Source organism: Pseudomonas sp. MDT2-39-1 (assembly GCF_054898085.1).
The window spans coordinates 3,005,512-3,062,366 of sequence record NZ_CM142716.1 but is presented as its reverse complement, the minus strand read 5'-3'; the positions used below and the strand labels follow the sequence as shown (position 1 = coordinate 3,062,366).

Sequence of the window (56,855 nt, the reverse complement as noted above, 5' to 3'; positions counted from 1 at the left end):
CAAAGTGCCCACGGCGGACGCGTGCGGTTCTTCTGGCAGTTCGCCCTCGCGCGGCTGTGCTTCATGGCCAAGAAATACGAACTGGCCAAGACCCAACTCGAAACGCTGGACCAAACATTACAGGACTCAGGCCTGAACGCCTGGGAGCCCGATCTTGCGCTGGAAGTGCTGCATTTGCTGCATAGCTGCTGCGAGTTGTTACCGCAGAACCATGCCGTACGTGAACGCAAGGAAGAGATTTATCGCAGGCTGTGCCACCTCGATCTCGAAGTGGTACTCGAATAGGCCCCAGGGCCACAACCGCAAGGAGAAAAGCCATGGCCAAAGAAGGCTCGGTAGCCCCCAAGGAACGCATCAACGTCACTTTCAAACCTGCCACCGGTGGTGCACAGGAAGAGATTGAACTGCCGTTGAAACTACTGGCAATCGGTGACTACACCCACCGCAAGGACGAACGCAAAGTCGAAGATCGCAAGCCGATCAGCATCGACAAGATGACGTTTGACGAAGTGCTGGCCAAGCAAGAGCTGAGCCTGACACTGAGCGTGCCGAACCGTCTTCAGGAAGATGGCGAAGCCGACGAACTGGCCGTGCAATTGCGCGTCAACTCGATGAAGGACTTCAACCCGGCCAGCCTGGTCGAGCAAGTGCCTGAGCTGAAAAAACTGATGGAACTGCGCGACGCGCTGGTGGCCCTCAAAGGCCCGCTGGGTAACGCGCCTGCGTTCCGCAAAGCCATCGAAGGCGTTCTCGCCGACGACGAATCCCGCGGTCGCGTACTGGGTGAGCTGGGCCTGAACGCCGCAGCCCAGGACGCCTGAGTCTCTATCAGCCAAGGAAGCCAACACAATGAGCACTAGCGCAGCACAGCAAAAGAGCAAAGAGAACGGCGAATACAGCATTCTCGACAGCATCATCGCCGAAACCCGCCTGACGCCGGACGACGAAGCCTACGACATCGCCAAGCGCGGTGTATCGGCGTTCATCGAAGAGCTGCTCAAGCCGCAGAACAACGGTGAGCCGGTCAAGAAAGCCATGGTTGACCGCATGATCGCCGAGATCGATGCCAAGCTCAGCCGTCAGATGGACGAAATCCTGCACCACCCTGACTTCCAGTCCCTGGAATCGTCGTGGCGTGGCCTGCAGTTGCTAGTCGATCGCACCAACTTCCGCGAAAACATCAAGATTGAAATCCTCAACGTCTCCAAAGAAGACCTGCTGGACGATTTCGACGATTCGCCGGAAGTGATGCAATCGGGTCTGTACAAGCACATCTACACCGCTGAATACGGCCAGTTCGGTGGTCAGCCTGTGGGCGCGATCATCGCCAACTACTTCATGTCCCCAAGCTCGCCGGACGTGAAACTGATGCAGTACGTGTCCAGCGTTGCCTGCATGTCCCACGCGCCGTTCATCGCTGCGGCCGGCCCGAAATTTTTCGGCCTGGAAAGCTTCACCGGTCTGCCGGACCTGAAGGATCTGAAAGATCACTTCGAAGGCCCGCAATTCGCCAAATGGCAGAGCTTCCGCCAGTCGGAAGACTCCCGTTACGTTGGCCTGACCGTGCCGCGTTTCCTGCTGCGTAACCCGTACGACCCGGAAGAAAACCCGGTCAAATCGTTCGTGTACAAAGAAACCGTCGCCAACAGCCACGAGCACTACCTGTGGGGCAACACCGCCTACGCGTTCGGCACCAAGCTGACCGACAGTTTCGCCAAATTCCGCTGGTGCCCGAACATCATCGGCCCGCAGAGCGGTGGCGCGGTTGAAGACCTGCCGTTGCACCACTTCGAAAGCATGGGCGAAATCGAAACCAAGATTCCTACCGAGGTATTGGTTAGCGACCGTCGTGAATACGAACTGGCCGAGGAAGGCTTCATCTCCCTGACCATGCGCAAAGGCTCCGACAACGCGGCGTTCTTCTCCGCAAGCTCGGTGCAGAAGCCGAAGTTCTTCGGCATTAGCGCAGAAGGCAAGGCGGCAGAGCTGAACTACAAGCTCGGCACCCAACTGCCGTACATGATGATCGTCAACCGCCTGGCTCACTACTTGAAAGTGCTGCAGCGCGAGCAACTCGGTTCGTGGAAAGAACGTACCGACCTCGAGCTGGAACTCAACAAGTGGATCCGCCAGTACGTGGCCGACCAGGAAAACCCGAGCGCCGAAGTCCGTGGCCGTCGTCCACTGCGCGCTGCCCAGATCATCGTCAGCGATGTCGAAGGCGAGCCTGGCTGGTACCGCGTCAGCCTGAACGTGCGCCCGCACTTCAAGTACATGGGTGCCGATTTCACCCTGTCGCTGGTTGGCAAGCTGGACAAAGAGTAAGCGGAGCCTAACTCATGACTGGATACGGCAGCCTTTTCGAACGCCTGGGTGGCGACGCGGACAAACGCGTCGGCTGGAGCCGCGAGGTCTCCGCCATGGCGTCCGTGGCTGCCCATCTGGCCAAGATGCTCAGCACCCGTGCGGGCAGCGTGCAAACGCTGTCCGATTACGGGCTACCCGATCTCAATGACATGCGTCTGAGCCTGCACGACTCCCTGAGTCAGGCCCGTCTGGCCATCGAAAATTTCATCGAAGCCTACGAGCCACGCCTGAGCAATGTGCGTGTCATCTCCCTGCCGCGTGATCACGATCAGCTTCGCCTGTCCTTCAGCATTGAAGGCTTGCTGGAAGTTGATGGTTTCAAGCGTCAGGTCAGTTTCGCCGCGCGCCTGGATGGCAGCGGTCAAGTCAAGGTCAACTAAGGAGATTCGTATGTCCGGCAAACCAGCAGCCCGCGTATCCGACCCCACCGCTTGCCCGCTCCCCGGCCACGGCACCAACCCGATCGCCGCCGGTTCCGGCGACGTCTTCTTCGACGGCCTCGCGGCCGCCCGCCAAGGCGATGCCTCGGCGTGTGGTGGTGCGATGTCGGGCGGGTTGGCGACGACGGTTTTGATCAACGGCAAACCGGCTGCGACGGTGGATTCCGTTGGGACCCATGGCAACAAGGTTACGGCCGGGTCCGGGACGGTGATTATCGGGAATTCGCATTCGCCGGTGCCGTTTGTTCCGCCGTTGCCGGTGGACATTCAGTGGCCGTTTAACGAGCACTTTGTGATCAATGATCAGGACACCGGGAAACCGTTGGCTGGGGTTGAGTACACCCTTAAGACAGCCTCGGGAAAGATCATCAACGGTGTGACTGGCGCAGATGGCAAGACTCAAACCGTTTTCTCTGCAACGCCAGAGGCGGTGGAACTGGTCATTGAACCCCAAACCAAGGTCGTGCTTGCTTAAACCCTTGAGTTACAAGGGCAGTTGCTAACGGTCTGAACGGTTATCAAGAAGGATTTTGAAATGGCAGCAACAACAGTGACATCATCGATGACTCCGGCGAGTAATAAAACCGGACAATCTACGGCTGTGCGTCAGTTCAAGATCACTGATATCCCAGACACCATGATCAAAATAAAGTGGCCGGTTGCTGCTGCTTTGATGAAGCATTGGTTCAATGGTAAGCCCTGGCCGACAAAAGACGGCGGTATGGATGATGCAGTGAAGAGGCATGATGTTTTTGCTCCTCAGGAATACATCGAAGAATCCATTGTCAAGATGAGTTGGATCAGCGGGTTTGATCGGGCGAATGCAGCTATTAAGCATTTGAGAGGAACTTGGAACAGTAAACTGGGGCTGGCGCAAATTAAGAAGAATGTGGGGCGAGCGTTTTCCGCTAAAGCACCTGGGTGTTATCCATTGGCGTTCAATGGTGTGGCCAGTGCTGCTGAAAAATTTGGCTATTTTAATAATAAAACAGTTGAGTTCGAACAAGCTGGATCTGATGACGTCAATGAGTTGCGTGGAGCGCTTGCGAATTTCAATCTTCGTGTTATTGCTGAAGGTTTGGTGGTTGTAACGAATAAAAATATTGTCTTTACACCTTCTCGTTTGGGCTTTTATATCGAAGATGCCTATGATTTCAATGACGGTGTTGTTCTTTTTAGTCAGATTCTAGGGTATTGGAATTTTGACAAGTTGATCACTGATCCCGTTGAAGGTGCTTCGGCAAATATGAAGCTGAACTATGAGATGAATACCATTGATTTTAATTCAAAAGCTGAGGCGACTAAAGAGCAAGTTGAGAAGCATAGAGCGGACTCGTTGCGTCGCTATCGAGAACTGGATAGTAAGCATTATATGTTAGTGCAGAATAGCGATTTTCGAGAGTTTAGAGAGATTAACAAAAAAGGCGGAGATTTTCGCGTTTATTCGGATGTTCTGTACGAGAGTGTGACAGCAGCTCCCATTGAGATACTTGTGAAATGAAGATTGCAAATAAATACTTCATGTGCGCTGTTGCATTAGTTGTTGGCTTGGTAGTTGCAATTGCGGTCATCGTAAATGGTATTTTGACCCGTGCCCCGGACGTGTCAAAACAAAGCCCGTCTGGGCAGTATTTGATCGAGTCGGTACCCGCCAGTTCGCTTCTAACTCCTCGAGACTCCGTATATTTGCGCTTCACTGATCGTGATCACCCCGATCAGACATACCGTACTCCGCTGTTCTCCGAGTTATCGCTGGATATGCGTGCAGATGAAGACGCAAAAACAGTTGGCGTTATATTTATCGAACTTGATAAGGAGAGTAAAAAATTCACACTAGGACTTTCCAATCCCAAAAGGCACTGGCTGGATTTTTTTATTAGCAATACCCCTTACGAGATAATAGACAATTAATGTTGATTTCAAGTCAAATACCGTCAATGTGGAGTAAGCGATCTCTCGCCGGTCGTACCTGCGCATTATTTTTTCTCTGTGCGTTTTTCGTGCTTGTTTGTTTTTTTTCTGTTTCCTTGAATGATATTTTTAAAAATAGAGCCAGCAGCTTTGTGATAAGCGAATCGGGGCATTACTTAATCGAGAATGTACCGGTGAGAGGTGCGCTTGTACCATTCGATGATTTGGCGTACCTGCGAATCACCGACAAAAGAGATTCGAACACAGTGTTTCGATCTCCTTTGTATTCGCGCAGCACTGTAGACATGAGTTCTCACGAGGATGATGTGATTGTCGGAGTCGTCTGGATCGATTTTTACAAACGCGATCAGAATTTTGGTATCAGGGCTCTGGACTGGAAAGCACATTGGCTCAACAGTTTTATCAGCAATACCTCATATGAAATTGTTGGGGGTAATTGAGGTGAGTGTCAGAGCGCTGGGAACGAAAAAGGGGACTGTCCCTAATATTCTACAAAGGGAAGTTTTTGCATGAGCGAAATTGAGGGGGTTTCGATGGGGCTGGTTGAGACCGATTGGTTTTTTATTTTAGCCAGTTTCTCTTTGCTCTTGGCATTGATCGGTCTGCGAAGCACAAGCCTCAACTCAAAATTGTACCGAACTCTGACGTTTCTCATGTTGATGATCTTTCCAGTTGTCGAAATATTAGGAATATATCTCCATATTTTGAGTGTGCCAGCTGCATGATAATTGCCGTACTCACATCGGCCACAAGCTCACCCGAATTCAATACCAGGCAGCTAACCAATGTCCTTTAACCACTACTACCAAAGCGAACTCACCGCACTTCGCCAGTTAGGTCGTCGATTCGCCGAGCGTAGCCCGGCGTTGGCGCCTTTCCTGGGTCAGGCCGGGCGGGATCCGGACGTGGAGCGGTTGCTGGAAGGTTTTGCGTTCCTGACCGGGCGCCTGCGCCAGAAGCTCGACGACGAGCTGCCGGAACTCAGCCATTCCCTGATGCATCTGCTGTGGCCGAACTACATGCGGCCGCTGCCGGCGTTCAGCATTCTGCAGTTCGATCCGTTGAAGCGTTCGGGGCCTGCGTTGATGGTCGAGCGCGATACGCCGGTCGAGAGCGTGCCAATCGACGACGTGCGTTGCCGCTTCCGCACCTGCTACCCGACCGAAGTCTTGCCCCTGGACCTGGCCGCGCTGAATTACTCGGTGAAGGGCGACGGTTCGCTGTTGAGCCTGCGTCTGGAGATGAGCGCTGACGGTCACCTCGGTGAACTTGAGTTGAGCCGTTTGCGTCTGCACTTCGCGGGCGAGCGTTACATCAGTCAGATGCTGTACCTCAGCCTGCTGCGCAATCTGGAAGGCATTGAGCTGATCCCGCTGGATGGCGCCGGCAAGCCTATCAACGGCGTCAACGGCATGCCGATGGCGTTCAAGATGCCCGGCGACCGTGTGCAGCCGGTGGGTTTTGCTGAAGAAGAAGCGTTGATCCCGTATCCGCTGAACACCTTCCGTGGCTATCGCTACCTTCAGGAATATTTCGCCTTCCAGGACAAATTCCTGTTCGTCGACGTCAACGGTCTGGACATGCTCAAGGCATTGCCGGAAGACACGTTGAAGCAGATGCGCGGTCTCGAATTGCGCTTCGATATTCGCAAGAGCGGCATCATGCGGATGCGTCCGACGCTGGACAACGTGAAGCTCTACTGCACGCCGATCGTCAACCTGTTCAAGCACGACGCCTTGCCGATTCGCCTCGATGGCAAGCAAGACGAATACCTGCTGCTGCCGGCCGAATTCGATCTGCAAAACTGCGGCGTGTTCTCGGTGGAAACCGTGACGGGATGGAAGCCCGGCGGCCTCGGTTATCAGGAGTACGTGCCGTTCGAATCCTTCGAGCACGACCCGAGTTTCGACGTACCCAACAGCCGTCCGCATTACAGCATTCGCCAGCGTTCGTCCCTGTTGCACGACGGCCTCGACACGTACCTGAGCTTTGGCATCCGCCACACCGAAGCCCACGAAACCCTGTCGATCGAGCTGATGTGCACCAACCAGAACCTGCCCAAAAAGCTCAAGCTCGGCGACATCAGCCAGGCCTGCGAAGAGACGCCGGAGTTCCTGAGTTTCCGCAACATCACCCCGGCCACGCCCAGTTATGCGCCGCCGCTGAATCGCGACTTCCTCTGGAAGCTGATCAGCAACATGTCGCTTAACTATTTGTCGCTGGCCGACGTCAATGCGTTGAAGGTGATTCTGGAAACCTACGACCTGCCGCGCTACTACGACCAACACGCGGAAAAAGTCAGCAAACGCCTGCTGGGCGGGCTCAAGTCGATCAAGCACCAACACGTCGACCGGTTGCACCGAGGGTTGCCGGTACGCGGGTTGCGCACCGAACTGACCATCGACCCGGAAGGGTATATCGGCGAGGGCGACCTGTTCGTTTTCGCCTCGGTTCTTAACGAGTTTTTCGCGCTTTACGCCAGTCTCAATTCGTACCACGAGCTGCGGGTAAAAAGCACACAGGGAGAGGTGTACCAATGGACACCACGTATGGGCCTTCAGCCGCTGCTTTAAGCGGACTGACCCGAGGAATACGCGAGTACTCGCTGTTTCAGGCCGTGCTGCTGGTGGTTGACCGGCTGCGCGAGGCCCACCCGCACCTGAGCCAGGACGATCTGTACGACCAGCTCGAATTCCAGGCCAACCCGAGCCTGGGTTTCCCGGGCAGTGACGTCGATCGCGTGGAGTTTTTCCACGAGCAAGGGCAGATGCGCGCGCGCCTGCGTTTCAACCTGATCGGCCTGGTAGGTTCCGGTTCGCCGCTGCCGGCGTTCTACGGTGAGCAGGCCCTGGGCGACAGCGAAGACGGCAACCCGACCCGTAACTTCCTCGACCTGTTCCACCATCGCCTGCAACGGCTGATGCTGCCGATCTGGCGCAAGTACCGCTACCGCGCCAGTTTCGAAAGCGGTGCCCTCGACCCGTTCTCGGCGCAGCTGTTTGCCTTGATCGGCCTCGGCGGCGAAGAGATCCGCAAGGCTCAGGAACTGAACTGGAAACGCCTGTTGCCGTACCTCGGCCTGCTCAGCCTGCGGGCGCACTCGGCGGCGCTGATTGAAGCGGTGCTGCGTTACTACTTCAAGCACGCCGAACTGACCATCGAGCAGTGCATCGAGCGCCGCGTGGAAATTCTCGAAGAACAGCGCAATCGTTTGGGCCGCGCCAACAGCCTGCTCGGCGAAGACCTGGTGCTGGGCGAACACGTGCGCGACCGCAGCGGCAAATTCCGCATTCATATCCGCGAACTCGACTGGCAACGCTTCCACGAATTCCTGCCGATCGGTTTCGGCTACCAGCCGCTGTGTGCGCTGGTGCGGTTCACCCTGCGTGACCCGCTCGATTACGACATTCGCCTGGTGTTGCGCCAGGAAGAAATCCGCGAACTGCGCATCGGTGAGCAAAACGCCTGTCGCCTGGGATGGACCAGTTGGCTGGGCCGCGAAAAAGCGGACGGCGTGGTGACCCTGGGCAGCAAAATTCATTAAGGACAGATGACCAATGATCAACGTAGACCTGCAACAACTTATCCAGGCGCTGGACGCCGAAACCCGTCGTGATCTGGAAAGTTCTGCCGAGCGTTGCGTCGCCCGTGGCGGCAGCAAGATCCTCGTCGAAGACTTGCTGCTCGGCCTGCTGGAGCGCCCGCAAGGCCTGCTCGCACGCGCGCTGCAAGACGCCGAAGTGGATGCCGGTGAACTGAGCGCCGCGTTGCAATCGCGGGTCGAGCACAGCGCCTCGCGCAACCCGGTGTTCGCCCCGGAACTGGTGCAGTGGCTGCAAGATGCGTTGCTGGTGGCCAACCTTGAACTGGGTCAGAGCCAGGTCGAACAGGCCGCGTTGATCCTCGCGCTGCTGCGCAACCCGATGCGCTACGCCGGCAGCCGCTACCAGTCATTGCTGGCCAAGCTGAACATCGAACGCCTGAAAGAATTCGCCCTGTCGCAGAAAGAGCAACCGGCCACCGGCAAACCGGCTGTACCGGGGGAGTCGCTGCTGGAGCGCTTCACGCATAACCTCACTCAACAGGCCCGCGACGGCAAACTCGACCCGGTGCTGTGCCGCGATGGCGCGATCCGGCAGATGGTCGACATCCTCGCCCGTCGCCGCAAGAACAACCCGATTGTGGTCGGTGAAGCCGGCGTCGGTAAAACCGCGATCGTCGAAGGCCTGGCCTCGCGCATCGCCGCTGGTGAAGTGCCGCAAGTCCTGAAAGGCGTGGAGCTGCTGTCGCTGGACATGGGCCTGTTGCAGGCGGGCGCCAGCGTCAAAGGTGAATTTGAACGCCGCCTCAAAGGCGTGATCGACGAAGTCAAAGCGTCGCCGAAACCGATCATCCTGTTTATCGACGAAGCGCACACGCTGATCGGCGCGGGCGGCAATGCTGGCGGTTCCGACGCGGCCAACCTGCTCAAGCCAGCCCTGGCCCGTGGCGAGTTGCGCACCATCGCCGCCACCACCTGGGCGGAGTACAAAAAATACTTCGAAAAAGACCCGGCCCTGGCCCGTCGCTTCCAGCCGGTGCAACTGCACGAACCGACCGTCAGCGAAGCGGTGACCATCCTTCGTGGGCTGGCTCAGGTCTACGAGAAGAGCCACGGCATCTACCTGCGCGATGACGCGGTGGTGGCGGCGGCCGAGTTGTCTGCGCGTTACCTCGCGGGCCGTCAACTGCCGGACAAAGCCGTCGATGTCCTCGACACCGCCTGCGCTCGCGTACGCATCAGCCTCGCCGCCGCCCCGGAAAGCCTCGAACGCCTGCGTGGCGAACTGGCTGAAGGTGGCCGTCAGCGTCAGGCCCTGCGCCGTGATGCCGAAGCCGGTTTGCTGATCGATCACGAAGCGCTGGACGCTTTGGAAGATCGCCTGGGCGCCGCCGAAGACGAAAGGATCGCGCTGGAAACCCTGTGGACCGAACAGAAAGAACTCGCCGAACGCCTGCTGGACTTGCGCCAGCAATTGGCCAAGGCCCGCGAAGCGGCTGCCGTAGAGCCGACCATCACGGTCGAAGAAGACGCCGAAGGCACCGTGATCGAAACGCTGCCGGTGGACGAAGCGCAAAGCGTCGAAACGCTGGAAGCCGCACTCAACGAAACTCACAAAGCGCTGACCGAACTTCAGGTCAAAGAACGTCTGGTGAGCTTCGAAGTCTGCCCGCGTCTGGTGGCTGAAGTGATCAGCGCCTGGACCGGTGTGCCATTGGCGCAACTGGCCCGCGAACACAATGCCAAGGTCGCCAGCTTCGCCACCGACCTGCGTACGCGCATTCGTGGTCAGGAGCAAGCTGTCCACGCCCTGGACCGCTCGATGCGCGCCACCGCTGCCGGCCTGAACAAACCTGACGCACCGGTCGGCGTGTTCCTGCTGGTCGGCCCGAGCGGCGTCGGCAAGACCGAAACCGCGCTGGCCCTGGCGGACTTGCTGTATGGCGGTGACCGTTTCATCACCACCATCAACATGTCCGAGTTCCAGGAGAAGCACACCGTCTCGCGCCTGATCGGTGCGCCACCGGGCTACGTGGGTTACGGCGAAGGCGGCATGCTCACCGAAGCGGTGCGCCAGAAGCCGTACTCGGTCGTGTTGCTCGATGAAGTCGAGAAAGCCGATCCGGACGTGCTCAACCTCTTCTACCAAATCTTCGACAAAGGCGTGGCCAACGACGGCGAAGGGCGCGAGATCGACTTCCGCAACACGTTGATCCTGATGACCTCGAACCTGGGCAGCGACCGCATCAGCGAACTCTGTGAAAATGGCGCACGCCCATCTGCCGAAGTCCTCGAAGAAACCATTCGCCCGGTCCTCAGCAAGCACTTCAAACCGGCGTTGTTGGCGCGGATGCGCGTCGTGCCTTACTACCCGGTCGGTGGCCCGGTGCTGCGCGAGCTGATCGAAATCAAACTCGGCCGTCTGGGCGAGCGTCTGAACCGTCGTCAGCTGGACTTCACTTACTCCCAGGACCTCGTTGATCACCTGGCCGAACGCTGTACCCAAAGCGACAGCGGCGCACGTTTGATCGACCACTTGCTCGACCTGCACGTGCTGCCGCTCGTGGCCGACCGCTTGCTCGACGCGATGGCTACTGGTGAAAACCTCAAGCGTGTCCACGCGACGCTCGACGGCGGCGCCAGTGTGACTTGCGAGTTCGCCTGAGGTGGGTGTGATGTTCACTCAAGTGCCGCAACCGCTGGTCTATGCCGAAGCCTTGCTGGCGCAGTTCGCCAGCCTGTCGCGCGCGGCAGACGGTGCTGCGCTGCTGGGTGACTTCGTGCGCGGGCTGGCCGAGCTCAGTGGTTGCGAATTGACTCAGCTGTACCTGCTGGACGCGACTCACACCTGCCTGGGGATGAACGCCGAGTGCCTCAACGGCATTCTGCAACCTCGGGAAGCGGCGAGCCTGCCGGCGGATTACAACGGTGAACAACTGCTGCAATTCGCCCTGTGCCAGAACCGCGTAGTGAGCCTCAGCGAGTTGAGCGGCAGCCTGCATGAAACCAGTTTCCTGCCACCGCAGGCCACGCCCTGGCAGTCGCTGTTGTGCGTGCCGATGGTCAATCAGCAGAAGGCCGTTGAAGGCTTATTGCTGTGCGCCAGTCGCCGGCACATCGACCTGCAAGGCTTCGCCGAATCCCTTGGGCAGCTGGGTTCGTTTGTACTCGGCCAACTGCATTTGCTGCAGCGTTTGCGTCAGCCGAGCGGTGACGTACGACCGATGAAGGTCAGTGTCCCAAGCGCCAGCGGTTACGGCCTGATCGGCAAGAGCAAGGCCATGCGCGAGACCTACTCGCTAATCAGCAAAGTCCTGCACAGCCCGTACACCGTGCTGCTGCGCGGCGAAACCGGCACCGGCAAGGAAGTGGTCGCACGGGCGATTCACGACTGCGGCCCGCGTCGGTCCCAGGCGTTCATCGTGCAGAACTGCGCGGCATTCCCCGAGAACCTGCTGGAAAGCGAACTGTTCGGCTATCGCAAAGGCGCGTTCACCGGCGCGGATCGCGACCGTGCCGGGCTGTTCGACGCGGCCAATGGCGGCACCTTGTTGCTCGATGAAATCGGCGACATGCCGTTGTCCCTGCAAGCCAAGCTGTTGCGCGTGTTGCAGGAAGGCGAGATTCGGCCGCTGGGTTCCAACGACACCCACAAGATCGACGTACGCATCATCGCCGCGACCCACCGGGATTTGTCGGTGCTGGTCAGCGAAGGCAAATTCCGCGAGGACTTGTACTACCGCCTCGCGCAATTCCCGATCGAGTTGCCGGCCCTGCGTCAGCGCGAAGGCGACATCCTCGACCTCGCCCGGCACTTCGCCGACAAGGCATGCTCGTTCTTGCAACGGGACGCGGTGCGCTGGTCCGATGCGGCGCTGGATCATCTGTCTGGTTATGCCTTCCCCGGCAACGTGCGTGAACTCAAAGGCCTGGTCGAACGGGCGGTGCTGCTGTGCGAGGGCGGCGAGTTGCTGGCCGAACATTTCTCCCTGCGCATGGAAGTCATGCCGGAAGACAACAGCCTGAACCTGCGCGAACGCCTGGAGCAGGTCGAACGCAGCCTGCTGCTCGACTGCCTGCGCAAAAACGACGGCAACCAGACCCTCGCCGCCCGCGAACTCGGGCTGCCACGCCGCACGCTGCTGTACCGCCTCGGGCGTTTGAATATCAACCTGGGTGATTTCGATGGCTGATCTCAGTTGCCGCTTCCCGGTTGGAATGCTACCTGTGGCCAGCGAATTTCCTGTGATGAGGAAGTTTTCTTTAGTGAGCGAGCTTCCTGTGGCGAGGGGATTTATCCCCGTTCGGCTGCGCAGCAGACGCAGTCCGGGAAATGCGGTTTGCCTGAATAAACGGTGCAATCAGCTTTGGGGCCGCTTCGCGACCCAACGGGGTGGTGCGGCATTCCGACAAGTCCCCTCGCCACAGGGGATCACCATCTCCCCGGTGATTGGCTATAGGCCCTGGAATAGAGCCTTCCAATCAACCTCATTCGTTTCTAACAGCGCCGCCCCAACGGGTCGGCGCTTTGTGCTTTGTCTACCCATGGAGACCCTCTGATGCCTGTTCGTCACTGGCAAGCCGTCCTGCTGACCCTCGTCGTTCTATGCGGCCTCGGCGGTTGCAGCGGCAATTACAAATTCAACGACAACACCTATCGCCCCTTGGGTGATCCGCAGGCGGTCAATCGCGGCAAGTGACCGCAAGGAGTATCACCATGGAACTGGTTTTCGAAATGCTGAACACCAAGCAGTTCGTGCCCACGGATTTGTGCCAGAAGACCTTCAAGCAGGCCGGTGGCGTGATTGGCCGGGGCGAGGATTGCGACTGGATCATTCCCGACCGCAAGCGTCATCTGTCCAACCACCACGCGGTGATCAGCTACCGCGAAGGCACGTTTTTCCTGACCGATACCAGCAGCAACGGTATCCAGGACAGCGAAAGCGGCGCGCGCCTGCGCAAGGGCGAAGCGATGCGTATCGAGCACGGCAGCGTGTACGTGCTGGGTGATTTCGAGATCCGTGCACGACTGGTGCGCGACCCGGCGACCTTCGACGTGGAAGTCGGCCGTCCGCAAGCGGCGGGCAGCATCATTCCGGATGATGCGTTTCTCGACCTCGATCCGCTGAACGCCCTGGATCAGCAAGAGCGCGTGTATTCGGAAATCGAAGAGTTGATCACCCCGAGCACCACCATCGAGGACACCCGTCAGCGCGCCGACTACGCGCGCATCGACATGGAAAGCCTGATGGTCCCAGAGCTGATCAACGCCCCGGCAGAGCCCGAGCCAGCCCCGGCGCCGAAAGCTGTCGTGCGGCAGAGCGAAGGTTTCTGGGAACACTTCGGCGCGGCACTGGGCGTGGACCTCAAAGGCCTCGACCACGACGCCCGCGAAGCCCTGGCACTGAACGCGGCACGCCTGCTCAAGCAGAGCGTTGGCGGTTTGCAGCAGAGCCTGCGCACCCGCAGCGAACTGAAAAATGAATTGCGCCTGGCCCAGACCACCGTGCAAGGCACCCACAAGAACCCGCTGAAATTCGCCGTCGATGCCGGTGAAGCGCTGGGCATTCTGTTGCAGCCGAACAAGCCGGGTCAGTTGCCGGCCGAGCAGGCGATCTCTCGTGCGTTCCGTGATTTGCAAGCGCACCAGGTGGCCTTGCTGACCGCCAGCCGCGCCGCCGTTCGCGGCACGCTGGAGCACTTCTCGCCACAGCAACTGACCCTGCGTTTCGAGCGCGACAACAAGCCGTTGCTGGCCACATCCGGCAGCCGCTGGAGAGCGTACGGCCGTTATCACCAGGCCCTGCGCCAGGACGATGACTGGAGCGAACGCCTGCTGGCCCGCGACTTCGCTCAGGCCTATGAAGAACAGATCCGTCTGATTTCCACCCTTCACACCGACCACCAAGGATGATGCGCATGTCTCGCTGCTCGACCGCTTTTTTCAAGACGCTGACGGCGTTCGCGGCCCTGGTGCTGCTGGCCGGCTGTTCGTCGCTGTCGCCGTATTCCCACGTCACTAAACTCAACCTGAAGCTCACCGCCAGCGATCAGCTGAACCCGGACCTCAACGGGCGTCCGTCGCCGATCGTCGTGCGTCTGTTCGAGCTCAAGCACCCGGTGACCTTCGAGAACGCTGACTTCTTCAGCCTGTACGAGCGCGCCAAGGAATCCCTGGCCCCGGACCTGGTGGCCAGCGAAGAACTCGAGCTGCGCCCGGGCGAAACCGTGGAAATGAAACTCAGCGTGGAGGAGGGCAGTCGCTACGTCGGCATTCTCGCCGCCTACCGTGACCTGCCCGAAACCAAATGGCGTTACACGGTGCAAGTTACCCCGGTGGAAGTCACCGACGCGGACCTGATCCTCGATCAGGCCGGCATTCGCAACAGCAACGAAACGCTCGCCAAGGCGGATGACTGAACATGAATTCCCATAAAGTCATTTGGCAGGAAGGCATGCTGCTGCGTCCGCAGCACTTCCAGCATAACGATCGCTATTACGACCACCAGATGAAGACCCGCACCCAGTTGCTGGGCAGCTACACCTGGGGCTTCCTGAACCTGGACATCGACTTGCAGTTCCTCAACATGGGCAAACTGGTGATCAGCCAGGCCTCGGGGATTCTGCCGGACGGCAGCCTGTTCGAACTCGGCGGCAACACTGAGCCGCTGGCCCTCGACGTGCCGCCGAACACCGGCAACACGCCAATTTACCTGGCACTGCCTCTGGTTACCGGCAACCACATCGAGGCCCGTCGCCCGGAGCAATCCGACGTGTTGGCGCGCTACACCGCGTACGAAGCGGAAGTGGCTGACTCCAACGCCGGCGACGATTCCGCCAGCCAGGTCAGCTGCGGCCGCCCGGACTTCAAACTGTTGCTCGGCGAGCAGCAGAGCGACCAGGCCTACGTGAAACTGAAGATCTGCGAAGTGCTCGACACCACGCCCGACGGCGTGATCAGCCTCGACCCGGATTTCGTGCCGACCTACATTCAGGCGCATTCGTCCAGTTACCTGCTGTCGTGCTTAAAAGAAGTGATCAGCATGCTCGGCCACCGTGGCGACACCATCGCCGAGCGGATTCGCTCCAACGGCAAAGTCGGTGGCGCGGAAGTCGGCGACTTCATGATGCTGCAACTGATCAACCGCACCGAATTGCTGCTGCGTCACTACCTCGGCCTGGAGCAGGTTCACCCAGAAGAGTTGTACCGCACGCTGCTGACCATGCTTGGCGACCTGGCGACGTTCTCCAGCGACAGCAAACGCCCGCGTCTGGACAGCCGTTATCAGCACAGCGACCAGGGCGCAAGCTTCCGCAAACTGATGGAAGCGATTCGTCAGGTGCTGTCGATGGTGCTCGAACAGCACGCCATCGAACTGGTCCTGCAAGCGCGTCAGTACGGGATCATCGTCTCGCCGTTGCACGACCACAAACTACTGGGCTCGGCCTCGTTCGTGCTCGCAGCCAGTGCCAACTGCGACTCCGAAGAACTGCGCCACCGCTTGCCGGCGCACCTCAAGGTCGGTCCGGTGGAGCGCATCCGCCAACTGGTCAACCTGCATCTGCCGGGCATCAAGGTCAAACCGTTGCCGGTGGCCCCACGGCAGATCGCGTTCCACTCCAACAAAACCTATTTCATTCTCGAACTCAGTTCCGAAGACCTGGCACAACTCGAGCGCTCCGGCGGTTTCGCGTTCCACGTGTCCGGCGAATTCGCCGAGCTTGAACTGAAATTCTGGGCCATCAGGAACTGACCGACATGATCAAGGACATGGAACATAACCAGGACGACAAAACCGTCCTGCTCGACCGCCAGGGCCACGGCCCTGCTTCGAGCCCGCTGACAGATTTCGCCGCACCGCCACGTTTCGAGCAGCTTGAAGAACGGATGATTTACGCCGCACGCTTGCGCCCGGCGGAATCCTTCAACATCAGCCTCAATTCGCTGGTGGCCGCTGCGTCCGATCTGTTGTCGGAAGTGGTGCGGCTCAAGCACAGCGATACCCGCGAAGACATGTACGCGCTCAACGAGCGACTGACCGCCGGGCTGAAACTGTTTGAAGTGCGGGCGCTGCACAACGGCGCCGAAAGCAGCCAGGTGATGGCCGCGCGTTACGTGCTCTGCACCGTGGTCGATGAAGCCGTCGTGACCACGCCGTGGGGCAACGAAAGCGAGTGGTCGCAGATGAGCCTGCTCAGCAGCTTCCACAACGAAACCTTCGGTGGCGAGAAGTTCTTCCAGCTGCTGGATCGTCTGTCGAAAAACCCGGTCAAGCACCTGCCGATGCTGGAGCTGATGTACCTGTGCCTGTCGCTGGGCTTCGAAGGCAAGTACCGGGTTCAAGCCCGCGGCATGCTCGAGCTCGAAGGCATCCGCGACGCCTTGTATCGCCAGATTCGTCAGTTGCGCGGCGACGTGCCTCGCGAGCTTTCGCCGCACTGGGAAGGCTTGAACGATCAGCGCCGCAGCCTGGTGCGCATCGTGCCGGCGTGGATGGTGGTGCTGTTCACCGTGGTCTGCCTGGTGGTGATGTATTCGGGTTTCGCCTGGGTCTTGGGCGAGCAACGCGAAACCGTTCTGCAACCTTTTCAGCAGCTAGATCCGGCCGCGGTCCAGCCGCCGTCGCAGCCGTAAACAGGGACGTGTGATGAAAAAGTTTTTCAAGAAAGTCGGCGCATTCTTGCGCAAGACCTGGGTCTGGACCTTGCTGGTGGTGCTGTTTGTCGCGCTGCTGGTGTGGTTCGCCGGGCCGCTGCTGGCCGTTGATGACTACAAGTTCTGGGAAGGTTCGACCTCCCGCTTGCTGACCATCAGTGTGCTGTTCCTGATCTGGGGCCTGACCATGGTCTTCGTCAGCTGGCGCGCTGGCGTACGCAAGAAAGCCATCGAAGACACGGAAGACGGCCAGGACCGCATTCGCCGTGAAGAGCTGATCGACGAAGAGCAGAAAGAACTTCGCGTACGTTTCAAGGATGCGTTGAAAACCCTGAAGACCTCGAGCCTGTATCGCGGTCGCAGCGAGCGCTGGCGCAGCGACTTGCCGTGGTACTTGCTGATCGGCCCGCAGGGCAGCGGCAAGACCAGCCTGCTGGACTTCTCGGGCCTTGAGTTTCCGATCAACAAGATCGACCGCAAGCTGACCCGCGACACCCTCGGCACCCGTCATTGCGACTGGTATTTCGCCGACCACGGTGTGCTGATCGACACCGCCGGGCGCTACCTGACCCAGCCGGACGCCGAAGTCGATGGCAGCGCCTGGAGCACCTTGCTTGACCTGCTGCGCAAGCGTCGTCGCAACCGTCCGTTGAACGGCGTGCTGGTGACCATCCCGGTTGAATTACTGCTGGGCAACAATGAACAAGACCTCGACACCCTGGCTCGCCAGGTGCGCGCGCGTCTGCAAGATGTGCATCAAAAACTGCACGTCGATGTGCCGATTTATCTGGTGCTGAGCAAGGCTGACAAGCTGCTCGGGTTCGACGAGTTCTTCGATCAACTGACCCGCGAAGAAAGCGATCAGGTGCTCGGCACCAGCTTCCGCAAAGAGCAGAGCGGCACCGACGTCGCCGTCCTGCGCGCCGAGTTCGAGGAGCTGCTGCGCCGCCTGAACAGCCAGGTCATCATGCGCATGCACCAGGAGCGCGACACCCAGCGCCGTGGCCGCATCCTCGACTTCCCGCATCAACTGGGACAGATCGGCGAGCGCCTGTGCCTGTTCGTGGACATGGCGTTCACCGGCAACCGCTACCAGCGTGTCAGCCAGTTGCGCGGTTTCTACCTGACCAGCGCACCGCACCTGACTCAAGAGATGGACCAGACCACCGCCAACATTGGTGCCAATCTGGGCATGAACGCCGGCATGCTGCCGACCTTGCGCAGCGGGCGTTCGCGCTTCATTCACCACTTGCTCAGTCGCGTGATCTTCCCGGAAGCCGATCTGGCCGGTCTGGACAAGCGCGAACGCAGCCGCATCCATTGGGGCCAGCGCGCCTTGTACGTCGGCGCTTTGGCGGCACTGGCGCTGTTCGGCATGCTGTGGGCGGGCGGTTTCTCCGCCAACTACGAGCGTCTGGAAAACCTGCGCAACCTGGCCACCAACTGGACGCAGCAACGCTCGGCCCTGACCGCGCGTGATGATTCCATGGCGGTGCTCAAGACCCTCGACACCAGCTACGCGGCGACTCAAGTCTTCCCGAAAAAAGGTGACGTGTCGTACCACGAACGTGGCGGCCTGTACCAGGGCGAAGAGGTCAATCCGGTGGTCAAGGACGCATACGAGCGTGAGCTCGAAGCGCAACTGCTGCCGAAGGTCGCAACGCTGCTGGAAGGACAGATCCGCGCCAACATGAAGGACCGCGAACGCCTGCTCAACAGCCTGCGCGCGTACCTGATGCTGAACATGAAGGATCGTCGCGATGCGGCGTGGCTCAAGGATTGGGTCGCCACTGACTGGTCCCAGCGTTACGCCGGCAACACCGCGGTGCAGAACGGTTTGAACACGCACTTCGAGCGCTTGCTCAAGCAGCCATTTATCTACCCGCTGAACGATCAACTGGTGGCGCAGGCGCGTCAGGTGCTGCGCAGCGAGTCGCTGGCCAACGTGGTTTACCGCATGCTGCGCGAGCAGGCCCGCAACCTGCCGGAATACCGTTTGAGCCAACACATGGGCCCACAGGCTTCGTTGTTTGTCGGCACCGATTACGTGATCCCAGGCTTCTACACCCAACAGGGCTATCAGCAGTATTTCTCGGTCCAGGGCAGTGCGCTGGTCACCGACATCCTGCGTGACAACTGGGTGCTGGGCGAGGGCGCGGGCATCAGCGGCATGGACTTGCGTCGCCTGATGGTCGAACTGGAGCAACTGTACTTCCGCGACTACGCCAACTTCTGGAGTGAAGCGGTCGGCCAGGTTGCCTTGCCACCGATCAACGATGCGGGCGAGGGTGCCGAGCAACTGGCGGGCCTGACTTCCGCCAATTCCCCGGTGCTGCAACTGCTGGTCGAAGTGCGCGAGAACACCCGTTTCCCGGCAGAAGCCGAACCGGTTGACCAAGCGGCTGATGCTGCTGGAGCGCTGGCAGACCAGAAAGGCAAGTTGGGCAAGCTGGGCAAACTGGCGTCTGCCGCAGCGGACCAGGCCTCGAACATGGCCGCGACCAAGAACCTGCCAGACACCGCGAAGAAATCCCTGCAACGTCGTTTCGAGCCGCTGCACCGTCTGCTGGATGACAACAACGGCCCGGCCGCTGATTTGACCCCGGCACTCGCGGCGCTCAATGACCTGCAACTGCAACTGGCGAGCCTGGCGCGTGCCAGTTCCCCGGATCAGGCCGCGTTCGAAATGGCCAAGACCCGAATGAGCGGCCAGCGTGATGCGCTGAGCGCCCTGCGCAATGCCTCCAACCGTCTGCCACGTCCGGTCAGCGTGTGGTTCAACGTCTTGGCCGAAGACACCTGGCGTCTGGTGCTGAACGATTCCTACCAGTACCTGAACCAGCGTTATCAGAGCGAGTTGTACAGCTTCTACGGCAAGGCGATCAACAAGCGTTACCCGTTCAGCGCCCACAGCACCAGCGACGTCGCGATCAGCGACTTCCGCGAGTTCTTCAAGGCGCAGGGCATCAACGATCGCTTCTTCGAGACCTACATGCGTCCGTTCGTCAGTGGCGATCCAGGCAACTACCGCCTGCGCACCATTGACGGTCACAGCATGCCGATCTCCAAGGTCTACCTCGACCAGATGGCCGCCGCCCAAGTGATCCGCCAGAGCTTCTTCTCGATCAACCCGGCCGAGCCGCAAGTGCAGTTCAAACTGGAGCCGTACACCCTCGACCCGGCCGTCAGCCGTTCCGAGTTCAAGTTTGGCGACAAAACAATCGAATACCGTCACGGCCCGATCGTGCCGGTGTCGTTCAAATGGCCGACCGATGCTGAAGACGGTCGCACCAGCCTGGTCCTCGACAAAATGGCCGGCCGCCCGATCGGTATCGAAAAGAACACCGGCCCTTGGTCGCTGTTCCGTCTGTTCGACCTGATGCAGACCGAGTACCTGAGCGGTCGCGACGTGCTGGTGCTGAAAGCTGACGTAGGCGGCCTGCGCGCCAATTACCTGCTCAGCAGCCAGCGCACGCCGAACCCGTTCGACATGGGCGTGCTGCGCACCTTCCGTATGCCGGTGCAGCTCTGATGCTGGTAGCCAGTCCTTGGCGCAGCGCTGCGCGTACCGATCCGGGCAAGGTTCGGGCGCGCAACGAAGATGCTTTTCTCGACTGTCCACAGCAGGGGCTGTGGGTGGTCGCGGACGGCATGGGCGGTCATCAGGGTGGCGACATCGCCAGCCAGTTGATCGTCGCCAGCCTGGCGGAATTGCCGGTGCAGGACGGCTTCGACGAACGACTTAAGGGTATTCGCCAGTGCCTGCACTGGTTGAATCGCCGCTTGGGTCAGGAGTTGACCGTCACCGCCGGGCGCCACGACAGCATCATGGGCAGCACCGTGGTGGCGCTGCTGGTGGAGGGCAATCGCGCGGCCTGCATCTGGGCCGGCGACAGCCGTTGCTACCTGTGGCGTGGCCAGCGTTTGTATCAGCTGTCCAAGGACCATTCGCTGCAACAGCAACTGATCGACGAGCAAAACATGAGCATCGAAGACGCCCGTGCGCATCCGTCGGCCCATGCCCTGACCCGTGCGGTCGGGGCCGCCGATGTGCTGACGCTGGACGTGCTCGAACTCGAGGTTTACCCCGGCGATACGTTTCTGTTGTGCAGCGACGGTTTGTACCAAGGGCTCAGCAGCGATGCCTTGGGCAATGCCCTGAGCCTGACCGCGCCGCACGTTGCGTTGGAGCGTCTGTTCGACGGCGCCCTGCGTGGCTCGGCCCGGGACAACCTGACTGCCGTGGTGATCCGACAATGACCCAACTCATGCCGCCGCTCGACGACCTGCTGGTGACCGACGAAGAGGCCAGTAACCTGACTTACTTTGCGTTTGCCCCGTCTCTAAACGGAAAGCCGCATAAAGCAGAACCCGCGCTGGCGCCGACCAAGGCCAGCGTCGGCGAAATGCCCGACGTGCTCGCAGGCCGTTACCGCATCGAGCGTCTGCTCGGTGCCGGCGGCATGGGCGCGGTTTACCGAGCACGGGACTTGCTGAGCGAACAGTTCGGCGATCCCGACCCTTACATCGCGCTGAAAATCCTCAGCGAAGAATTTGCCGAATCGCCGGATGCCAGCGCCTTGCTCTACAGCGAGTTCGCCCTGACCCGACGACTGCGCCACGACAACGTGCTGCGACCGCACACCTTTGAAGTGGACACCGACTGCCAGCGCGCCTTCATCACCATGGAACTCATGCGTGGGCTGACCCTGGACAAACTGCTCTGCGAGCGGCCCCTGGGCCTGCCGTGGAAAGAATTGCGCGACATCGCGCTGCCGCTGCTCGATGCGCTGGCTTACGCCCACGCTCGCGGCGTGCTGCACGGTGACATGAAGCCGAGCAACGTGATGCTCAGCGAAGAAGGCGTGCGCCTGTTCGACTTCGGCCTAGGTCAAGCCGAAGAGGGCATCCTTCCCGGCCTGCCACACCTGAGCCGCGACCGCTTCAACGCCTGGACCCCGGGCTACGCCGCCGCGGAACTGCTCGAAGGCCAACCGCTGTCGGCCAGCGCCGATGTGTATGGCGTGGCCTGCGTGCTCTACGAACTGGCGGGCGGCAAACACCCGTTCCGCCGCTTGTCGTCGATTGAGGCCCGCGACGCGCACCTCGACCGCGAACTGCACGCACCCCCGAATCTACCGAAACACTGCTGGCCAGCCCTGCGAACGGCGCTGGCTTTCGATGCGGCCAAGCGCACCATCACCGCCGCCCAACTGCGTGACGCCTTGGGCGCCACTTCGTCTTTGCTGCAACGCCTGCGACTGCGGGCGTAACGGATGACTACCGAACAGGGAGCAAGCAATGTTCAACCCGTCTAACGAAACCCACTTCAGCCTCACCGTCGAAGACTACGTGGGCGACCTGCAAGTGCTGTCGTTCACCGGCACCGAAGGCATCAGCCAGCCGTATCGCTTCGACCTCGAACTGGTCAGCGAAAACCCCGATCTGGACCTGGAAAAACTCCTGCACAAACAGGCGTTCCTGGCGTTCGATCCGCAAGGCTCCGGCATCCACGGCCAGATCTACCGCGTCGCCCAAGGCGATGCCGGCAAGCGCCTGACCCGCTACAAAGTCTCCCTGGTGCCGCAACTGCAATACCTGCATCACCGCACCAACCAGCGCATCTACCAGCAGATGTCGGCGCCGAAAATCATCGCGTTGATCCTCGAAGAACACGGCATCAAAGGCAACGCCTACCGCTTCCAGCTGAGCACCCCGTGCCCGGACCGCGACTACTGCGTGCAATACGACGAAACCGACCTGCATTTCGTCCAGCGCCTGTGCGAAGAGGAAGGCATTCACTACCACTTCCAGCACAGCGAAAAAGCCCACCTGCTAGTGTTCGGCGACGACCAGACCGTGTTCCCGAAGCTCGGCCAGCCGACGGCCTACGTGCAAGGTAGCGGCATGGTCGCCGACGAACCGGTGATCAAGGGCTTCAAACTGCGCCTCGAAACCCGCACCGGCCGCGTCACCCGCCGCGACTACGACTTCGAAAAACCACGTCTGCAACTCGAAGCCGCCTACAAACCCGACGGCGAAAGCACCGAACCGGATCTGGAAGACTACGACTACCCCGGTCGCTTCCTCGACCGCGCGCGCGGCAAATTCCTCAGCCAACGCGCCCTCGAACGCCACCGCGCCGACTACCAGCAAGCCGAAGGCCACGGCGACCAGACCAAGCTGATCAGCGGCCACTTCCTGGAAATGTCCGACCACCCGCGCACCGAGTGGAACGACCTCTGGCTGCTCACCGAAATCGTCCACGAAGGCAAACAACCGCAAGTCCTCGAAGAGTCCGTGACCAGCGACACCACCGACAACAAAGACGACTTCCACCAGGGCTACCGCAACCGCTTCCTCGCCACCCCGTGGAACGTGTTCTACCGCCCCGCGCTGCAACACCCCAAACCCCGCGTCCTCGGCAGCCAGACCGCCATGGTCACCGGCCCCAAAGGCGAAGAGATTCACTGCGACCAATACGGCCGCATCAAAGTGCAATTCCACTGGGACCGCGAAGGGCAGGCCGACGATAAAACCAGCTGCTGGATGCGCGTGTCTTCGAGTTGGGCCGGGGATCGGTATGGCGCAATCGTCATTCCGCGTATCGGGATGGAAGTGCTGGTCACGTTCCTTGAAGGGGATCCCGATCAGCCGTTGGTGACCGGGTGCCTGTATCACAAGGAAAACCAGGTTCCCTACGAATTGCCGGCGAACAAGACTCGCACCGTGTTCAAAACCCTCAGCTCACCGGGGGGCGGGGGGTTTAATGAACTGCGGATTGAAGACAAGAAGGGTGCGGAGCAGATCTTTATTCATGCCCAGCGGGATTGGGATGAAAACATTGAGCATGATCAGAAGATTCGCGTGGGTAATGAACGCCACGATACGGTGGTGAAGAACACCTACACCGAGCTGAAGGCGGAAGAGCATCGCACCACGATTGCCGACCGCAAGGTTGAAACGCGGCTGGATGATCACCTGACGATTGGGCAGAACCAGCATGTGAAGCTGGGGACTGCTCAGCTGACGAGTGTCGGGAAAGAGATTCATCTGAAAGCTGGGGCGAAGATTGTTATTGAGGCTGGCACCGAGTTGACCATTTTGGGGGGTGGGAGCTTTATCAAGCTGGATGGCGGTGGGGTGACGGTTGTTGGGCCGGTGGTGAAGATTAATGCGGGTGGTTCGGCGGGCTCGGGGACAGGGATAGGTATCAAGCCGCCAGTGTTGCCGGGGGCTGCGGATAAGGATAAGGCGGGGAGTTTGATGGATCAGGCGTTGGGGAATGTGGTGCCTGGGAAGGTTAAACCGAAGGCCTTTTTTGTGTTTTCTGAGTGATTAGTAATTCAACTAAAGGATCTGCTTATGAACTGTCAATTGCGCATCACTCTCGCACTTGTTATATCCGCGCTAGGGCTTTTTTCAAGCAGTGCGATTGCAGGCGGAGCTGATGTAAGTTCATGCCCATCGAAGGACTTTTCAGCTTTTTTAGCTGCTTATTTGGAGAGCTCTTCGGTGCAGCGGGAGTTTACTCATACCCCCTTGAAAAAATTAATAACGGTAGACGCCGAGCCTGAGCCAGAGCAAAAAATAGTTTTTTTGGAAAAAGAAAATCTGAAGTTCCCTATAGTTCCTGGGAAAGAGAAACGAACTGCTGACGGTCTTGAAGTCAAAGTTCTAGAGGCGTCCAACGGTATTGCAAAAATAAAAATTGAAAAGCCAGATACCGATTACCAGGTTTTCTATACATTTAAGTTGGAATTGTGTTGGTTTTTGGATGAAGTTCAAGATTACTCGCTTTGATAGAAATTTAAAAAGGAAGTTATATGTCTTTCAATGAAGTGATGCTCCGTGTTCTGCCCCCGGTTGATGGCCACCAGCCTCATATAACGGGTGTCTATGGCGAGCAACGTGCGAGTGGCCCTCATGGAGGGACAGACTTTAATTATATTGGTGGCCAAAATGGCATCAATTTGCAGAATCCAAAAGTTTATGCGCCAATTGCAGGCACAGTCACATTTACTGGTGGGAACTATGGCACGATAAAAATAAAAGATGCGGACGGCAACAGTCATGAGATTTTGCATACAAGCAGTCACATGGTAAGTCAGGGAGCAACCGTTGCTGCAGGTGACGAGATCGGAACAATGGGGGGGAAAGGGCCGAATGGTGTGACCCAATATCCACGTCATGTCCATTATCAAATGAAGGGTCCCAATGGGAACCTCATTAGCCCTGAAGTGTGGTGGAGCCAACAGGAAGCAGCCGCAAGTCCTGCTGCGGCTCCGGCCTCTTCACCTAATGAAGGGCCTTCACCACTCATGAACTTTCAATACCCATTCCGAAGGGCTGATGGTAAGCAGTTCACTGATGCAGAAGATGTTTACAAAGCGCTTGAGAGCGAAAAATCAGGGCATTACCTATTGGGTAGCAATAGATTCTGGCATGGCGGCATTCACATCAGCGATGCAAGTGCCCCACAATGCGTCCTAAATGAGCCGATACGCTGCATGGCCGATGGCGAAGTCGTTGCTTATCGCCTGAATGAGGATTATCTGGAATCGACCTTCGGAGACAACGAGATAAAACTGAAGTACTCCAACTCCTTCTGCCTAGTGCGCCATGAATATAAGTCGGCGCCAAACCCGGAAGAAGGGCCGAATAAAGGTAAGCAAAACAAGCTGAATTTCTACAGTCTGTATATGCATTTGCTACCTTATAAACGCTATCCGCTATCCCCGGATGAAACGCCAAAACCGAAGGTGACCATGAAGGTCGGGGATTTCAAGGCTTATGACGAGGCGCCTTTATCGAGCGACATAACCTCTCCCGGTAAAGTGACTAACGGCACCAAGCTTGAAGTCCTAGAGCAGAAGGACGTCAACAACATCACCTACGCTAAAGGCAAAATTCTTTCCGGCAGCGTGAAGGCTGGTTCGCAAAAAGTTCGCGCCGTAGGAACTGAAATTTGGTTCGCCTATTTGAAGGATGGCGAGCCATACAAAAACTCCCAACATCATCGTATTTGGTCGGCAGACGCCATACCAGAACGCGCAAGGCCAAATTACTGGCAAGGAAAGGTTAAAGCTAGGGCGTCAAAACGGCTGCCACTACATCAGAATCCTGCGAATCCAACAAACGGACAGCCTGCCGGTGCACCCGTCGATGGTGGCCTGGAGTTGGCAGTTAATAGTGTTATCGAGTTCAATAGCAAAGAAGTCGTTAACCTTGTGGTTGGCAACAAATTGCGGCGCATGGCCTTATGCACACTGGTGTCTGGCGGCGTATGGCAGCCAACAGGGAATGCACCACCGACATTCTGGACGATCGTCGAAAACGATCCAGCAAGTCAGTATGTGCAGTGGGAGACGGTGACTCCTACGGACTTTGATAACGTTGTATCAACCAGTACTGGCATCAAGGCTGGCGATCCGATTGGATACCTGGGGCAGACGGATAATCTCACTAGCGAGCAAGGAGCGTCGGACAGCAAGTTTCAGGTTCACGTCGAAATATTCACCGCCGAGTCGGAAGTGAAAGATTTCCTCAAAAACCTCGCTGGCCTTAAAACAGGTAAGCAGTACCTTCAATTGCCGACCGGAACAGAGCTCAAGAAAGTAGCCCCGGCGACCGGCACGACTCCGCTAAAGCTTGACCACGCCGTCGACGTAGGGAAGGCCCAAGTGATCAAGGTCGGTACAGAAGACTGGTACAGCGTTAGCATCACCGACGACGGTCAACCCGTCAGCGGACTGGTAAAAAAAGCAGGGGCGAAAATCATCACCCAGCACGACTGGGAAAAACTGGGGTTCCAGATTGTTGAAGAAACAAACGCTACGGCGGATGGTTTCCTTGATCCCCAAGACATGCCGCAGTTCTTCAAAGATTTGTTCGCCAAAATTGACACAAACCACGACGGTCAAGTCGATTCGGCGGAGCTCGCGAATGCGTTAAAAAATGCTGAAACGCGTTCACGGTGGTCGAAGCTGATCGCTCATCATCCGACCGAGTGGAAGGACAAAGCGGACTCTGCAAAGTGGAGCAAGCTGGATCAGCTATTGGAAACCTCCCCGAAGACGTTGAAGCACGAAAAAGAGCGTATTACCAAGTATGTTTTTTGGGATGAGCTCGCGGGAAAGGCGGCTATCAGTTCTAGCTTGATTTGGCATTTTCATCCGATAGCGTTGCTTGATAATTTCATGAGTCAATCCGTATACATCGATGTAGAGCGATTCGTTGCAATGTATGCCGAACAGCACGCGTCTTTCCAAGCTGAATCTCCCGCACTTTCAGCAAAATCGAAGGATAATCTCAGGGAAATTGTAAAAAATATAAATATATACGTTGATAAAAATAGAGAAATGCTGACGATATATGAATTGTCATATATGTTCGCAACGGCTAGGCATGAAGCATATAACTACACTATTGCCGAGTACTTTAGCGCTGCCCCGGAGATCGGGCCGGTTAGTTATTTCGACAAATATGATCCCGTTCTTGCAACTAGTGCTGCGCATAGGGAGAGAGCGGTAGGTAATGGAAACACCGTCCAGGGTGACGGTTTTAAATACCGCGGACGTGGCTTGGTGCATTTGACATGGAAAAACAACTATCAGAAAGCCAAAGATTATTTCGGGATAGATTTTGTTGGAAGTCCTGAAGAGGCCGCTGGGTTTAAAAATTCAGTACCCATTATGATTTGGGGCATGAAAGAGGGCATTTTTACCAATCAAAAATTGGGCACCTATGTAAATAACACCACCAAAGATTATCAAGGCGCTCGTAAAGTTATCAACGGTTCTGATCAGAAAGTTCTGATCGCGAGTTATGCCACTAAATTTGAAGCTATTTTGAGAGCTACATCCGTAGCGCCGGAGACTCGATAAGAATGAAAAAGAAAAACCTGTTTGCGTTGTTGTTCATTGGCCTCTCGTTTACCGTATCTGCTGCTGAAAAAGCAAAAGTCCCTGCGGGCGATGTTTATGAAGTAGATAAAGCGACTCAGAGCCTGAAAGTTAGCTGGTCGGGCGGAAGCAAAACTATTGAAGGTGTCATTGGTGATAAAGGAGAAGTTACCAGGGACTTCGTTGACTTTAATGGCGCTAAAGCTTTGCACTATGAAAACCTGGCGTCAAGCACCCCGTTTGAAGCGTACTTTACACTGAGTAGGCAAGGAGACAATGTCGTTGTCGATTGCATATATGCAAATATTCGTAATGACAGAAACGGTGTTCTCATCAACAAAGCTGTTTGTGACCTTAACAGACCGCTCGTCGAGGATTATGAGGAGTCGATTTATGAGTTCTCTGACGAGTGGAAGAATGCTGCGGGAAAAGTTTCAATAGAGTCTTTGACTAAGACTCCAGCGGTGGCTTTGAATGTGGATGAGGCTCAGTACAAGGACATCCATTTGGTGAGAACCTATAAATCTCAGGACGATTTGGTGTCTAAATCTCCATCAGTTGCTGTTACGCAAGGCAGCATCCGTCATCAGTTCAACTCTGGCACAATATTTTCTGTATATAAGGCGAGTGATTTGAAGTCTCCTCAGTATTTAGAAGTGGCGGCGAAGGGAATTGAAAAAGCGTTTACACGCTATGATCATGAAGGTTTGAAAGCTTTGTTGAAATAACCTTGATATTAGATAGAAAAGGGGCGCCTATTTTTTTTGGTGAGTGATGTTCAGCAAAAATAAATTCACCCCCTTTCCTTTACTCAACGCGATTTTATATCGCGCTAATTTCGTAAAATGGACAGATTTATTTATGAGGTAGTTAGCTATCGATAAATAAATCCTTGCTCTTTTCACCTCATGCTGTTGTTTTATCCCTGGTATTTCACCCGATTAAATTGAGGATTGAAGACAGTGAATCGCTTTTTCTTGTGCTTTGTTAGCGCGTTAGCGTGCTATGTCACTCTGCCGCTTTCGTCTGCGCTCGCTACTCCGCAGGTTATCAAGAGGATTCCGGTCAATTTAATGAGTGATGCATCACGTCAAAATGTGTTTGTGCTGACCGGTGATACCGATGAGGCTTATCGCCGCCTGCTGATCGCGCCTGAGCAAGGGGCCAGTGACGACATTTTGCTGGATACTTCCAACGCTTTACCGTTAATCAAAAGCCGATATTCAGCGGCCATGAGTGAAGGTTTCAGCGTCAACGTGATCAACAGTCCGGCGGGCGTGCTTACGGTTGTCGATGTGCAAGGGGAGCCCGTATCAGTCAAGCAGTCTTCCGCTGAAGCTGGGGACGCGCTTGTGCTTGTCAGTAACGAAGAAGATAACGGCGTTTACAACTTCAATCTGGTGTTTCGCTACAACAAAAACTCAAAACAGTTTGAGCTGAGGAGCGTGGCGCAGGTAACCAACAACGAGTCCTGTGATCGCTCGGTAGTCAGTGTTGAGGAAGTACCGATAAGCATGATCGGTGAAGCCTCGTTGAGGTCTTTCGATGGGCGCAAGGTGTTTGAGCAGTTGCATGACCTTCACGTTAAGCGACCCGCCGAGGGCTACAAAAAACTGATGATGTCGGATATCGCGTACCAGTTCGACCAGGCGCTGGCGCTGTATCGAAGAGGGGAGACTGAGGCCGTTTCGAGGGTTATGGCGAATTTTTTGATGGATGGCGGCGAAGGCCATTGCTATCCGTACAGCTACATCGCGCAGAAGTATGACTTCGCTCAATCGCCAGGCTGGTCTAACGACGTCGGTTTTCTATTGGGTGAGTCCGGCTATTACGATGAGTCCATTGTGTTGTTGAGCGCGGTTATTGCCAGAAACCCCGGCAGAACAGTGACCTATCTGAACCTCGCGGATAGTTACTGGGGCGTGAAAGATAAAGTGCGGGCGGCGCAGGCTTACAAGCGGTATGCCTCGTTGATGACCGGCGCGGGCAAGGGATCGAAGATTCCTGATCGAGTGGCTGAGCGCAGTAAAGGAGCGGTGGACTAATGGGCGGGCAGGCTGTGACGAATAAAAAATTGGAGCTTCGCAGTAGCGTGGAGGCCCAGCAATGAGCACAACACTTAAGAGGCTTGTAATCGCGTTGACGGGCATCGTTTGGGCGGCGTCGATGATCTCGGCGAAAGCCCAGGAAACCTGCAAACCCGACAGTTTCGCCAATCCCGATTTGATCATTTGCGGTCAGCAAAGCCTCGAGAGAGTCGATGCCGTGTTGAATGACCAATACAAGAAAGTCCTGGTCAGCTTGTCTCCCGCAGACAAGAAGCAACTGACCAATGTGCAAAGAAAGTGGGTGCGTTTCAAGGAAACGTATTGTGAGGATATCTATCAGTCCGCTTTGCCGGGAGCGGAGGCGCCCATCGAGAGGCTTGCGTGTTTGGCGCGTGCAACCAATGCCCGGTTGGGTGAGCTCATTTATCTACAGACAGGGCTGCCGAATGATGGCTTTTACAAAGCGGCATCGCTGATGGCAGGGCAGGATCGCGAAAACGGCTTGAAGGCCTCGATCAATCTGCTGGGAGGGGTTGAGTTCGACGATCCGGTTTGGAAGCAATATGCGGACGGGCAATGCGACATGAATTTCCGTCTGTTTCGTGAAGACCTCGCCTATTGCGCTGTACGGATGCGCTTTCAGTTACCCATGAACCGCTAAAGGAATGACCGGTTTGAAATCTTTGTCTTCGTTTTTTTTAGCTCTGCTTATCCTCTGTCCGCTGGCGGCCCGCAGTGAGATCACAACACAGGTTTCTTGTTTCCGTTCGCTGGAAGGCAAAAACATCAATTTCGAATTCAGAACCTATTACGACTCGGTCACTAAATGGAGCGGCGCGGGGGTGAGGTATAGCAAGTTGTCGTGGTCAACTAATTCCGGACACCTCGATAGGTGATTTCGACGCCATCTCCCGTTCGTAAACGGTCGGTGGCAGATACCCGAGTTTCGAGTGCAGCCGCTCGTTGTTGTAAAACCCAACGATGTATTCAGTAATGTCACGTATCGCTTCGGCGTGGTTGGCGTAATCGCGCCGCCATACCCGCTCCATTTTCAAGCTCAGGAAGAAGCGCTCCATCACTGAGTTGTCCCAGCAGTTACCTTTACGGCTCATGCTTTGCTGCATGTCATTTCTTGCCAGCAGAGATCTGTAGCTCGCGCTCGCGTACTGGCTGCCACGATCCGAGTGCGCGATCAGGCCCGGTGGCGGTTGACGCTGAGCAACCGCCAACTGCATTGCACTGCACACCAGCTCAGCCGGCATGTTCGGGGCCATGGACCAGCCCACTATCTTGCGTGAGAACAAGTCCAGCACCACGGCCAGGTACAACCAGCCGCTACGGGTCCGGATGTAGGTAATGTCTGCCACCCAGGCCTTGTTCGCTGCCTCGGGTTCAAATTGGCGATTCAGCACATTCTCGGCAATCGGCAGGTTGTGTTTGCTATCGGTCGTGTGCACAAACTTACGCTTCCAGGCCGAACGCAGGCCATTGGTACGCATCAAGCGGCGGATCTTATAAAGGCCTATTTCTATGCCCTTGGCGCGTAAAGCTTTACGCAACGGGCGACTGCCATAGCAGCCGCCACTCTTGGCAAACGACGCCTTGAGCTGAACCGTGATCGGACAAACCGATGCCGGAACTTCAGCGCGCTTGTTGGCCTCGTAGAAACCGGATCGACTAATACCCAGTAGCCGACAGACATGCGCCACCGAATAAGCCTTCTGTTGCAGCTGCCGAACCAATCGGTACGTTACTTCAGCTCGCGGGCAAAGAAGGCAGTAGCTTTTTTTAATACATCGTTATCCATCTTGAGCTGGCGGTTTTCTTGCTCCAACTGCCGAATACGCTGCTGCTCGGACGTCAGCGGTTTGCCCATCCCGGCCTGTCCCAACTGCTCGGCCTCGTACTGCTGTACCCAGCGCCGAACGGCCGTATCACCGATATTAAGATCACGACAAACCTGTGAAACGCTCAGGCCCTGATCCTTGATCATCTTCACGACTTCCAGCTTGAAGCTGTCGTCGAATGTTCTGCGTTTGTCGGTCATGAAAAACTCCTCGATAGATGCATTTTCCACCTATCGAGGTGTCCGGGGAAATTAGACCACTACAAGTCGAAGAAGGCCATTTCTCTCGTCTATCGGAACACTGAGGAGGAAGTCATGACGGAGGGCGGGCCTTATCAGTTCACGACGACTTGGGTGGAGGTTTCTGACGGTGTGGTGACGGGGGAGTATGAAAGGGCGACTCAGGGGGCTCGGGTAAACTCGATGTACTACTCGAATTACAAATCCGGTAAGAAGTATTCGTTTGATCAAGATATCAGCATGGAGGCGTCACCAGAGACAGGCTGTCAGTGGTGAGTTGAGATCATCAAGAAAGGGGACTCAACGTCCCCTTTTATTCCAGTGGCTCCGCTACACCTTCGCCCGATGCTCCGCCGGATTCGGCGAATCGATGTGATCCAGCGCTCGCTCCACCAACAACCGAACCCCATCCGCCAATCTGCTAAGCGCCAAGGCCAAAGAGCGTCGTGCACCGTCCACGTCGTCGGCCAGGTTGGCGGCGATGGCGCTGATGGATAGCAGGTCTTCCGAGGCGTTGGCCAGGAGGGCTTCGGTGTCGATGTCGGGGGAGACGGCGAAGAGGTTGCCTTTGCGAGGCTTGGGTTTATCGCCGGGTGGTGGGGCGAAATGGTGGTCGAGGGCGCGTTCGGCGGCTTCGTGGAGTTTCTTCGAATCGAGGGATTCGTAGGGGGAGGTGGCTTCGTTTTCTGGTGGATTGGGTGTTGGCTTGATCATATGAGTAGTACCGATATTAGGAGCTAATCACCGTTTCGCTTGCGCTTCGAATGAGGTGGCAGCTGTGTATAGGTGTGCAAGACCGGAATCGGCAAACCGGCAGACCCGAAGGCCTCCCACACACAGCCGCCATAACAATTCGCGAGCATAAGAAAACGCTCGATGAATAGCCATAACCGATTGTGTGCCGATCCCGGACTTGCACGTCCGTGTCACCGATTTTGCGGCGACGAACAAAGCCTATCGACGAAACCCAAGACTGCCTAGTTCACGAACAGCACCACGTATTGAAGGAAATATCCGAGGGAGTCGAGTGTAGAAAGATCAAAATCTTCACGCTTTTAAACAACCTCGTTTCGTCAATGACTTGGTAGTCATCAGCGTCAAAAACCACGGCATCTTCTTCTATCGCTGCACAACAGTGGCGTTCTCGCTTGAAGCCGCTACACTGCGCCGGCCGTTCACTTTTCTCTTGAGGCTGTGCGCATGAAATTTCGTTTTCTTCTGTGGATGCTGGGTTTGTTGATGGGTAAGGCCAGTCGGACTAATCCTGCGTTTCAGCAGCAGTTGGGTGACAAGGAATTGGTGTTTCAGCTACAGACCCTGGACGGGAAAGTGGCGCGGCATTTCTTTGTGAAGGATCAGCGCATTACCAGCAAGTCGGGCGTGTATGCCGAGCCGGCGTTTGCGATTGCGTTCAAGGATGCGGCGTATGGCTTTGCCACGATGCAGGCGAAGAACAAGCAGTTGGCGTTTATGACGGGGATTCAGGACAAGTCGATTCAGATCAAGGGGAACCCGGCGTTGGTGATCTGGTTTCAGGGGTTGACCAAGTATTTGAAGCCTAGGAAGGCGAAGGCTAAAGCCAAGGTATGAAGTCTTTCAGATAGACCGGGTTGGATTCATCGCGAGCAGGCTCGCTCCCACAGGGTTTAGGTGATCCCCTGTGAAACCTCTTCAGCCATCCGACTCAGGAGGCACGCAGGCGTCGAGTGGCTGGGCCCGGTAGGTCTTGTAGATCTGCTGGACTTGCGGGTTGTCCAGGTTCTCGTAGGTGATGTCTTCCTTGTCCAGGCCATCCAGGCCTCTGATTCCACCGATTGTCTCTGGCCACTCGTCACGACTGGATATATCGATTACGAACGGGTTGAGGTAGCTATCTAGATGCCTCTCGCGAGGTTCTCGGATCTCGTCGCTGAGTGCCCTCAGGTAGTCGTCCTTGCTTGTCCTTGACCAGTCGATGGCGAACCCGGCTCGATAACAGAGCTCCATGAAGACTAATAGAATCGTGCGCCCGTTGCCGTCCAGGAAGGGGTGGGCGAAAGCCAGCTGACCCATCACCCCGCCGGGATGGTCTCTGAAGCGCTTCTTGTCAGCTGCTAGCTTGAGCGCATAGTCGACAGACATTTTGATGGAGTCCGGGCGCTCGAAGACGGTGCTGCGGGGATCGTCGAGCGAGCCCTTGAAGACTGCCAGGTGAGGGACAAGCTCGTTCCGGTCTTTGCCTGCCCAGTGATAGAAACCGGAGAACAGGATTTCGTGAACGTTGAGTACAGCCTTGTAATCGATTGGTTTTTTTTTGGCCAAATAGGCAAGCGCATCTTCGATGCTCAATTCGAACGAAAGATGCTCTGACTCTTTTACTTCAGTGGGATCTTTCAGTTGCAGCGAGTTTTGAAGATATCCAGCCGTTTCGAAGTCGCCGAACGGATCGAAAGTCATGCGCTACGTTTCTGTGCGCGCCTTTCCTGAAGATAGCGCCCTTGGAGCGCCAAGATTTCAGACTTGCTCAGAACGCCCTTTCTCTTGAGATTGACGAGCAATTGCTCGATGCCATCCAACTCGACGACATCGCCAGCCAAACGGGTAATGCTCACGGCCATACGGCTCATGCCGTCACGTCCAGCAGTGACCTTGTTTTCTTTCGCAAGCTTACGGACTTGGCTTGCAACACTGACAGCAGCTGTTTGGGTCATCGGAAAGCCCTCTATTTGCTGTCAAATCATAGCAGGGCGCCTGCTTATTGTCCTCGCTGGCTCATAGCCAACCATCAGGTGAAAGGCGTGCCTTCCATACCGCCGATTGCGCGCAAGGATGCGGCGTATGGCTTTGCCACGATGCAGGCGAAGAACAAGCAGTTGGCGTTTATGACGGGGATTCAGGACAAGTCGATTCAGATCAAGGGCAATCCGGCGCTGGTGATCTGGTTTCAGGGGTTGACCAAGTATTTGAAGCCGCGGAAGGCCAAAGCTAAGGCAAAGGCTTGAGTCGAGTGACTGACTTTGTGGCGAGGGAGCTTGCTCCCGCTGGGCTGCGAAGCGGCCCTAAAGCTTGAGACCTCGGTTGTATCTGAAACATCGCGTTGGCTGGATTGCGACTGCTGCGCAGTCGAGCGGGAGCAAGCTCCCTCGCCACAGGGGTGTGGTGATTCAGAGATAGCGAGTTGGATTCATCGCGAGCAGGCTCGCTCCCACAAGGGGTTGTGGTGATTCAGGTGGATCGGCGGGGGATTCTTCGCGGGCAAGCCTGCTCCCACAGGGATTGCGTAAATCCTGTGGGGGTGGGCTTGCCCGTCGTGCTTTAGGCCTGACTGAATTGCGAAGCCAGTTCCCGCAGCAGCACCTCAGCCTCAAGCACTTTGCTGACGACGTCGTTGGCCTTGTCGCGGGTCAGGCCTACGCGTTCCAGCAAGGCATCAGGGATGTCCTCGTCCGGGCCGGAGCCGATGCCGCGTCCACGCAGCAATCGCACAGCCAGGCACACGAGGTTCGGGTATTCAGCGTAGGCACCGTCATAGCTCGGATCGTGCTGAAAGCGCAGCGCGGTGGCGAGTTCGTCGGGCATGTCCCAGTAGCGCATCAGCCAGGAGCCGATCTGTTCGCGGCTGATGCCGAGCAGGTGTTGCTCGACGTAGCTGTGGCATAGGTGCGGGTTGACTTCCAAATGGCGGCAGATCAGCGAGAAGTGCGGCGGGAAGACGTGGGCCAGCAGCAGGTAACCGAAGTTGTGCAGCAGGCCGGCGAGGTAGGTCAGGCCGGCTTCCGGGCGCTGGGCGCGGGGCATGGCGCGGGTCAGGCCTTCGATGACGGCGGCGGTGTAGATCGATTGCTGCCAGTACGGCGTGGTGTGTTGCGGATGGTCTTTGGGCAGGCTCAGGGTTTTGCCCAGGGCCAGGCCCAGCGCGAGGTTGATCACGAGGTCGAAACCCAGCACGCGCACAATCGCGTCTTCCACTGAACGAATCTTGCCCGGCGAGGCGTAGTACGGTGACGCGGCCCAGCTGACGACTTGGGCGGCCAGCGCCGGGTCGGTTTCGACCACGCCGGTGATGTCGTCGATGGTGGCGTTGGGGTCGACGCGCAGTTTGATGATTTTCTGCGCGGTCTCGGCCAGCGGCGGAATCTCGATGGTCGCTTCCAGGCGTTGCTGGATGCGTCGCGCGGTGAACGCCTGGACGGCCTGGGTGATTTCCTCGCGGTCATCGTCGGGGCGGTCGAGGTTCGGGCGGATACTGGTCAGGTTCTCGCCGAAATTGGCGGCGCTGGCCTTGGTCAGCATGGTCTTGAAGTCTTCGCTGGTGATTTCCAGCAGCAGGCCCGGCTCGCCCGAGTTGATCAGCAACTTCGGTACGCGCAGCAGGCTTTCTTCGTAGAGGCACGGCGAACTGGTCAGCGCCGGCAGGCCTGGCAGCAGGCTAAGGTTGTGTTTGCCGAGCATTTTTACCAAACGCTCGGTGGGCACGGCGGTGAGGCGGCGACCGGTTAATTCGGCGAGGCGATTGAGGTCCAGCAACTGGCTTTGCGGGAACAGCACCATCAGGGCACCGACCGCGTCGTCCACCAGAACCGCCTGCACTTTGCGCGAGGCGTTGAGGCCGTGGTGGTCGAGTACTTCTTCGTAGGCAATGCCCAATTTGCCCAGCAGCAGCCGAATAACAGACGGAGCGTGCAGGGTGTCGGGGGCGAGGGCAGCTTCTGTCATGGTCTGTATCCGAATTCAAACAATTGCGGGAGTATAACCAGCTTGTTTAAAAGCATCGTCCACAAACTGCGACGGTGCTCACACTTGGCCGTATTGCTGCCCATGGCGCAGCCAGCGGTCAAGCAGCGGGCTGACATGGTCCGGCCAGCGCTCCAGCAAGGCTTGGGCGGCGTCACGCACGGCGGGCAACAGGTCGGCATCGCGCATCAGGTCGGCGACCTTGAATTGCAGCAGGCCGGTCTGGCGTGTGCCGAGCATTTCGCCGGGGCCGCGCAGTTCAAGGTCTTTTTCGGCGATGACAAAACCGTCGTTGGTTTCGCGCATGATGCCCAGGCGCTGACGGCCGATCTGCGACAGCGGCGGATGGTAGAGCAGCACGCAATGGCTGGCGGCGCTGCCTCGACCGACGCGGCCGCGTAGCTGGTGCAACTGCGCGAGGCCGAGGCGTTCGGGGTTTTCGATGATCATCAGGCTGGCGTTCGGGACGTCGACGCCGACTTCGATCACGGTGGTGGCGACCAGCAGTTGCAGGTTGCCGGCTTTGAACTCGGCCATGACGGCGGCTTTTTCGGCGGGCTTCATGCGGCCGTGGATCAGGCCGACCTTCAATTCGCCGAGTGCAGCGGTCAAATCTTCGTAAGTGGTTTCGGCGGCCTGACAGGTCAGCTCTTCCGATTCTTCAATCAGCGTGCACACCCAATAGGCTTGGCGCCCTTCGGCACAGGCACCGCGTACGCGTTCGATGACTTCCACGCGCCGTGTATCGGTGACCAATACAGTGTTGACCGGGGTTCGGCCGGGCGGCAGTTCGTCGAGGATCGAGGTGTCGAGGTCGGCGTAGGCGCTCATGGCCAGCGTCCGCGGAATCGGCGTGGCGGTCATGATCAGCTGATGCGGACACATCCGCCCGCCGACGCCTTTCTGCCGCAATGCCAACCGCTGCTGCACACCGAAACGGTGCTGTTCGTCGATGATCGCCAGCGCTAGGTTCTTGAACTGCACTTCGTCCTGGAACAGCGCGTGCGTACCGACCACCATCGGTGCGCCGTTGGCGATCTGCTCCAGCGCCGCCACGCGGTTCTTGCCTTTGAGCTTGCCGGCCAGCCACGCGACTTCGATGCCCAGCGGTTCGAGCCAGCGCTTGAAGGTGATGAAGTGCTGTTCGGCGAGGATTTCGGTGGGCGCCATCAGCGCGACTTGATAACCGGCCTCCAGCGCCTGAAGCGCGGCGAGGGCGGCGACCACGGTTTTGCCCGCGCCGACGTCGCCCTGGATCAGGCGCAGCATCGGTTCGTGCTGGCTTAGGTCGTAGGCGATTTCGTTGCCGACCCGTTGCTGTGCGCCGGTTGGCGTAAAGCCGAGATTGGCCAGGTATTGCGCCGGCAGCCTGGTGGCTTTCGGCATGGCGGGTGCGCGCAAGGAACGCATGCTCTCGCGCAGGCGCTGCTGGGACAGTTGATGAGTCAGCAGTTCTTCGAAGGCCAGACGGTGTTGCGCCCAATGATGACCGAGGGCGAGTTCGTCGACGTCGGCGTCGGCGGGCGGGTGATGCAGGTAGCGGATCGCATCGGCCAGTGGCGCGAGTTGATAGTCCCGGGCCAGTTCGGTCGGCAGCCAGTCGGGCAGGCTGGTCGGGCCGAGCATCGTCAGGGTTTGCATGCACAGTTGGCGCAAACGCTGCTGGGTCAGGCCTTCGGTGAGCGGGTAGACCGGGGTCAGGGTTTCATCCACTGGCGGCGGCTCGTCGCCGGTGATGGCGCGGTATTCCGGGTGATAGATTTCCAGCCCCGACGCACCGGGCCGCGCTTCGCCGTAGCAGCGAATCCGCGTGCCGCGTTTTAGGCCTTCTTTCTGGGCGTTGCTGAAATGGTAGAAGCGCAGGCTGAGCCCGCCAGTGCCGTCCTGCAGACGCACAACGAGACTGCGGCGACGGCCCATGACCACGTCGGCGCCGCTGACGGTGCCTTCGATCACAGCGTCTTGCCCCGGTCGCAAATGGCCGATCGGGACCACGCGAGTGCGGTCCTGATAACGCAGCGGCAGGTGGAACAGCACGTCCTGGAGATTCTCCAGGCCGACCTTGGCCAGTTTCTCGGCCATGGCTTCACCGACACCCTTGAGTGCCGTCACCGACACTTGCGACAACTCGGTCATGGCAGCGACTTAGGCCGCAACCACCGGTGCTTGCGGCTTGGCCACCGAGCACAGGCGAATGGAGTCAGCGAGGATCTCGATCGCTTTCGGACGCGGGAAACTCGCGCGCCAGGCGATGGCCACGGTGCGGAACGGCACCGGTGGCGACAGCGGGCGCACTTCGATAATGCCGGGGGCGTAGTGATGGCTGTCGACTGCCGACAGCGGCAGGATCGAGATACCGAGGCCGGACGCGACCATGTGGCGGATGGTTTCCAGGGAGCTGGATTCCACCGTGGTGTGCTTGGCGCCGTCATTGCCTTTGGCCAGGGTTGGGCAGGCTTCCAGCACTTGATCGCGGAAGCAGTGGCCTTCGCCGAGCAGCAGCAGGCTCTTGTCGTTGAGCAGGCTGGCGTCGATGGATTCTTTTTGCGTCCACGGGTGCTGGGCCGGCATCAGGACGTAGAACGGCTCGTCGTAGAGCTGCAGGGTCAGGACGTCGGCTTCGTTGAACGGCAGGGCGATGATGATCGCGTCGAGCTCGCCGTTGCGCAGTTTGTCGCGCAGCACGTGGGTGAAGTTTTCTTCGATGTACAACGGCATCTGCGGGGCGACCCGGTGCAGTTGTGGAATCAGGTGCGGAAACAGGTACGGGCCGACGGTGTAGATCGCGCCGACTTTCAGCGGGGCAGTCAGCTGGTTCTTGCCAGCCTGGGCCAGTTCGCGAATGCCTTGGGCCTGTTCCAGGACTTTCTGTGCCTGGGCAACGATGCCTTCGCCGACTGGGGTCAGGCGCACGGCACTCTTGCTGCGCTCGAAAATCAGCACACCGAGTTCGTCTTCAAGCTTTTTCACGCCCACCGACAGGGTCGGCTGGCTGACATGGCAACGCTCGGCCGCATGGCCGAAATGCTGCTCTTGGGCGAGGGTAACGATGTAGCGTAATTCTGTAAGAGTCATAGCAAGCGTCCATGAAGTTGCGAGCCAAGCATACCGGCTGCAATCGATAGACGCACGTTATCAGACTGAGTGTGCTGAGTGACACCGGGTAATGCCGTTTTGCCGCAGGCCGATACGCAAAAGGCACCTTTCGGTGCCTTTATGGCTGGGGTCTTCTGGCTGGCAGATAACCCTGTGGGAGCGGGCTTGCTCGCGAAGAGGCCATAACATCCAACATCTTCGTTGTCTGTTGTTCCGCTTTCGCGAGCAAGCCCGCTCCCACATTGGTTCAGTGTTGCTTTTAGCGGCGGCGTTTTTCCAGCGAGTAAAGGAACGGCGCCGTGATTTCGATGGTGCCATTGGTCAGCATGTCGGCCGGCGGCTTGGGCAGCGGTTGGGCGAGGCGGATCATTTCCAGGGTGGCCCGGTCCAGATCGGCAGTGCCTGAACGGCCCACCAGTTCGTACGACAACACATTACCTTCGCCATCAACGATGAAGCGCAGACGGTTGGTGCCTTGCTTGCCCCGATTCTGTGCGCTCGCCGGGTACTTTTTGTACTTGCCCAAGTGCGCAAGCAAAGTGCCTTCCCAACTGGCCTTGGCAGCCTGTTGCGCCGGCGATGGACCCGGTGCCGGTTGCGCGGATTTCTCCGTCGGTGCCTGGGTTGGTTGCGCGTCGCTAGGCTTCTCCTCGGACGGCTTCTCCTTCGGCGGCTCCGGTTTTTTCTCCACAGGCTTGGGCGGTTGAGGCTTCGGCTTGGGCTTGACCGGTTTCGGCACCACGATCTCGGCCTTCGGCACTTCAGCCAGTTTCGGGATCGGCAGTTCTTCCACCGGGGCCGGTGGCTGTGGCGGCGTTATCACCTTCGGCGGTGCCGGCGGTGGCGGGGCGGGAACCGGTGCCAACTCGACCATCATCGCCTGCGGAGGCAGCTCAATGGGTGGGCGCGCGGTCCAGTTCATCGCCAGCGCAATGGCCAGCGCATGGACGCCCAGCACCACGGCCAAGCTCCCGCTGTAACGCGTCAGCTTATGGCGCGTCGTGATCATTTCTTGACTGCCGTCTCGAGCCCGACCAGACCGACCTTCAGGTAACCGGCGGAGCGCAGGTTATCCATCACGCTCATCAGGTCGCCGTAATCCACGCCTTTATCGGCCTGGAAGAAGATCGTCGTGTCTTTCTTGCCTTGGGTCCTGGCGTCGAGGGTGGCGCCGAGTGCTTCGGCCTTCACTTCGTCTTCACCGAGGAACAGGCGCTGGTCAGCCTTGACGCTGAGGAACACCGGTTTCTCCGGCCGCGGCGCCGGTTTGGCGCTGGAAGCCGGCAGGTCGACCTTGATGTCCACGGTGGCCAGCGGAGCCGCCACCATGAAGATGATCAACAGCACCAGCATCACGTCGATGAACGGCGTGACGTTGATTTCGTGGTTCTCGGCCAGATCGTCGTCTGCGCCTTCTTTCAAATGCAAGCCCATGGCTGATTACCCTACTTTGACCATGTGGGGTTGCGCGGAGCGCTCGGTGGTCGGCAGGTGATCGAGGTCACGGCTGACCAGCAGCAGGACTTCGGCCGAGGCATCGGACACTTGCGCTTTGTAACCGGCGATGGAGCGGGCGAAGACGTTGTAGATCACGACCGCAGGAATCGCGGCAACCAGACCCAGCGCGGTAGCCAGCAAGGCTTCGGCGATGCCGGGGGCCACGACGGCGAGGTTGGTGGTCTGGGTCTTGGCGATACCGATGAAGCTGTTCATGATGCCCCACACGGTGCCGAACAGGCCCACGAACGGCGCGGTGGAACCGATGGTAGCGAGCACACCAGTGCCGCTGCTCATGTTGCGACCGCACGCAGCCACCAGACGCTCGAGACGGAAGGCAACACGTTCCTTGATGCCTTCTTTCTCACGGCTGTTGACCGACAAACGCATCTCTTCAAGAGCGTCATGCACCAGCAGGTTGGCGAGGGTGCCTTGCTTGGTCGCGGTCACGCTGGCTTCTTTAAGGGTGGTGGCTTTTTTCAGGTGGACGATTTCGCTGCGCAGACGACGCTTGGCGCCCATCAGCTCGAAGCCCTTGGCGATCCAGATGGTCCAGGTGATGATCGAAGCGATGGCCAGACCGATCATCACGATTTTCACGATGATGTCGGCGTTCTGGTACATGCCCCAAGGCGACAGATCGTGGGCCATGCCCAGGGTGTTGTCGGCTTCGAGGACTTCTGGAACGTCTTTGGCGTCTACTGCCTGGGCCGGGTCGGTTGCAACTGGCGCCACGGCGGGGGCAGCATGATCAGCCGGGGCTGGTGCAGCGGCGGCGGCTGGAGTGGCGGGTGCTTGTGCGTCAGCGAAAGCGGCGGTCGGTGCTAGCATCAGGCTGAGCAGCAGGGCGGCCACTGCGCTCCAGGCGCGAGGTCGTTTGGTTGGCGAAGCGGGGAATTGATTGCGTGTCATGCTGGCCGGACCTGAAAGGAAAAGACGGTAAATGTTCTTCCAGGCCTCGTAAGGCCGAGAACAAAAGTGGCGTGCATTATTGCAAGTAATTCTTGTTAACAGAAGTAATAGAGTATCTTTTTTTCCTTCATTGCTAGCCGCTCGTCCTGTGCCGGCGCTAGTCTGTGCCTTTCTGATGGGAGTTTTCTGATGTCTGCGCCTTCTGTTTTGATCGCCGGTTGTGGTGATGTCGGCAGTCGCCTGGCCACGCAATTGGTAGCCTCCGGGTGGGAGGTCCATGGCCTGAGGCGTGATGTCTCGCGTCTGCCCGAGGGAGTCATTGGCGTCGCTGGCGACTTGTTTAATGAAGACTGCCCGCAGACCTGGCCGGTCGGTGCGGTGGACTACCTGGTGTATTGCGCGGCCGCCACCGATCACGATGAAGCCGGTTACCGGGCAGCCTATGTCCAGGGTTTGAAGCATGTGCTGGAGTGGCTGGACGACTATGGGCAGGTGCCCGATCGCTTGCTGTTCGTTTCCAGCAGCAGCGTCTATGGCCAGCAGAATGGCGAGTGGGTCGACGAGACTTCGCCGGCCCTTGCAGAAGGCTATTCGGGTCGATTGATGCTGGAGGCTGAGCAAGTGGCACTGCAAAGCGGCATCCCGGCGAGCATCGTGCGCTTGACCGGCATTTACGGCCCCGGCCGCGAATGGCTGCTGACTCAGGTACGTCGGGGTTATCGCGTGGCCGTTGACCCGCCGCTGTACGGCAACCGCATTCACGCCGACGACGCGGCGGGGCTTTTGGCTTACCTGCTTGAAGCGGATCGACGCGGTGTGGCCCTGGATGACGTCTATATCGGCGTTGATGATGCACCTGCGCCGCTGGCCGAAGTGGTGGGCTGGTTGCGTGAGTATCTGGGCGTGACCGAGTGGTCTGAAGATGAGAGCGTACGGCGTACGGGCAGCAAGCGGTGCAGCAATGCCCGGGCGAAGGCCTTGGGTTGGGCACCGAAGTACCCAAGCTATCGCGAAGGCTACGCTGCCATCCTCGAAGGCCGCTGCTGACTCCCATACACCCCAAACCAAATGTGGGAGCGGGCTTGCTCGCGAAGGGGTCATAACATTCAACACTTCTGTTGTCTGTCACACCGCTTTCGCGAGCAAGCCCGCTCCCACAGGGTTTCTTCTTTGCTGTTAGAGCCGGGTCACTGCTTTTCCAGCAACCACTTGCGATCACCCGGCGTGAACTGAGGCATTTCATCCGCCTGCGCCGTGTTCACCGCCTGCACAATCTCCAGCTCCTTGCCCTTGCGCGCAAAGATCCAGGTATTGCCCTGGCCGTTCACTTGCAGCCACATATTGTCATTGCCACCGCTCATCGACGCGCAATCGCCCGCCAGGCACAGGGCATAACGATCGGCGCCCGGTAGGCCGGCAACCTGGCCATCAGCCTGGAATTGCACGGTATTGCCTTCGCCCGGACCGCTGACGATTTTCCAGCTGCCGCCCATGTAGGCGGTGTACAGCGCGCGTTCGAAGCTCGCGCCAATCGGTGCGCCATCCGGCACCGGAATCAGCGCACGGTCAAAGACCTGCTCCGGCTCGTTCTCGCTGGCGGCCTGGCTCAGTTGCTTGCCGTCACGCTTCAACTCGCTGGCGGAGCTGCCATAAAAGTCGACTTTCCAGGCCGCGGACTCTTCGCCCAGCAGCTTGCCATCGACATTTTCAAAACCGTTGGTGTAGCGGGCCTGACCGGCCTTGGTGTTGACGTCCCATTCAAGGTTCGGGCCATAAGCCTGGAGCGCTTCGCGCAGGGGGCCGCCTGTGGATGCAGCGTCGATCGCCACCTGATTGATCCAGGTGCCACTGATGTCACGGTCGGCAGGGTTGCTGGCACAACCGCCCAAGAGTAGGGCGACCAGCGAGAGAGCTAGCGCTTGGCGCATGGTGGAATCCTTTCAGAACGAAGACGACGCAGCCTATGAAGGCTGCGCCGGACGCATTACTCGATGACCAGAATGGCATCCATTTCAACCTGCGAACCCTTTGGCAGGGCGGCTACGCCGATGGCGGCGCGGGCAGGGTATGGCTGGTCAAAGTACTTGCCCATGATCTCGTTGACCTTGGCAAAGTGGCTCAGGTCGGTGAGGAAGATGTTCAGTTTGACGATGTCCTTGAACGAACCACCGGCAGCTTCGGCGACGGCTTTGAGGTTCTCGAACACCTGGACGGTCTGGGCTTCGAAGCCTTCAACCAGTTCCATGGTTTTTGGGTCCAGAGGAATTTGACCCGACATGTAAACGGTGTTGCCAGCCTTGATCGCCTGGGAGTAAGTACCGATGGCGGCCGGGGCCTTGTCGCTGGTGATAACTGTTTTGGTCATGAATGACTCCTTGTAATGGGTGGTGGCTTACGCACGCATGCGGGTGATACGAATCACCCCGGTCAGGGCGCGCAGTTTCTTGATTACGCGGGCCAAGTGCACGCGGTCGTGCACGCTGACCACCAGTTGGACCACGCTGATGCGACCATCGCGTTCATCCATGCTGATTTTCTCGATATTGCCGTCGGCCGCGTTGACGCTGCTGGCCAGCAGGGCGATCAGGCCGCGCTGGTGTTCCAGTTCGACGCGCAGCTCGACGTTGAATTCGCCAGTGACATCCTTGGCCCACGAGAGCTGGATGCATTTTTCCGGGTTGTGACGGATTTCGCTGATGTTGCGGCAGTTGTCCAGGTGCACGACCATGCCTTTGCCGGCCGACAAGTGACCGACAATCGGGTCTCCCGGAATCGGTGTGCAGCACTTGGCGTAGCTGAGGACCAGGCCTTCGGTGCCGCGAATTGCCAGCGGGCCTTCCGGACTTGGCAACTGTTCGCCTTCACCGAGCAGGCGGCGCGCGACCACGTAGGCCATGCGATTGCCCAGGCCGATGTCTTCCAGCAAGTCTTCGATCAGTTCGAGACGGTATTCGGCGAGCATCGCCTTGAGGCGGTCGGCCGGTACTTTTTCCAGCGAGCTGTCGAAACCGTTGAGCACCTTGTTCAGCAGGCGTTCGCCGAGGCTGATGGATTCGGAACGGCGTTGCAGTTTCAGCGCGTGGCGGATATGAGTCCGCGCCTTGCCGGTGACCACGAAGTTGAGCCACGCCGGGTTTGGCCGCGCACCGGGAGCGCTGACGATTTCGACTGTGGAGCCGCTTTGCAGCGGTTCGGACAGCGGTGCAAGACGACGATTGATCCGGCAGGCGATGCAGCTGTTGCCCACGTCGGTGTGCACCGCGTAAGCGAAGTCGACCGCCGTGGAGCCCTTGGGCAGCTCCATGATCCGGCCTTTGGGCGTGAACACGTAGACCTCGTCCGGGAACAGGTCGATCTTCACACTCTCGATGAATTCCAGCGAGTTGCCGGCCCGTTGCTGCATTTCCAGCACGCCTTTGACCCACTGGCGAGCACGGGCATGAGTGCCTTTTGGCTGCTCGTCGCCGCTTGATTTGTAAAGCCAATGGGCGGCGATGCCGTTGTTGGCCATCTCTTCCATTTCACGGGTGCGGATCTGGATCTCGATCGGAACACCGTGCATGCCGAACAGCGTGGTATGCAGCGACTGGTAGCCGTTGGCCTTGGGGATCGCGATGTAGTCCTTGAAGCGCCCCGGCAACGGCTTGTACAAATTATGCACAGCACCCAACACGCGGTAGCAGGTATCGACCTTGTCGACGATGATCCGGAACGCATACACGTCCATGATTTCATTGAAGGCCCGACGCTTGCCGCGCATTTTCTTGTAGATGCCGTAGAGGTGTTTCTGACGACCGCTGACTTCGCCCTGGATCTCGTCGATCGCCAGGCAATGGCTCAGCGACTCTTCGATCTTGTTGACGATTTCCTTGCGGTTGCCCCGGGCGCGTTTGACCGCCTGGTTGATCCGTGCGGAGCGCATCGGGTGCATCGCCTTGAAGCCGAGGTCTTCGAATTCTATGCGGATGGCGTGCATGCCCAGCCGGTTGGCAATGGGCGCATAGATTTCCAGGGTTTCCTTGGCGATCCGCCGGCGTTTTTCACCGGACAGGACTTCCAGCGTGCGCATGTTGTGCAGGCGGTCGGCGAGCTTGACCAGGATCACGCGAATGTCGCGGGCCATGGCCATGGCCATTTTCTGGAAGTTTTCGGCCTGGGCTTCAGCTTTGGTCTCGAAGTTCATCTGGGTCAGTTTGCTGACCCCGTCGACCAGTTCGGCCACGGTTTCGCCGAACTGCGCTTGCAGCGCTTCCTTGGCAATACCGGTGTCTTCGATCACGTCATGCAGCATCGCAGCCATCAGGCTCTGATGGTCCATGTGCATTTCGGCAAGAATATTCGCAACCGCGAGTGGGTGCGTGACGTACGCCTCGCCGCTACGGCGGCGTTGGCCATCGTGGGCTTGTTCGGCGTAGAAGTACGCTCGGCGGACCAGATTGACCTGGTCCTTGCCGAGGTAGGTCGATAAGCGATCGGCGAGGGCGTCTATGCTCGGCATGATAAATCCTGCCGTTCGCTGTGACCCCGCGCCGTGCTACGTCGACCAGGCATGGCTTACACGGCCTCGTTGGACTCGTCCTCGAACGCTGCGAACAGCGGTTCGTCTTCGACGATTTCAGCATTGGCGATGAACTCGTAGCTCATCAGGCCTTCAGCGATTTCACGCAAGGCTACAACGGTAGGCTTGTCGTTTTCCCACTGGACCAGTGGCTCTTTGCCGCCGGTGGCCAGTTGACGGGCACGCTTGGTGGACAGCATGACCAGTTCAAAACGGTTTTCCACGTGGTTCAGGCAGTCTTCAACGGTTACGCGGGCCATGGTATTCCTCGGAGCGAATGCAATATGCGCGCTGCCCGGGTGGGCGAGCGGACTCAACAGTTTAAAAAATCACCAGCGATTAGGGAAGCGCTGATTTTTTGACCAAGCCCTTCAACGCGCTGCAAGTGCCAATGTAAAGCCCTTGCAACGGTTTTGGGAAGTGCTGATTAGCCGAGCAATTCAGCCAAAAGTTTTCCGTTACGCTGCTGCTGACGCTTCTGATGCAGCTGATTGGCACGGAAAATCGCCTGCAAATCCTTCAGGGCGTGGGCGAAATCGTCGTTGATGATCAGGTAGTCGTAGTCGACGTAGTGGCTCATTTCGCTGACGGCTTCGCGCATCCGGCCTTCAATGACCTCGTCACTGTCCTGGCCGCGATTGTTCAGGCGCTGATGCAACGCTTGCAACGACGGCGGCAGAATGAAGATCGAGCGGGCCTGGGGCATCAACTTGCGCACTTGCTCGGCGCCCTGCCAGTCGATTTCCAGAATCAGGTCGTGGCCTTCGTCCAGGGTCTGCTGCAAGTGGCTTTGCGAAGTGCCGTAGAGGTTGCCGAACACTTCGGCGCGCTCGAGGAAATCCCCGTGCTCGATCATTTTCACGAACTCGCCGCGTTCGACGAAGTGATAGTTCACGCCGTTCACTTCACCTGGGCGCATGGCGCGGGTGGTGTGGGAGACCGAGACGCGGATCTCCTGGTCAGCGTCGGTCAGGGCCTTGACCAGGCTGCTCTTGCCCGCGCCCGAAGGGGCGGAAATGATGTACAGGGTGCCGGTGCTGTGGGTCATGTCAGGTTTGCCTTACTCAATATTCTGCACTTGTTCGCGCATCTGCTCGATCAACACCTTGAGGTTGACCGCCGCCTGGGTGCTGCGCGGGTCGAAGGCTTTGGAGCCCAGTGTGTTGGCTTCGCGGTTGAGCTCCTGCATCAGGAAGTCCAGGCGCCGACCGGCAGCGCCACCGGATTTGAGCACCCGGCGAACTTCGATGATGTGAGTGCTCAGGCGATCCAGTTCTTCGGCGACGTCGCTCTTTTGCGCGAGCATGACCATTTCCTGCTCCAGTCGCTGCGGGTCCATCTCGGCCTTCATGTCGGCAAAGCGGTCGAGCACTTTCTGGCGCTGAGTGGCGAGCATCTGCGGGACCAGTTCACGCAGGGTCACCACGTCTTCTTCAATGGAGGTCAGGCGATCATTGATCAACCGTGCCAGCTCCGCGCCTTCGCGCTCGCGGCCGGCCTTGAGTTCTTTCAGACCTTCGTTGAACAGCGCCAGTGCTTCGGCATTCAAGGCTTGCGGGTCGGTCGCATCGCCCACCAGCACGCCGGGCCAGGCCAGGACTTCCAGCGGGTTCAGCGCGGCCGGATTCTTGATCAGGCCGGCGATGGTCTCGGCGGCAGCGACCAATTGCGCGGCGCGCTCGCGGTCCACTTGCAGGTGTTTTTCGGTGTTTTCTTCGGTAAAGCGCAGAGTGCATTCGAGCTTGCCCCGGGAGATTCCCTGGCGCAGCGCTTCGCGGATCGCACCTTCGAGGTCGCGAAAGGACTCCGGCAGACGCAAGTGCGGCTCCAGGTAGCGGCTGTTGACCGAGCGCAGTTCCCAGCTAAGGGTGCCTTGGGCGCCGGCTTTTTCGACGCGGGCGAAGGCGGTCATGCTGTGCACCATGGAGTTACCTCGCAATGCAGGTTCATGCGTTACCAAAGGTTTCGCAGGCCTGATCTATATGAATTTAAGCCGAGAGGCAGCAAAGGCGCAGGATTGTAGCGCAATGGGGCGAATGCGCCCAAACAGACGGCGTGACAAAGGGCTGCAGGCCGTCGGTAAAGCGCTATTCAGGGCCTTCAGTCGTCGGGGGATTTTTTTAGAAGTGCCCACTCACGGCCCTGCGGCTCTATAATGCTCCGCAGTTTTCCGTCCCCCGTACAGGTACTCCCTATGAAACGTCCAAGTGGTCGCGCTGCCGATCAGCTCCGCTCGATCCGCATTACCCGCAACTACACCAAACACGCCGAGGGATCTGTACTGGTCGAGTTCGGTGATACCAAAGTCATCTGCACCGTCAGCGTCGAGAACGGCGTGCCGCGTTTCCTTAAAGGTCAGGGCCAAGGCTGGTTGACCGCCGAATACGGCATGCTGCCGCGCGCCACTGGCGAGCGTAACCAGCGCGAAGCGAGCCGCGGCAAGCAAGGTGGCCGTACTCTGGAAATCCAGCGTCTGATCGGTCGTTCCCTGCGTGCTTCGCTGGACATGTCCAAGCTGGGCGACGTCACCCTGTACGTCGACTGCGACGTGATCCAGGCTGACGGTGGCACCCGCACTGCGTCCATCACCGGCGCCATGGTTGCACTGGTCGATGCCTTGAAAGTGATCAAGAAGCGCGGCGGCCTGAAAGGCGGCGACCCACTCAAGCAAATGATCGCTGCCGTTTCTGTGGGCATGTACCAGGGCGAGCCTGTGCTCGACCTCGACTACCTGGAAGACTCGGCTGCCGAGACTGACCTGAACGTGGTGATGACCAGCACTGGCGGCTTCATCGAGGTTCAGGGCACTGCCGAAGGCGCACCGTTCCAGCCGGAAGAGCTGAACGCGATGCTGGAACTGGCGAAGAAAGGCATGACCGAAATCTTCGAACTGCAGAAGGCCGCACTGGCCGACTGATCGGATGTTCCACGCAAGGAGGACACCATGAGTGACGAGCAGCAGCTACTTCCCATCCCGAGCAAAGAAGTTCGGCAGTGGGCAATGTTTTGTCACTTGTCCGCCTTGCTGGGGATCTGGATTCCGTTCGGTACGTTGATCGGCCCGCTGATCCTCTGGCAGATGAAGCGCGAGATGGACCCGTTTGTCGATGCCCAGGGCAAGGAGGCGCTGAACTTTCAGATCACCGTCGCCATTGCTTCTGCCATCTGCTTCCTGCTGATGGTGGTGATAGTCGGTTTCTTCCTGTTGGGGTTGGTGGCGATTGGTGCGCTGGTGCTGACGATCATTGCCGGCGTCAAAGCCAATGAAGGGGTGCCGTATCGGTATCCGTTCACGTGGCGGTTGATTAAATAAACACCGCGTCCCCTGTAGGAGCGAGCGGTGCGGCGATCCGACTTGCCCGCGAAGAGGCCGTCACATCCGGCATAAATGTCGACTGTTAAATCGCTTTCGCGGGCAAGCCTCGCTCCTACAGGGTCGAGTCATTGCCCACAAAAAAGCCGACAGCGATGTCGGCTTTTTTGTATCTGCGAAAAAACGCTTAGATGGTCAGCGTCCAGTCGTAGTCCACGATCAGCGGTGCATGCTGCGAGAACCGTGGCTGACGTGGCAGGCGTGCGCTGCGAACAAAGCGGCGCAGACCCGGCGTCAGCAACTGATAGTCGAAACGCCAACCGAGGTTGAGCATTTCAGCCTGTTCGTTGTCCGGCCACCAACTGTACTGGTCACCTTCACGGCTGACTTCGCGCAGGGCATCGACATAACCCATGTTGCCGACAATCTCGTCCATCCAGGCACGTTCAGGTGCCAGGAATCCCGGGGATTGCTGGCTGTCGCGCCAGTTCTTGATATCCAGCTTCTGTTGCGCCACGTACAACGAGCCACAGTAAATGTACTCGCGACGTTTGCGTCGCTGTTTATCCAGATAACGGGCGAAATCGTCCATTAGCTTGAACTTCTGGTTCAAGTCTTCATCGCCGTTCTGCCCCGAAGGAAGCAGCAAGGTCGCGATGCTGACCTTGTCGAAATCGGCTTGCAGGTAGCGCCCGTAGCGGTCGGCCGTCTCGAAGCCGAGACCGCTGATGACTGCCTTCGGTTGCAGCCGCGAATACAAAGCCACGCCACCTTGGGCGGGAACTTCGGCTTCGCAGGCATAAAGGAAGTAGCCATCCAGTTGGAAGGCTGGATCGTCCAGTTCAAAGGCGGAGGCGCGGGTGTCCTGCAGGCAGATGACGTCGGCATTCTGAGCTTGCAGCCAACTGAGCAAACCTCGCTCCACTGCAGCCTGAATACCATTGACGTTCACACTGATGATCCGCATAAATGGCCCCAAAAATCGCGTGCGTGTATGATACACGGCGTCAACCTAATTAGCTAAATCCGTGGTATTTGGGGTTTTTTTCATGCAAACGTATCAGCGCGATTTCATTCGTTTTGCCATTGATCGCGGCGTTTTGCGCTTCGGCGAGTTCACCCTGAAGTCCGGGCGCACCAGTCCTTACTTCTTTAATGCAGGGCTGTTCAACTCAGGGCAGGCCCTTGCGCAGCTGGGTCGTTTCTACGCGTCAGCCATCGTCGAGAGCGGCATTTCGTTCGACGTACTGTTCGGCCCAGCGTACAAAGGCATCCCGTTGGCGGCGACCACCGCTGTGGCCCTGGCCGAACATCATGGTCGTGATCTGCCATGGTGCTTCAACCGCAAGGAAGCCAAGGCCCACGGCGAAGGCGGCAGTCTGGTCGGCGCACCGTTAACCGGCGAAGTGCTGATCATCGACGACGTGATCACCGCCGGCACCGCCATCCGCGAAGTGATGCAGATCATCGCTTCCCAGGACGGCGCCAAGGCTGCGGGCGTGCTGATTGCGCTGAACCGTCAGGAGCGTGGCAACGGCGAGTTGTCGGCAATCCAGGAAGTGGAGCGTGACTTCGGCATTCCGGTGATCAGCATTGTTTCGTTGAACCAGGTACTGGAGTTCTTGGCGGATGATCCGCAGCTCAAGCAGCATCTGCCAGCTGTTGAAGCCTATCGGGCGCAGTTCGGCGTCTAAAGAAAAGGCCCTGTTAAAACAGGGCCTTTTTGCTTTGGGGCCGTTTCAGACTCCAATGGGATCGCTATTTGGTCGGGTAGGGGTCGCGGACAGCATCGCCCCGTCCTGACAGAATGTTCCAGCCTTTAAGCGAATGAGTACTCGGCTGGTAATTCGGGCAGGGCGGAAGCGAAGTCTTCGACTGGTTGGAATATTTATGGCCGCAGTCTGCGCAGGCATAGCTGCCCGCAGAAACGTCACTGCCGTAGGGAACGTGTTTTTTCTGCATGGGTAAATCTCCTTTAGATGCAGGGAAGATCCTATGCAGATTGATTCCTTCGCGATGTCAGACGTTTCGCTGAGTCAGGTAAGGCATTTCCTGCGCACAAAAAAAGATCGCAGACTTCGTCAGCTCCTACAGAATATTCGTACATCCGTGGGTGCTGCCGAAGGCTGCGATCTTTTGATGTACTTGAATCAGGGACGCTTGCGATTGCTGATCAAAGTACCCACACCGGTATCGGTGAAGATCTCAAGCAGAATTGCATTCGGAACCCGACCATCGATGATCAGCGAGCTGCCCACGCCGCCTTGCACTGCTTCCAGCGCGCAACGGATCTTCGGCAGCATGCCGCCGTAGATGGTGCCGTCGGCGATCAGATCGTCGACTTGCTGGGTGGTCAGGCCGGTCAGGACCGTGCCCGACTTGTCCATCAGGCCGGCGATGTTGGTCAGCAGCATCAGCTTTTCAGCTTTCAGCGCTTCGGCGACTTTACCGGCCACCAGGTCGGCGTTGATGTTGTACGACTCACCGTTGGCGCCAACGCCGATCGGCGCGATCACTGGAATAAAATCGCCTTTAACCAGCAGATTCAGCAGATCGGTGTTGATGCCGACTACTTCACCCACCTGGCCGATGTCGATGATTTCCGGTTGGGTCATCTCCGGCGTCTGGCGGGTCACGGTGAGCTTCTTCGCACGAATCAGCTCGGCGTCTTTACCGGTCAGGCCGATGGCGCTGCCGCCATGACGATTGATCAGGTTGACGATGTCTTTGTTCACCTGGCCGCCGAGGACCATTTCCACCACGTCCATGGTTTGCGCGTCAGTCACGCGCATGCCATCGATGAAGTGGCTCTCGATCGACAGACGCTTGAGCAGGTCGCCGATTTGCGGGCCGCCGCCGTGAACCACCACCGGGTTAATGCCGACAGCTTTCATCAGCACGATGTCGCGGGCGAAGCCGGTTTTCAGCTCCTCGCTTTCCATCGCGTTGCCGCCGTATTTGATCACCAGCGTCTTGCCGACGTAGCGGCGAATGTAAGGCAGCGCTTCGGACAGGACCTTGGCGGTGTTGGCGGCGGCTTCGCGTTCGAGGGTCATTCAGGGCTCCGGCACTTCAAATAAGGGCGCTTCAGAAGGTCAAAACGGTAGTTGGAGATCAGGTGCAACACGCTTCAGTTGGACGTGGAAAACATCCTTGATGCGCTGCAGTTCAGCCTCGTCATCGGCCTCGAAGCGCAGCACCAGCACCGGTGTGGTGTTGGACGCGCGCACCAGGCCCCAGCCTTTGGCGTAGTCGACTCGCACGCCGTCAATGGTGGTCAGGTTGGCGCCTTCGCCCCATTTCGCGTCGTGCAGTGCATCAATGATGCTGAATTTGCTCTCTTCGGTCACATGGATATTGATTTCCGGCGTAGAAATATCGTTCGGGAAGGTCGCAAACAGCTCTTCCGCAGTGGATTTTTCTTTGCTGAGGATCTCCAGCAGGCGCGCTGCGCTGTAAATGCCGTCGTCAAAACCGAACCAGCGTTCCTTGAAGAAGATGTGCCCGCTCATTTCGCCGGCCAACAGGGCGCCGGTTTGTTTCATTTTCTTTTTGATCAACGAGTGACCGGTCTTCCACATTAACGGACGACCGCCGTATTCCTTGATCAGTGGCGTCAGGCGACGGGTGCATTTGACGTCGAAGATGATCTCCGCGTCAGCGTTACGCGCCAGTACGTCGCGGGCGAACAGCATCAGCAGGCGGTCCGGATAGACGATGCTGCCGGTGTTGGTTACTACGCCAACACGGTCGCCGTCGCCGTCGAAAGCCAGGCCGAGGTCAGCGTTGGTTTCCTTGACCTTGGCGATCAGGTCCACGAGGTTTTCAGGCTTGCCCGGATCCGGGTGGTGGTTCGGGAAGTTGCCGTCGACCTCGCAGAACAGCGGGATGACTTCGCAGTTCAGCGCTTCGATCAGTTGCGGGGCAATCACGCCGGCCGCGCCGTTGCCGCAGTCGACCACGACTTTCAGGCGACGAGCCAGTTTGATGTCCTGGACGATTTCGGTGTTGTAGCGGTCGAGAATCTCGACCTGGGTGACGCTGCCCTTGCCGCTGCTCAGGTTGTTGGTCTTGAGGCGGTCGTGCAGGGCCTGGATCTGTTCGTTGGCCAGGGTGTCGCCGGCGATCACGATCTTGAAACCGTTGTAGTTCGACGGGTTGTGGCTGCCGGTCAACATGACACCGGATTTGCCGGCCAGTACGTTGGCGGCGTAATACAGCGCCGGTGTTGGCACCAGGCCAACGTCGCTGACGTGGCAACCGCTGTCGGCCAGGCCCTTGATCAATTGCTCGACCAGTTCCGGGCCGGAGAGTCGACCGTCGCGGCCAACGGAAACGTTCGGTTCGTCCTGGGCCAGGCTCTGGGCACCGATGGCGCGACCGAGCCAATAAGCGGTCTCAGCGTTCAGGAATTCCGGGACGGTGCCGCGAATGTCGTAGGCGCGGAAGATGCTGTCGGGGAACTTGGGTGCGACTTGGGCTGGGCTGCTCATTACTGGAAATGCTCCATCTCGAAGGTGGCTGGACCTGTCTGCGAAGAACTCGTCGGCAGGTGCAAACTGAAGGGTATGACGGCGTTTTCCACTGAGAGTTCGTGGTGTGTAAAGGCCATGCCACCTGCGTTTGTGGGGTAATGACCGGTCAATGCCTTGATTTTGGGCGGTAAAACTTCCAGCTGAGCTTTGTGCAAATTTCAGCAGGCCCCATACCTGTGGCGAGGGAGCTTGCTCCCGCTTGAGTGCGTAGCACTCACAAAAATCCGTAAAACTTATAGGTTTTTGGGGATGCTACGCAGCCCAACGGGGTCAAGCCCCCTCACCACAAGGTAGCCATCTATCCGATCAATGGCTGCCCGAATGCCCGAAGCCACCAGCGCCGCGCTCGGTTTCAACGAACTCTTCGACCATCTCGAAGTGCGCTTGAACCACCGGCACAAGTACCAGCTGCGCCAGACGTTCACCGACGACCATGTTGAAGTCGGTCTGGCCACGGTTCCAGCACGAAACCATCAGCGGACCCTGGTAATCGGAGTCGATCAAACCGACCAGATTGCCCAGCACGATGCCGTGTTTATGGCCCAGACCGGAGCGCGGCAGAATCAGCGCCGCCAGGCCTGGATCGCCAATGTAGACGGACAGGCCGGTCGGGATCAGCAGGGTTTCGCCCGGCTTGATCACGGTGTCTTTTTCCAGCATGGCGCGCAGGTCGAGGCCAGCGGAGCCTGGCGTGGCGTACTGCGGCAGCGGGAATTCGGTACCGATGCGGGGGTCGAGGATCTTGGCTTGCAAAGCGTGCATGTAAATTAAACCTGGTTCAGACGTTCGGCGATAAAAGTGATCAGCTGGCGAGCGATTTTGCTCTTGCTGGTCTGGGCGAAAAGTGTGGCGTGCAGCTCACGATCGATCACGCTGCAGGCGTTTTCTTCGCTGTTGAAGCCAATGCTCGGGTTGGCGACGTCGTTGGCGACGATCAAATCGAGGTTCTTGTCTTTCAACTTGCGCGCAGCGTAATCGAGCAGGTGTTCGGTTTCGGCGGCGAAACCGACACTGAACGGACGGTCGGGGCGCGTGGCGATGGTGGCCAGAATGTCCGGGTTACGCACCATCTGTAGCAACAAGCCGTCGCCGTTCGTGGGATCTTTCTTGAGTTTCTGTGGGGCAACGACTTCCGGGCGATAATCCGCGACCGCTGCCGAGGCAATAAACAGGTCGCAGGGGATTGCGGCTTCGCAGGCAGCGAGCATGTCGCGGGCGCTGACCACGTCGATGCGGGTAACGCGATCCGGGGTCGGCAGGTGCACCGGGCCGGTGATCAGTGTCACGCGGGCGCCAGCTTCCACCGCGGCTTCGGCCAGGGCGAAGCCCATTTTTCCGGAGCTGTGGTTGGTGATGTAGCGCACCGGGTCGATGTTTTCCTGGGTTGGGCCAGCGGTGATCAGCACGTGTTTGCCGGTCAATGCCTGACGCTTGAAGCAGTCCGCCGCGCATTGGGCGAGTTCGACGGCTTCGAGCATGCGGCCCAGGCCGACGTCCCCACAGGCCTGGCTGCCGGAGGCCGGACCGAAGGCTTTGATGTCGCGGCTTTCGAGGGTTTGCAGGTTGGCTTGGGTCGCGGGGTCGCGCCACATGGCCTGGTTCATCGCCGGGGCAACGGCGACCACGGCGTCGGTGGCCAGCACCAGCGTGGTCAGCAGGTCGTCGGCAATGCCTTGGGCCAGACGGGCGATCAGGTCCGCAGTAGCGGGGGCAATCAGCACCATGTCGGCCCACTTGGCCAGTTCGATGTGGCCCATCGCAGCTTCAGCCGCCGGGTCCAGCAGGTCCAGATGAACCGGGTGGCCGGACAAGGCCTGCATGGTCAGCGGGGTGATGAACTCGCTGCCGCCACGGGTCATGACCACGCGCACTTCGGCGCCTTGGTCGATCAGGCGGCGAACCAGGTCGGCGCTCTTGTAGGCAGCAATACCGCCGCCGACGCCCAGAACGATGCGTTTCCGATACAGCCGCTGCATAGGTCTGCCTTTCATTTCGTTGATGACTGCGTGGCGATACCCCCTCCCCAGGAGTGAAATCGCTCGCAAAAAAGATGGGCTACGATATCACAGCGACCGCAATGGAACAGCGGCGCCCAAACACACATGGAGGTGCTATGAGCATTCGCGATTGGCCGGCGGCGGAGCGCCCGCGGGAGAGGTTACTTGAGTTGGGTTCTGGGAGTCTTTCGGACGCCGAACTGCTGGCGATTTTTTTACGAACTGGCGTGGCGGGTAAAAGCGCGGTGGATTTGGCGCGA

General features: G+C 58.3%; 53 protein-coding genes and 2 pseudogenes (2 of these 55 only partly in view). 34 read left to right on the top strand and 21 right to left on the bottom strand.

The features are described 5' to 3' along the window. From tssA to ACYZTM_RS14540, 27 genes and pseudogenes are all read left to right on the top strand, one after another. A protein-coding gene (gene tssA, locus ACYZTM_RS14670; RefSeq protein WP_131062492.1) for a type VI secretion system protein TssA crosses the window boundary here: on the top strand, positions 1-285 show its final stretch. The gene continues 1,272 nt to the left of window position 1, outside the view; 285 of the gene's 1,557 nt are visible here — the last part of the coding sequence; its start codon lies off the left edge, out of view; its stop codon occupies positions 283-285. A 32-nt stretch (positions 286-317) separates the two neighbouring features. Continuing rightward, the gene (gene tssB, locus ACYZTM_RS14665; RefSeq protein WP_019650069.1) at positions 318-821 is read left to right on the top strand and encodes a type VI secretion system contractile sheath small subunit; all 504 of its coding nucleotides are present in this window, start codon (positions 318-320) and stop codon (positions 819-821) included. A 28-nt stretch (positions 822-849) separates the two neighbouring features. Then, a complete protein-coding gene (gene tssC / locus ACYZTM_RS14660; protein ID WP_109626782.1) occupies positions 850-2,325 on the top strand; it encodes a type VI secretion system contractile sheath large subunit in 1,476 nt (491 codons plus the stop codon). A gap of 14 nt (positions 2,326-2,339) precedes the next feature. Then, positions 2,340-2,747: a type VI secretion system baseplate subunit TssE gene (tssE, locus tag ACYZTM_RS14655; RefSeq protein ID WP_008150080.1), complete on the top strand. Its 408-nt coding sequence runs from the start codon at positions 2,340-2,342 to the stop codon at positions 2,745-2,747. A 10-nt stretch (positions 2,748-2,757) separates the two neighbouring features. Further along, positions 2,758-3,282, top strand: coding sequence for a PAAR domain-containing protein (locus ACYZTM_RS14650; protein WP_131062491.1), 525 nt, complete (start codon positions 2,758-2,760; stop codon positions 3,280-3,282). 60 nt (positions 3,283-3,342) lie between these two features. Beyond that, positions 3,343-4,308 (top strand): DUF6402 family protein, encoded by a 966-nt coding sequence (locus ACYZTM_RS14645; protein WP_461989039.1) that lies wholly within the window; start codon positions 3,343-3,345, stop codon positions 4,306-4,308. Beyond that, on the top strand, positions 4,305-4,718 hold the full coding sequence (locus tag ACYZTM_RS14640; protein ID WP_131062489.1) for a hypothetical protein: 414 nt from the start codon (positions 4,305-4,307) through the stop codon (positions 4,716-4,718). Before ACYZTM_RS14645 ends, ACYZTM_RS14640 begins: the two co-directional genes overlap by 4 nt. Further along, entirely contained in the window at positions 4,718-5,179 is a 462-nt protein-coding gene (locus ACYZTM_RS14635) for a hypothetical protein (RefSeq protein ID WP_461989038.1), read from the top strand. The genes ACYZTM_RS14640 and ACYZTM_RS14635 overlap by 1 nt, the downstream gene beginning before the upstream one ends. Before the next feature lie 69 nt (positions 5,180-5,248). Then, on the top strand, positions 5,249-5,464 hold the full coding sequence (locus tag ACYZTM_RS14630; RefSeq protein WP_256656994.1) for a hypothetical protein: 216 nt from the start codon (positions 5,249-5,251) through the stop codon (positions 5,462-5,464). A 60-nt stretch (positions 5,465-5,524) separates the two neighbouring features. Further along, entirely contained in the window at positions 5,525-7,312 is a 1,788-nt protein-coding gene (gene tssF / locus ACYZTM_RS14625) for a type VI secretion system baseplate subunit TssF (RefSeq protein WP_461989037.1), read from the top strand. Continuing rightward, entirely contained in the window at positions 7,276-8,283 is a 1,008-nt protein-coding gene (tssG, locus tag ACYZTM_RS14620) for a type VI secretion system baseplate subunit TssG (protein WP_461989036.1), read from the top strand. Before tssF ends, tssG begins: the two co-directional genes overlap by 37 nt. Positions 8,284-8,296: 13 nt before the next feature. After that, entirely contained in the window at positions 8,297-10,945 is a 2,649-nt protein-coding gene (gene tssH / locus ACYZTM_RS14615) for a type VI secretion system ATPase TssH (RefSeq protein WP_461989035.1), read from the top strand. Between the two features lie 10 nt (positions 10,946-10,955). Further along, positions 10,956-12,473 carry a sigma-54 interaction domain-containing protein gene (locus ACYZTM_RS14610; protein ID WP_461989034.1) on the top strand — a complete coding sequence of 506 codons (1,518 nt, stop codon included), beginning with the start codon at positions 10,956-10,958 and terminating at the stop codon, positions 12,471-12,473. Between the two features lie 366 nt (positions 12,474-12,839). Then, positions 12,840-12,980, top strand: coding sequence for a type VI secretion protein (locus ACYZTM_RS14605; protein ID WP_092276060.1), 141 nt, complete (start codon positions 12,840-12,842; stop codon positions 12,978-12,980). A gap of 17 nt (positions 12,981-12,997) precedes the next feature. Next, entirely contained in the window at positions 12,998-14,194 is a 1,197-nt protein-coding gene (gene tagH / locus ACYZTM_RS14600) for a type VI secretion system-associated FHA domain protein TagH (RefSeq protein ID WP_461989033.1), read from the top strand. 5 nt (positions 14,195-14,199) lie between these two features. Further along, complete coding sequence (tssJ, locus tag ACYZTM_RS14595) at positions 14,200-14,700, top strand: type VI secretion system lipoprotein TssJ (protein WP_131062483.1); 501 nt, start codon at positions 14,200-14,202, stop codon at positions 14,698-14,700. 2 nt (positions 14,701-14,702) lie between these two features. After that, entirely contained in the window at positions 14,703-16,034 is a 1,332-nt protein-coding gene (gene tssK / locus ACYZTM_RS14590) for a type VI secretion system baseplate subunit TssK (protein ID WP_131062482.1), read from the top strand. Positions 16,035-16,039: 5 nt separating this feature from the next. Next, positions 16,040-16,915: a type IVB secretion system protein IcmH/DotU gene (gene icmH / locus ACYZTM_RS14585; protein ID WP_131062481.1), complete on the top strand. Its 876-nt coding sequence runs from the start codon at positions 16,040-16,042 to the stop codon at positions 16,913-16,915. A gap of 13 nt (positions 16,916-16,928) precedes the next feature. Continuing rightward, positions 16,929-20,468, top strand: a complete 3,540-nt coding sequence (gene tssM / locus ACYZTM_RS14580) for a type VI secretion system membrane subunit TssM (RefSeq protein ID WP_461989032.1) — start codon at positions 16,929-16,931, stop codon at positions 20,466-20,468. Continuing rightward, positions 20,468-21,196, top strand: coding sequence for a PP2C family protein-serine/threonine phosphatase (locus ACYZTM_RS14575; RefSeq protein WP_131062479.1), 729 nt, complete (start codon positions 20,468-20,470; stop codon positions 21,194-21,196). The genes tssM and ACYZTM_RS14575 overlap by 1 nt, the downstream gene beginning before the upstream one ends. Next, positions 21,193-22,209: a serine/threonine-protein kinase gene (locus ACYZTM_RS14570; protein ID WP_165557500.1), complete on the top strand. Its 1,017-nt coding sequence runs from the start codon at positions 21,193-21,195 to the stop codon at positions 22,207-22,209. Before ACYZTM_RS14575 ends, ACYZTM_RS14570 begins: the two co-directional genes overlap by 4 nt. Positions 22,210-22,237: 28 nt before the next feature. After that, the gene (locus ACYZTM_RS14565; RefSeq protein ID WP_461989031.1) at positions 22,238-24,274 is read left to right on the top strand and encodes a type VI secretion system Vgr family protein; all 2,037 of its coding nucleotides are present in this window, start codon (positions 22,238-22,240) and stop codon (positions 24,272-24,274) included. Between the two features lie 27 nt (positions 24,275-24,301). Further along, positions 24,302-24,739, top strand: coding sequence for a hypothetical protein (locus tag ACYZTM_RS14560; RefSeq protein WP_461977889.1), 438 nt, complete (start codon positions 24,302-24,304; stop codon positions 24,737-24,739). A 23-nt stretch (positions 24,740-24,762) separates the two neighbouring features. After that, the gene (locus ACYZTM_RS14555) at positions 24,763-27,822 is read left to right on the top strand and encodes a peptidoglycan DD-metalloendopeptidase family protein (RefSeq protein WP_461989030.1); all 3,060 of its coding nucleotides are present in this window, start codon (positions 24,763-24,765) and stop codon (positions 27,820-27,822) included. A 2-nt stretch (positions 27,823-27,824) separates the two neighbouring features. After that, positions 27,825-28,568, top strand: a complete 744-nt coding sequence (locus ACYZTM_RS14550; protein WP_461989029.1) for a hypothetical protein — start codon at positions 27,825-27,827, stop codon at positions 28,566-28,568. Between the two features lie 234 nt (positions 28,569-28,802). Next, on the top strand, positions 28,803-29,885 hold the full coding sequence (locus tag ACYZTM_RS14545) for a hypothetical protein (RefSeq protein WP_461989028.1): 1,083 nt from the start codon (positions 28,803-28,805) through the stop codon (positions 29,883-29,885). Between the two features lie 61 nt (positions 29,886-29,946). Further along, a pseudogene (locus tag ACYZTM_RS14540) lies at positions 29,947-30,297 on the top strand (lysozyme inhibitor LprI family protein); the annotation flags it as partial. Positions 30,298-30,754: 457 nt separating this feature from the next. On the opposite strand, the gene ACYZTM_RS14535 reads toward ACYZTM_RS14540, so the two are convergent. Next, positions 30,755-31,935 (bottom strand): IS3 family transposase gene (locus tag ACYZTM_RS14535; RefSeq protein ID WP_461983481.1). Its coding sequence is split into 2 segments (ribosomal slippage): positions 30,755-31,683 and positions 31,683-31,935, totalling 1,182 coding nucleotides; the frame shifts between segments, so codons are not numbered across the junction. A gap of 369 nt (positions 31,936-32,304) precedes the next feature. Continuing rightward, positions 32,305-32,688, bottom strand: a complete 384-nt coding sequence (locus ACYZTM_RS14530; protein ID WP_461989027.1) for a DUF6124 family protein — start codon at positions 32,686-32,688, stop codon at positions 32,305-32,307. 486 nt (positions 32,689-33,174) lie between these two features. Between ACYZTM_RS14530 and ACYZTM_RS14525 the strand changes: the two genes are divergently transcribed. Further along, a complete protein-coding gene (locus ACYZTM_RS14525; RefSeq protein ID WP_008030620.1) occupies positions 33,175-33,564 on the top strand; it encodes a hypothetical protein in 390 nt (129 codons plus the stop codon). Between the two features lie 81 nt (positions 33,565-33,645). On the opposite strand, the gene ACYZTM_RS14520 is transcribed toward ACYZTM_RS14525, so the two are convergent. Then, complete coding sequence (locus tag ACYZTM_RS14520) at positions 33,646-34,410, bottom strand: Fic/DOC family protein (protein ID WP_461989026.1); 765 nt, start codon at positions 34,408-34,410, stop codon at positions 33,646-33,648. Positions 34,411-34,451: 41 nt separating this feature from the next. Here ACYZTM_RS14520 and ACYZTM_RS14515 point away from each other — a divergent pair, with 41 nt between their 5' ends. Continuing rightward, positions 34,452-34,955, top strand: a complete 504-nt coding sequence (locus ACYZTM_RS14515; protein WP_461989025.1) for a hypothetical protein — start codon at positions 34,452-34,454, stop codon at positions 34,953-34,955. A 313-nt stretch (positions 34,956-35,268) separates the two neighbouring features. On the opposite strand, the gene ACYZTM_RS14510 is transcribed toward ACYZTM_RS14515, so the two are convergent. The 6 genes from ACYZTM_RS14510 to exbB form a co-directional block, all read right to left on the bottom strand. Continuing rightward, on the bottom strand, positions 35,269-36,669 hold the full coding sequence (locus tag ACYZTM_RS14510; RefSeq protein WP_461989024.1) for an aminoacyl-tRNA deacylase and HDOD domain-containing protein: 1,401 nt from the start codon (positions 36,667-36,669) through the stop codon (positions 35,269-35,271). A gap of 78 nt (positions 36,670-36,747) precedes the next feature. Then, positions 36,748-38,823, bottom strand: a complete 2,076-nt coding sequence (gene recG, locus ACYZTM_RS14505; RefSeq protein WP_219094647.1) for an ATP-dependent DNA helicase RecG — start codon at positions 38,821-38,823, stop codon at positions 36,748-36,750. A gap of 9 nt (positions 38,824-38,832) precedes the next feature. Continuing rightward, positions 38,833-39,762 (bottom strand): hydrogen peroxide-inducible genes activator, encoded by a 930-nt coding sequence (locus ACYZTM_RS14500; RefSeq protein ID WP_131060676.1) that lies wholly within the window; start codon positions 39,760-39,762, stop codon positions 38,833-38,835. A 280-nt stretch (positions 39,763-40,042) separates the two neighbouring features. Continuing rightward, on the bottom strand, positions 40,043-40,792 hold the full coding sequence (locus ACYZTM_RS14495; RefSeq protein WP_131060677.1) for an energy transducer TonB family protein: 750 nt from the start codon (positions 40,790-40,792) through the stop codon (positions 40,043-40,045). Next, on the bottom strand, positions 40,789-41,217 hold the full coding sequence (exbD, locus tag ACYZTM_RS14490) for a TonB system transport protein ExbD (RefSeq protein WP_010465232.1): 429 nt from the start codon (positions 41,215-41,217) through the stop codon (positions 40,789-40,791). Before exbD ends, ACYZTM_RS14495 begins: the two co-directional genes overlap by 4 nt. Positions 41,218-41,223: 6 nt before the next feature. Beyond that, positions 41,224-42,192, bottom strand: a complete 969-nt coding sequence (exbB, locus tag ACYZTM_RS14485) for a tonB-system energizer ExbB (RefSeq protein WP_461989023.1) — start codon at positions 42,190-42,192, stop codon at positions 41,224-41,226. 189 nt (positions 42,193-42,381) lie between these two features. Here exbB and ACYZTM_RS14480 point away from each other — a divergent pair, with 189 nt between their 5' ends. Further along, entirely contained in the window at positions 42,382-43,239 is an 858-nt protein-coding gene (locus ACYZTM_RS14480) for an SDR family oxidoreductase (RefSeq protein WP_461989022.1), read from the top strand. 140 nt (positions 43,240-43,379) lie between these two features. Here the strand turns inward: ACYZTM_RS14480 and ACYZTM_RS14475 are convergent, their stop codons facing one another. From ACYZTM_RS14475 to ACYZTM_RS14450, 6 genes are all read right to left on the bottom strand, one after another. Continuing rightward, entirely contained in the window at positions 43,380-44,120 is a 741-nt protein-coding gene (locus ACYZTM_RS14475; RefSeq protein ID WP_461989021.1) for a hypothetical protein, read from the bottom strand. A gap of 56 nt (positions 44,121-44,176) precedes the next feature. Next, on the bottom strand, positions 44,177-44,557 hold the full coding sequence (locus tag ACYZTM_RS14470) for a RidA family protein (protein WP_003229509.1): 381 nt from the start codon (positions 44,555-44,557) through the stop codon (positions 44,177-44,179). A 27-nt stretch (positions 44,558-44,584) separates the two neighbouring features. Then, the gene (spoT, locus tag ACYZTM_RS14465) at positions 44,585-46,690 is read right to left on the bottom strand and encodes a bifunctional GTP diphosphokinase/guanosine-3',5'-bis pyrophosphate 3'-pyrophosphohydrolase (protein ID WP_461989020.1); all 2,106 of its coding nucleotides are present in this window, start codon (positions 46,688-46,690) and stop codon (positions 44,585-44,587) included. Positions 46,691-46,746: 56 nt separating this feature from the next. Continuing rightward, positions 46,747-47,010 carry a DNA-directed RNA polymerase subunit omega gene (gene rpoZ / locus ACYZTM_RS14460; protein WP_007894670.1) on the bottom strand — a complete coding sequence of 88 codons (264 nt, stop codon included), beginning with the start codon at positions 47,008-47,010 and terminating at the stop codon, positions 46,747-46,749. 167 nt (positions 47,011-47,177) lie between these two features. Then, the gene (gene gmk, locus ACYZTM_RS14455) at positions 47,178-47,798 is read right to left on the bottom strand and encodes a guanylate kinase (RefSeq protein WP_010465215.1); all 621 of its coding nucleotides are present in this window, start codon (positions 47,796-47,798) and stop codon (positions 47,178-47,180) included. A gap of 12 nt (positions 47,799-47,810) precedes the next feature. Then, the gene (locus tag ACYZTM_RS14450; protein WP_131060683.1) at positions 47,811-48,674 is read right to left on the bottom strand and encodes a YicC/YloC family endoribonuclease; all 864 of its coding nucleotides are present in this window, start codon (positions 48,672-48,674) and stop codon (positions 47,811-47,813) included. 270 nt (positions 48,675-48,944) lie between these two features. On the opposite strand from ACYZTM_RS14450, the gene rph reads away from it, so the two are divergent. Together rph and ACYZTM_RS14440 are read left to right on the top strand one after the other, a co-directional pair. Then, complete coding sequence (rph, locus tag ACYZTM_RS14445; RefSeq protein WP_010465211.1) at positions 48,945-49,667, top strand: ribonuclease PH; 723 nt, start codon at positions 48,945-48,947, stop codon at positions 49,665-49,667. 27 nt (positions 49,668-49,694) lie between these two features. Then, positions 49,695-50,063 carry a DUF4870 domain-containing protein gene (locus ACYZTM_RS14440; RefSeq protein ID WP_266009577.1) on the top strand — a complete coding sequence of 123 codons (369 nt, stop codon included), beginning with the start codon at positions 49,695-49,697 and terminating at the stop codon, positions 50,061-50,063. 187 nt (positions 50,064-50,250) lie between these two features. Here the strand turns inward: ACYZTM_RS14440 and ACYZTM_RS14435 are convergent, their stop codons facing one another. Beyond that, a complete protein-coding gene (locus ACYZTM_RS14435) occupies positions 50,251-51,030 on the bottom strand; it encodes an exodeoxyribonuclease III (protein WP_007934608.1) in 780 nt (259 codons plus the stop codon). An 82-nt stretch (positions 51,031-51,112) separates the two neighbouring features. Between ACYZTM_RS14435 and pyrE the strand changes: the two genes are divergently transcribed. Further along, positions 51,113-51,757, top strand: a complete 645-nt coding sequence (pyrE, locus tag ACYZTM_RS14430) for an orotate phosphoribosyltransferase (protein ID WP_461989019.1) — start codon at positions 51,113-51,115, stop codon at positions 51,755-51,757. Between the two features lie 64 nt (positions 51,758-51,821). Here the strand turns inward: pyrE and ACYZTM_RS14425 are convergent, their stop codons facing one another. The 5 genes and pseudogenes from ACYZTM_RS14425 to coaBC form a co-directional block, all read right to left on the bottom strand. Continuing rightward, positions 51,822-52,025, bottom strand: a complete 204-nt coding sequence (locus tag ACYZTM_RS14425) for a hypothetical protein (RefSeq protein WP_461989018.1) — start codon at positions 52,023-52,025, stop codon at positions 51,822-51,824. Positions 52,026-52,213: 188 nt separating this feature from the next. After that, positions 52,214-53,119 carry an acetylglutamate kinase gene (gene argB, locus ACYZTM_RS14420; protein WP_109626724.1) on the bottom strand — a complete coding sequence of 302 codons (906 nt, stop codon included), beginning with the start codon at positions 53,117-53,119 and terminating at the stop codon, positions 52,214-52,216. A gap of 39 nt (positions 53,120-53,158) precedes the next feature. Beyond that, positions 53,159-54,562 (bottom strand): annotated as a pseudogene (locus ACYZTM_RS14415) (phosphomannomutase/phosphoglucomutase); the annotation flags it as partial. A gap of 342 nt (positions 54,563-54,904) precedes the next feature. Further along, positions 54,905-55,360 (bottom strand): dUTP diphosphatase, encoded by a 456-nt coding sequence (gene dut, locus ACYZTM_RS14410; protein WP_010465200.1) that lies wholly within the window; start codon positions 55,358-55,360, stop codon positions 54,905-54,907. Positions 55,361-55,365: 5 nt separating this feature from the next. Continuing rightward, positions 55,366-56,574 carry a bifunctional phosphopantothenoylcysteine decarboxylase/phosphopantothenate--cysteine ligase CoaBC gene (gene coaBC, locus ACYZTM_RS14405; protein ID WP_077748581.1) on the bottom strand — a complete coding sequence of 403 codons (1,209 nt, stop codon included), beginning with the start codon at positions 56,572-56,574 and terminating at the stop codon, positions 55,366-55,368. A 137-nt stretch (positions 56,575-56,711) separates the two neighbouring features. On the opposite strand from coaBC, the gene radC reads away from it, so the two are divergent. Next, a protein-coding gene (radC, locus tag ACYZTM_RS14400; RefSeq protein ID WP_131060692.1) for a RadC family protein crosses the window boundary here: on the top strand, positions 56,712-56,855 show its start. 531 nt of this gene lie beyond the right edge of the window; only the first 144 of its 675 coding nucleotides appear in the window; its start codon is at positions 56,712-56,714; its stop codon lies beyond the right edge, outside the window.

Excerpts from the sequence above, each read along its gene's own strand:
- tssB (WP_019650069.1), top strand. The coding sequence starts at position 318 with ATGGCCAAAGAAGGCTCGGTAGCCCCCAAGGAACGCATCAACGTCACT.
- tssC (WP_109626782.1), top strand. The coding sequence starts at position 850 with ATGAGCACTAGCGCAGCACAGCAAAAGAGCAAAGAGAACGGCGAATAC.
- tssE (WP_008150080.1), top strand. The coding sequence starts at position 2,340 with ATGACTGGATACGGCAGCCTTTTCGAACGCCTGGGTGGCGACGCGGAC.
- ACYZTM_RS14650 (WP_131062491.1), top strand. The coding sequence starts at position 2,758 with ATGTCCGGCAAACCAGCAGCCCGCGTATCCGACCCCACCGCTTGCCCG.
- ACYZTM_RS14645 (WP_461989039.1), top strand. The coding sequence starts at position 3,343 with ATGGCAGCAACAACAGTGACATCATCGATGACTCCGGCGAGTAATAAA.
- ACYZTM_RS14640 (WP_131062489.1), top strand. The coding sequence starts at position 4,305 with ATGAAGATTGCAAATAAATACTTCATGTGCGCTGTTGCATTAGTTGTT.
- ACYZTM_RS14635 (WP_461989038.1), top strand. The coding sequence starts at position 4,718 with ATGTTGATTTCAAGTCAAATACCGTCAATGTGGAGTAAGCGATCTCTC.
- ACYZTM_RS14630 (WP_256656994.1), top strand. The coding sequence starts at position 5,249 with ATGAGCGAAATTGAGGGGGTTTCGATGGGGCTGGTTGAGACCGATTGG.
- tssF (WP_461989037.1), top strand. The coding sequence starts at position 5,525 with ATGTCCTTTAACCACTACTACCAAAGCGAACTCACCGCACTTCGCCAG.
- tssG (WP_461989036.1), top strand. The coding sequence starts at position 7,276 with ATGGACACCACGTATGGGCCTTCAGCCGCTGCTTTAAGCGGACTGACC.
- tssH (WP_461989035.1), top strand. The coding sequence starts at position 8,297 with ATGATCAACGTAGACCTGCAACAACTTATCCAGGCGCTGGACGCCGAA.
- ACYZTM_RS14610 (WP_461989034.1), top strand. The coding sequence starts at position 10,956 with ATGTTCACTCAAGTGCCGCAACCGCTGGTCTATGCCGAAGCCTTGCTG.
- ACYZTM_RS14605 (WP_092276060.1), top strand. The coding sequence starts at position 12,840 with ATGCCTGTTCGTCACTGGCAAGCCGTCCTGCTGACCCTCGTCGTTCTA.
- tagH (WP_461989033.1), top strand. The coding sequence starts at position 12,998 with ATGGAACTGGTTTTCGAAATGCTGAACACCAAGCAGTTCGTGCCCACG.
- tssJ (WP_131062483.1), top strand. The coding sequence starts at position 14,200 with ATGTCTCGCTGCTCGACCGCTTTTTTCAAGACGCTGACGGCGTTCGCG.
- tssK (WP_131062482.1), top strand. The coding sequence starts at position 14,703 with ATGAATTCCCATAAAGTCATTTGGCAGGAAGGCATGCTGCTGCGTCCG.
- icmH (WP_131062481.1), top strand. The coding sequence starts at position 16,040 with ATGATCAAGGACATGGAACATAACCAGGACGACAAAACCGTCCTGCTC.
- tssM (WP_461989032.1), top strand. The coding sequence starts at position 16,929 with ATGAAAAAGTTTTTCAAGAAAGTCGGCGCATTCTTGCGCAAGACCTGG.
- ACYZTM_RS14575 (WP_131062479.1), top strand. The coding sequence starts at position 20,468 with ATGCTGGTAGCCAGTCCTTGGCGCAGCGCTGCGCGTACCGATCCGGGC.
- ACYZTM_RS14570 (WP_165557500.1), top strand. The coding sequence starts at position 21,193 with ATGACCCAACTCATGCCGCCGCTCGACGACCTGCTGGTGACCGACGAA.
- ACYZTM_RS14565 (WP_461989031.1), top strand. The coding sequence starts at position 22,238 with ATGTTCAACCCGTCTAACGAAACCCACTTCAGCCTCACCGTCGAAGAC.
- ACYZTM_RS14560 (WP_461977889.1), top strand. The coding sequence starts at position 24,302 with ATGAACTGTCAATTGCGCATCACTCTCGCACTTGTTATATCCGCGCTA.
- ACYZTM_RS14555 (WP_461989030.1), top strand. The coding sequence starts at position 24,763 with ATGTCTTTCAATGAAGTGATGCTCCGTGTTCTGCCCCCGGTTGATGGC.
- ACYZTM_RS14550 (WP_461989029.1), top strand. The coding sequence starts at position 27,825 with ATGAAAAAGAAAAACCTGTTTGCGTTGTTGTTCATTGGCCTCTCGTTT.
- ACYZTM_RS14530 (WP_461989027.1), bottom strand. The coding sequence starts at position 32,688 with ATGATCAAGCCAACACCCAATCCACCAGAAAACGAAGCCACCTCCCCC.
- ACYZTM_RS14525 (WP_008030620.1), top strand. The coding sequence starts at position 33,175 with ATGAAATTTCGTTTTCTTCTGTGGATGCTGGGTTTGTTGATGGGTAAG.
- ACYZTM_RS14520 (WP_461989026.1), bottom strand. The coding sequence starts at position 34,410 with ATGACTTTCGATCCGTTCGGCGACTTCGAAACGGCTGGATATCTTCAA.
- ACYZTM_RS14510 (WP_461989024.1), bottom strand. The coding sequence starts at position 36,669 with ATGACAGAAGCTGCCCTCGCCCCCGACACCCTGCACGCTCCGTCTGTT.
- recG (WP_219094647.1), bottom strand. The coding sequence starts at position 38,823 with ATGACCGAGTTGTCGCAAGTGTCGGTGACGGCACTCAAGGGTGTCGGT.
- ACYZTM_RS14500 (WP_131060676.1), bottom strand. The coding sequence starts at position 39,762 with ATGACTCTTACAGAATTACGCTACATCGTTACCCTCGCCCAAGAGCAG.
- ACYZTM_RS14495 (WP_131060677.1), bottom strand. The coding sequence starts at position 40,792 with ATGATCACGACGCGCCATAAGCTGACGCGTTACAGCGGGAGCTTGGCC.
- exbD (WP_010465232.1), bottom strand. The coding sequence starts at position 41,217 with ATGGGCTTGCATTTGAAAGAAGGCGCAGACGACGATCTGGCCGAGAAC.
- exbB (WP_461989023.1), bottom strand. The coding sequence starts at position 42,192 with ATGACACGCAATCAATTCCCCGCTTCGCCAACCAAACGACCTCGCGCC.
- ACYZTM_RS14480 (WP_461989022.1), top strand. The coding sequence starts at position 42,382 with ATGTCTGCGCCTTCTGTTTTGATCGCCGGTTGTGGTGATGTCGGCAGT.
- ACYZTM_RS14475 (WP_461989021.1), bottom strand. The coding sequence starts at position 44,120 with ATGCGCCAAGCGCTAGCTCTCTCGCTGGTCGCCCTACTCTTGGGCGGT.
- ACYZTM_RS14470 (WP_003229509.1), bottom strand. The coding sequence starts at position 44,557 with ATGACCAAAACAGTTATCACCAGCGACAAGGCCCCGGCCGCCATCGGT.
- spoT (WP_461989020.1), bottom strand. The coding sequence starts at position 46,690 with ATGCCGAGCATAGACGCCCTCGCCGATCGCTTATCGACCTACCTCGGC.
- rpoZ (WP_007894670.1), bottom strand. The coding sequence starts at position 47,010 with ATGGCCCGCGTAACCGTTGAAGACTGCCTGAACCACGTGGAAAACCGT.
- gmk (WP_010465215.1), bottom strand. The coding sequence starts at position 47,798 with ATGACCCACAGCACCGGCACCCTGTACATCATTTCCGCCCCTTCGGGC.
- ACYZTM_RS14450 (WP_131060683.1), bottom strand. The coding sequence starts at position 48,674 with ATGGTGCACAGCATGACCGCCTTCGCCCGCGTCGAAAAAGCCGGCGCC.
- rph (WP_010465211.1), top strand. The coding sequence starts at position 48,945 with ATGAAACGTCCAAGTGGTCGCGCTGCCGATCAGCTCCGCTCGATCCGC.
- ACYZTM_RS14440 (WP_266009577.1), top strand. The coding sequence starts at position 49,695 with ATGAGTGACGAGCAGCAGCTACTTCCCATCCCGAGCAAAGAAGTTCGG.
- ACYZTM_RS14435 (WP_007934608.1), bottom strand. The coding sequence starts at position 51,030 with ATGCGGATCATCAGTGTGAACGTCAATGGTATTCAGGCTGCAGTGGAG.
- pyrE (WP_461989019.1), top strand. The coding sequence starts at position 51,113 with ATGCAAACGTATCAGCGCGATTTCATTCGTTTTGCCATTGATCGCGGC.
- ACYZTM_RS14425 (WP_461989018.1), bottom strand. The coding sequence starts at position 52,025 with ATGCAGAAAAAACACGTTCCCTACGGCAGTGACGTTTCTGCGGGCAGC.
- argB (WP_109626724.1), bottom strand. The coding sequence starts at position 53,119 with ATGACCCTCGAACGCGAAGCCGCCGCCAACACCGCCAAGGTCCTGTCC.
- dut (WP_010465200.1), bottom strand. The coding sequence starts at position 55,360 with ATGCACGCTTTGCAAGCCAAGATCCTCGACCCCCGCATCGGTACCGAA.
- coaBC (WP_077748581.1), bottom strand. The coding sequence starts at position 56,574 with ATGCAGCGGCTGTATCGGAAACGCATCGTTCTGGGCGTCGGCGGCGGT.